Source organism: Cupriavidus sp. 8B, from assembly GCF_054589115.1.
In genome coordinates, this window is sequence record NZ_BAAILO010000460.1 from 1 (window position 1) to 48,752 (window position 48,752).

At 65.3% G+C, this 48,752-nt stretch carries 44 protein-coding genes; 17 read left to right on the forward strand and 27 right to left on the reverse strand.

Annotation, left to right across the window (positions count from 1 at the left end):
* Positions 1–452 precede the first annotated feature (452 nt).
* From tcuC to ACYP5B_RS43625, 4 genes are all read left to right on the forward strand, one after another.
* A complete protein-coding gene (gene tcuC, locus ACYP5B_RS43610) occupies positions 453–1,754 on the forward strand; it encodes a tricarballylate/proton symporter TcuC (protein ID WP_459573772.1) in 1,302 nt (433 codons plus the stop codon).
* Positions 1,755–2,076: 322 nt separating this feature from the next.
* Positions 2,077–2,625 (forward strand): peroxiredoxin, encoded by a 549-nt coding sequence (locus ACYP5B_RS43615; RefSeq protein WP_267606313.1) that lies wholly within the window; start codon positions 2,077–2,079, stop codon positions 2,623–2,625.
* A gap of 107 nt (positions 2,626–2,732) precedes the next feature.
* Positions 2,733–3,254, forward strand: a complete 522-nt coding sequence (locus ACYP5B_RS43620; RefSeq protein WP_459573773.1) for a carboxymuconolactone decarboxylase family protein — start codon at positions 2,733–2,735, stop codon at positions 3,252–3,254.
* A gap of 234 nt (positions 3,255–3,488) precedes the next feature.
* The gene (locus ACYP5B_RS43625; protein ID WP_459573774.1) at positions 3,489–4,070 is read left to right on the forward strand and encodes a GNAT family N-acetyltransferase; all 582 of its coding nucleotides are present in this window, start codon (positions 3,489–3,491) and stop codon (positions 4,068–4,070) included.
* Between the two features lie 57 nt (positions 4,071–4,127).
* Here ACYP5B_RS43625 and ispF read toward each other — a convergent pair whose 3' ends face one another.
* Together ispF and ispD are read right to left on the reverse strand one after the other, a co-directional pair.
* Positions 4,128–4,637: a 2-C-methyl-D-erythritol 2,4-cyclodiphosphate synthase gene (ispF, locus tag ACYP5B_RS43630; protein ID WP_459573775.1), complete on the reverse strand. Its 510-nt coding sequence runs from the start codon at positions 4,635–4,637 to the stop codon at positions 4,128–4,130.
* A 62-nt stretch (positions 4,638–4,699) separates the two neighbouring features.
* Positions 4,700–5,503 (reverse strand): 2-C-methyl-D-erythritol 4-phosphate cytidylyltransferase, encoded by an 804-nt coding sequence (ispD, locus tag ACYP5B_RS43635; RefSeq protein ID WP_400094451.1) that lies wholly within the window; start codon positions 5,501–5,503, stop codon positions 4,700–4,702.
* 264 nt (positions 5,504–5,767) lie between these two features.
* On the opposite strand from ispD, the gene mfd reads away from it, so the two are divergent.
* The 4 genes from mfd to ACYP5B_RS43655 all read left to right on the forward strand — a co-directional run bounded on the left by mfd (position 5,768) and on the right by ACYP5B_RS43655 (position 13,401).
* Positions 5,768–9,229, forward strand: a complete 3,462-nt coding sequence (mfd, locus tag ACYP5B_RS43640; RefSeq protein ID WP_459573776.1) for a transcription-repair coupling factor — start codon at positions 5,768–5,770, stop codon at positions 9,227–9,229.
* 137 nt (positions 9,230–9,366) lie between these two features.
* Positions 9,367–10,572: an acetylornithine deacetylase gene (gene argE, locus ACYP5B_RS43645; RefSeq protein ID WP_318238123.1), complete on the forward strand. Its 1,206-nt coding sequence runs from the start codon at positions 9,367–9,369 to the stop codon at positions 10,570–10,572.
* A 78-nt stretch (positions 10,573–10,650) separates the two neighbouring features.
* Positions 10,651–11,955, forward strand: a complete 1,305-nt coding sequence (locus tag ACYP5B_RS43650) for an MFS transporter (RefSeq protein ID WP_459573777.1) — start codon at positions 10,651–10,653, stop codon at positions 11,953–11,955.
* Positions 11,956–12,009: 54 nt separating this feature from the next.
* Positions 12,010–13,401 carry an amidohydrolase gene (locus tag ACYP5B_RS43655; protein WP_459573778.1) on the forward strand — a complete coding sequence of 464 codons (1,392 nt, stop codon included), beginning with the start codon at positions 12,010–12,012 and terminating at the stop codon, positions 13,399–13,401.
* A 178-nt stretch (positions 13,402–13,579) separates the two neighbouring features.
* Here the strand turns inward: ACYP5B_RS43655 and ACYP5B_RS43660 are convergent, their stop codons facing one another.
* On the reverse strand, positions 13,580–14,173 hold the full coding sequence (locus ACYP5B_RS43660; RefSeq protein ID WP_459573779.1) for a TetR/AcrR family transcriptional regulator: 594 nt from the start codon (positions 14,171–14,173) through the stop codon (positions 13,580–13,582).
* 103 nt (positions 14,174–14,276) lie between these two features.
* On the opposite strand from ACYP5B_RS43660, the gene ACYP5B_RS43665 reads away from it, so the two are divergent.
* The 4 genes from ACYP5B_RS43665 to ACYP5B_RS43680 all read left to right on the forward strand — a co-directional run bounded on the left by ACYP5B_RS43665 (position 14,277) and on the right by ACYP5B_RS43680 (position 18,279).
* Positions 14,277–15,248 (forward strand): quinone oxidoreductase family protein, encoded by a 972-nt coding sequence (locus ACYP5B_RS43665; protein ID WP_459573780.1) that lies wholly within the window; start codon positions 14,277–14,279, stop codon positions 15,246–15,248.
* Positions 15,249–15,277: 29 nt separating this feature from the next.
* Positions 15,278–16,273 (forward strand): D-2-hydroxyacid dehydrogenase family protein, encoded by a 996-nt coding sequence (locus ACYP5B_RS43670; protein WP_459573781.1) that lies wholly within the window; start codon positions 15,278–15,280, stop codon positions 16,271–16,273.
* Between the two features lie 251 nt (positions 16,274–16,524).
* Positions 16,525–17,382, forward strand: coding sequence for an MBL fold metallo-hydrolase (locus tag ACYP5B_RS43675; protein WP_459573782.1), 858 nt, complete (start codon positions 16,525–16,527; stop codon positions 17,380–17,382).
* Between the two features lie 165 nt (positions 17,383–17,547).
* Positions 17,548–18,279 (forward strand): SDR family NAD(P)-dependent oxidoreductase, encoded by a 732-nt coding sequence (locus tag ACYP5B_RS43680; RefSeq protein WP_459573783.1) that lies wholly within the window; start codon positions 17,548–17,550, stop codon positions 18,277–18,279.
* 35 nt (positions 18,280–18,314) lie between these two features.
* Here the strand turns inward: ACYP5B_RS43680 and ACYP5B_RS43685 are convergent, their stop codons facing one another.
* Positions 18,315–19,076, reverse strand: a complete 762-nt coding sequence (locus ACYP5B_RS43685) for an SDR family oxidoreductase (RefSeq protein ID WP_400094438.1) — start codon at positions 19,074–19,076, stop codon at positions 18,315–18,317.
* On the opposite strand from ACYP5B_RS43685, the gene ACYP5B_RS43690 reads away from it, so the two are divergent.
* Positions 19,069–19,353: a hypothetical protein gene (locus ACYP5B_RS43690; protein WP_459573784.1), complete on the forward strand. Its 285-nt coding sequence runs from the start codon at positions 19,069–19,071 to the stop codon at positions 19,351–19,353. The genes ACYP5B_RS43685 and ACYP5B_RS43690 overlap by 8 nt on opposite strands.
* A 168-nt stretch (positions 19,354–19,521) precedes the next feature.
* Here the strand turns inward: ACYP5B_RS43690 and ACYP5B_RS43695 are convergent, their stop codons facing one another.
* Positions 19,522–19,908: a type II toxin-antitoxin system VapC family toxin gene (locus ACYP5B_RS43695; RefSeq protein WP_318238375.1), complete on the reverse strand. Its 387-nt coding sequence runs from the start codon at positions 19,906–19,908 to the stop codon at positions 19,522–19,524.
* The gene (locus ACYP5B_RS43700) at positions 19,905–20,150 is read right to left on the reverse strand and encodes a type II toxin-antitoxin system Phd/YefM family antitoxin (protein ID WP_318238374.1); all 246 of its coding nucleotides are present in this window, start codon (positions 20,148–20,150) and stop codon (positions 19,905–19,907) included. The genes ACYP5B_RS43695 and ACYP5B_RS43700 overlap by 4 nt, the downstream gene beginning before the upstream one ends.
* Positions 20,151–20,435: 285 nt before the next feature.
* Between ACYP5B_RS43700 and serB the strand changes: the two genes are divergently transcribed.
* Complete coding sequence (gene serB / locus ACYP5B_RS43705; RefSeq protein ID WP_400094434.1) at positions 20,436–21,290, forward strand: phosphoserine phosphatase SerB; 855 nt, start codon at positions 20,436–20,438, stop codon at positions 21,288–21,290.
* Between the two features lie 90 nt (positions 21,291–21,380).
* Here the strand turns inward: serB and ACYP5B_RS43710 are convergent, their stop codons facing one another.
* The 11 genes from ACYP5B_RS43710 to phaC all read right to left on the reverse strand — a co-directional run bounded on the left by ACYP5B_RS43710 (position 21,381) and on the right by phaC (position 33,222).
* Positions 21,381–22,607 carry a cystathionine beta-lyase gene (locus ACYP5B_RS43710; RefSeq protein ID WP_459573785.1) on the reverse strand — a complete coding sequence of 409 codons (1,227 nt, stop codon included), beginning with the start codon at positions 22,605–22,607 and terminating at the stop codon, positions 21,381–21,383.
* 97 nt (positions 22,608–22,704) lie between these two features.
* Positions 22,705–23,346, reverse strand: a complete 642-nt coding sequence (locus tag ACYP5B_RS43715) for a hypothetical protein (protein WP_267606291.1) — start codon at positions 23,344–23,346, stop codon at positions 22,705–22,707.
* 49 nt (positions 23,347–23,395) lie between these two features.
* A complete protein-coding gene (bktB, locus tag ACYP5B_RS43720) occupies positions 23,396–24,580 on the reverse strand; it encodes a beta-ketothiolase BktB (protein ID WP_400094430.1) in 1,185 nt (394 codons plus the stop codon).
* 103 nt (positions 24,581–24,683) lie between these two features.
* Positions 24,684–26,063, reverse strand: coding sequence for a 30S ribosomal protein S12 methylthiotransferase RimO (rimO, locus tag ACYP5B_RS43725; protein ID WP_459573786.1), 1,380 nt, complete (start codon positions 26,061–26,063; stop codon positions 24,684–24,686).
* Positions 26,064–26,187: 124 nt separating this feature from the next.
* Complete coding sequence (locus ACYP5B_RS43730; RefSeq protein WP_459573787.1) at positions 26,188–27,168, reverse strand: tRNA dihydrouridine synthase; 981 nt, start codon at positions 27,166–27,168, stop codon at positions 26,188–26,190.
* A 254-nt stretch (positions 27,169–27,422) separates the two neighbouring features.
* Positions 27,423–27,779 (reverse strand): helix-turn-helix domain-containing protein, encoded by a 357-nt coding sequence (locus ACYP5B_RS43735; RefSeq protein WP_459573788.1) that lies wholly within the window; start codon positions 27,777–27,779, stop codon positions 27,423–27,425.
* 3 nt (positions 27,780–27,782) lie between these two features.
* Positions 27,783–28,085: a type II toxin-antitoxin system HigB family toxin gene (locus ACYP5B_RS43740; RefSeq protein WP_459573831.1), complete on the reverse strand. Its 303-nt coding sequence runs from the start codon at positions 28,083–28,085 to the stop codon at positions 27,783–27,785.
* Positions 28,086–28,352: 267 nt separating this feature from the next.
* Positions 28,353–28,904, reverse strand: a complete 552-nt coding sequence (phaR, locus tag ACYP5B_RS43745; RefSeq protein WP_006155938.1) for a polyhydroxyalkanoate synthesis repressor PhaR — start codon at positions 28,902–28,904, stop codon at positions 28,353–28,355.
* A gap of 398 nt (positions 28,905–29,302) precedes the next feature.
* Positions 29,303–30,043 carry a 3-ketoacyl-ACP reductase gene (locus ACYP5B_RS43750; RefSeq protein WP_043345337.1) on the reverse strand — a complete coding sequence of 247 codons (741 nt, stop codon included), beginning with the start codon at positions 30,041–30,043 and terminating at the stop codon, positions 29,303–29,305.
* A gap of 117 nt (positions 30,044–30,160) precedes the next feature.
* On the reverse strand, positions 30,161–31,342 hold the full coding sequence (locus tag ACYP5B_RS43755) for an acetyl-CoA C-acetyltransferase (protein ID WP_400094423.1): 1,182 nt from the start codon (positions 31,340–31,342) through the stop codon (positions 30,161–30,163).
* Positions 31,343–31,428: 86 nt separating this feature from the next.
* Positions 31,429–33,222, reverse strand: a complete 1,794-nt coding sequence (gene phaC / locus ACYP5B_RS43760; RefSeq protein WP_459573789.1) for a class I poly(R)-hydroxyalkanoic acid synthase — start codon at positions 33,220–33,222, stop codon at positions 31,429–31,431.
* A 383-nt stretch (positions 33,223–33,605) separates the two neighbouring features.
* Between phaC and ACYP5B_RS43765 the strand changes: the two genes are divergently transcribed.
* Positions 33,606–33,875 carry a hypothetical protein gene (locus tag ACYP5B_RS43765; RefSeq protein ID WP_400094421.1) on the forward strand — a complete coding sequence of 90 codons (270 nt, stop codon included), beginning with the start codon at positions 33,606–33,608 and terminating at the stop codon, positions 33,873–33,875.
* Positions 33,876–33,889: 14 nt separating this feature from the next.
* On the opposite strand, the gene pgeF is transcribed toward ACYP5B_RS43765, so the two are convergent.
* A complete protein-coding gene (gene pgeF, locus ACYP5B_RS43770; protein WP_459573790.1) occupies positions 33,890–34,681 on the reverse strand; it encodes a peptidoglycan editing factor PgeF in 792 nt (263 codons plus the stop codon).
* Positions 34,671–35,888 (reverse strand): RluA family pseudouridine synthase, encoded by a 1,218-nt coding sequence (locus ACYP5B_RS43775; protein ID WP_459573791.1) that lies wholly within the window; start codon positions 35,886–35,888, stop codon positions 34,671–34,673. Before ACYP5B_RS43775 ends, pgeF begins: the two co-directional genes overlap by 11 nt.
* A gap of 16 nt (positions 35,889–35,904) precedes the next feature.
* Here ACYP5B_RS43775 and ACYP5B_RS43780 point away from each other — a divergent pair, with 16 nt between their 5' ends.
* Positions 35,905–36,735: an outer membrane protein assembly factor BamD gene (locus tag ACYP5B_RS43780; protein WP_318232621.1), complete on the forward strand. Its 831-nt coding sequence runs from the start codon at positions 35,905–35,907 to the stop codon at positions 36,733–36,735.
* A 116-nt stretch (positions 36,736–36,851) separates the two neighbouring features.
* Here ACYP5B_RS43780 and ACYP5B_RS43785 read toward each other — a convergent pair whose 3' ends face one another.
* The 3 genes from ACYP5B_RS43785 to ACYP5B_RS43795 all read right to left on the reverse strand — a co-directional run bounded on the left by ACYP5B_RS43785 (position 36,852) and on the right by ACYP5B_RS43795 (position 40,268).
* On the reverse strand, positions 36,852–39,047 hold the full coding sequence (locus ACYP5B_RS43785; RefSeq protein ID WP_459573792.1) for an ATP-dependent DNA helicase: 2,196 nt from the start codon (positions 39,045–39,047) through the stop codon (positions 36,852–36,854).
* Positions 39,048–39,097: 50 nt separating this feature from the next.
* Positions 39,098–39,301: a DUF465 domain-containing protein gene (locus tag ACYP5B_RS43790; protein ID WP_267606279.1), complete on the reverse strand. Its 204-nt coding sequence runs from the start codon at positions 39,299–39,301 to the stop codon at positions 39,098–39,100.
* Between the two features lie 145 nt (positions 39,302–39,446).
* Positions 39,447–40,268 carry a hypothetical protein gene (locus ACYP5B_RS43795; protein ID WP_459573793.1) on the reverse strand — a complete coding sequence of 274 codons (822 nt, stop codon included), beginning with the start codon at positions 40,266–40,268 and terminating at the stop codon, positions 39,447–39,449.
* Between the two features lie 202 nt (positions 40,269–40,470).
* Here ACYP5B_RS43795 and ACYP5B_RS43800 point away from each other — a divergent pair, with 202 nt between their 5' ends.
* Positions 40,471–42,840, forward strand: coding sequence for a Tex family protein (locus tag ACYP5B_RS43800; protein ID WP_318232624.1), 2,370 nt, complete (start codon positions 40,471–40,473; stop codon positions 42,838–42,840).
* A 173-nt stretch (positions 42,841–43,013) separates the two neighbouring features.
* Here the strand turns inward: ACYP5B_RS43800 and ACYP5B_RS43805 are convergent, their stop codons facing one another.
* From ACYP5B_RS43805 to ACYP5B_RS43825, 5 genes are all read right to left on the reverse strand, one after another.
* A complete protein-coding gene (locus ACYP5B_RS43805) occupies positions 43,014–44,912 on the reverse strand; it encodes a potassium transporter Kup (protein ID WP_400094414.1) in 1,899 nt (632 codons plus the stop codon).
* Between the two features lie 329 nt (positions 44,913–45,241).
* On the reverse strand, positions 45,242–45,961 hold the full coding sequence (locus tag ACYP5B_RS43810) for an ABC transporter ATP-binding protein (RefSeq protein WP_400094412.1): 720 nt from the start codon (positions 45,959–45,961) through the stop codon (positions 45,242–45,244).
* Positions 45,958–46,779: an ABC transporter ATP-binding protein gene (locus ACYP5B_RS43815; RefSeq protein ID WP_459573794.1), complete on the reverse strand. Its 822-nt coding sequence runs from the start codon at positions 46,777–46,779 to the stop codon at positions 45,958–45,960. Before ACYP5B_RS43815 ends, ACYP5B_RS43810 begins: the two co-directional genes overlap by 4 nt.
* Entirely contained in the window at positions 46,776–47,747 is a 972-nt protein-coding gene (locus ACYP5B_RS43820) for a branched-chain amino acid ABC transporter permease (protein ID WP_459573832.1), read from the reverse strand. Before ACYP5B_RS43820 ends, ACYP5B_RS43815 begins: the two co-directional genes overlap by 4 nt.
* A 58-nt stretch (positions 47,748–47,805) precedes the next feature.
* The gene (locus ACYP5B_RS43825) at positions 47,806–48,672 is read right to left on the reverse strand and encodes a branched-chain amino acid ABC transporter permease (RefSeq protein WP_267606273.1); all 867 of its coding nucleotides are present in this window, start codon (positions 48,670–48,672) and stop codon (positions 47,806–47,808) included.
* Positions 48,673–48,752: the final 80 nt, after the last annotated feature.

A 48,752-nucleotide genomic window follows, 5' to 3' on the forward strand; every position in this document is an offset into this window, starting at 1 on the left:
CCTACTTTCTTGGCGAGACAAGAAAGTAGGTCGCCTCCCCGCAGGGGAGGTGAAACTGCCTTTGACTTTGACGTTAAGCAGTTGCAGTTGCAGTTGCAGTTGCAGTTGCAGTTGCAGTTGCAGTTGCAGTTGCAGTTGCAGTTGCAGTTGCCCCAAGTTACCGCAGCTGCCCCAAGTTACCGCAAAATCACACCCCTCCGTAGTAACCCTAGCCCCATCTCCTCCCTTCCTCCCACTGACAGGCTTTCGACAGCGTTTGATATCAAACTGAAAGCCATTTGACAGCGTAATGACAGCCCCTCCGGCGCAAACTTGCCGCCGTCATCAGCACACCCCCAAGCGCAAGCCCAGCCAAGGCCATCCCCTTCAAAAAAGGGGAAAACCGCCCCTCTGGCGCCCGATCAAAATCAAGCCACCGGAACCAACCGGCGGCGTCTGCGAGAGACAGCAACATGTCAAACTCCCCCTCCCAGCAACACGGGTTCCGCACCGTGTTCCGCGTTGTCAGCGGCAACTTCCTGGAAATGTACGACTTCATGGTGTACGGCTTCTACGCCGCCGCCATCGCCAAGACGTTTTTCCCCAGCGGCAACGAGTTCGCCTCGCTGATGCTCTCGCTCGCGACCTTCGGCGCAGGCTTCCTGATGCGTCCGCTCGGCGCCATCATCCTGGGCGCGTATATCGATCACCACGGGCGCCGCAAGGGCCTGATCATGACGCTGGTCCTGATGGCGCTCGGCACCCTGCTGATCGCCTGCGTGCCGGGCTATGCGTCGATCGGCGTGGCCGCGCCGTTGCTGGTGCTGGCGGGCCGGCTGCTGCAGGGCTTCTCCGCAGGCGTTGAGCTGGGCGGCGTGTCGGTCTACCTGTCGGAAATCGCCAAGCCTGGCAAGAAAGGCTTCTACGTGGCCTGGCAATCGGCCAGCCAGCAGGTAGCGGTGATCTTTGCCGGCCTGCTCGGCGTGGTGCTGCACTCCATGCTGTCGCCCGAGGAAATGGGCGAATGGGGCTGGCGCATTCCGTTCCTGATCGGCTGCCTGATCGTGCCGTTCCTCTTCCTGATCCGCCGCTCGCTGGAAGAAACCGAAGAGTTCAAGACCCGCAAGCATCGCCCCAGCATCAACGAGATCTATCGCTCGATGCTGGAGAACTGGCGCATCATCGTGGCCGGCTGCATGATGGTTGTGATGACCACGGTGTCGTTCTACATGATCACCGCATACACCCCGACCTTCGGCAAGACCGTGCTCAAGCTCGATGACGTGGACAACCTGATCGTCACCATGTGCGTGGGGCTGTCCAACTTCATCTGGCTGCCGCTGATGGGCGCCTTGTCGGACCGCGTGGGCCGCAAGCCGCTGCTGGTGATCTTCACCATCCTCACCCTGCTCACGGCCTATCCGGCGGTGTCCTGGCTGGTGGCGGAGCCGTCGTTCGGCCGCCTGCTGATGGTCGAGCTGTGGCTGTCCTTCCTGTATGGCAGCTACAACGGCGCGATGGTGGTGACCCTGACCGAAGTGATGCCGCCCGCGGTGCGCACGGCCGGCTTTTCGCTGGCCTATAGCCTGGCCACGGCCTTGTTCGGCGGCTTCACGCCGGCCATCTCGACCTACCTGATCCACAGCACCGGCAACAAGGCCGCGCCTGGCCTGTGGTTGATGTTTGCCGCTGCGTGCGGACTGATCGCCACGCTGGTGATTTTCCGTGGCGGACGGCAGCATGCCTACGTCGAGCCCGCGGCCAAGGCGGCCTGAGGATCACAACGCGGTGCACAAGGCCGGTTCACGAGGGCGGCCCTGCTGGGGTAGACTCGCTGTTCCGGCAGGCGGCTGCGAACACCGCGGCTGACATCGCGCCGCAATATGCCGGCGCCACCATCTGCGGCTGGCGCCCGCGCCTGCCGGATGCGCGGCTCCCCGCGCTTGGCTATCGGGCTCTTTGAGAATATCAATTAGCCCCGCCACACGGGGATGACGCATAATCCATGTTCGTTGCGCGGCAGCCTGGCCTTACCCGTTGGTGATAGCCCGGCTTGCAGCGCGAGCGTCTCTCTTCAACCGTATCCAGGAGCAGTTTATGAAGACCGTTGGTGACAAGATCGAAGCCTTCCACGTCGTCGGTGTCAAGCCGGGTTTCAACAACCATGAAGAGAACGGCCAGTCGGCCTTTGAAGACATCACCGAGAAGTCGTTCGAGGGCAAGTGGAAGATCATTTACTTCTACCCGAAGGACTTCACCTTCGTGTGCCCGACTGAAATCGTTGCCTTCGCCAAGCTCAACGGCGACTTCGCCGACCGCGACGCGATCGTGCTGGGCGGCTCGACCGATAACGAATTCGTGAAGCTGGCATGGCGCCGTGAGCACAAGGACCTGAACAAGCTGGACCAATGGCAATTCGCCGACGTGACCGGCTCGCTGATCGACCAGCTCGGCGTGCGTGACCACGCTGCCGGCGTCGCTCTGCGCGCTACCTTCGTCGTCGATCCGGACAATACCATCCAGCACGTGTCGGTCAATAACCTGAACGTCGGCCGTAACCCGGACGAAGTGCTGCGTATCCTCGACGGCCTGCAAACCGACGAGCTGTGCCCGTGCAACCGCGCTGTTGGCGGTGCCACGCTGTAAGCTGTCAAGCAGCCGGCAGTTTGTGACGATCTGCGCGCCGGGCTTCGGCCCGCGCCTCAAAACCCGCCATGGCGGGTTTTTTGAGACCCCACCGATAGGAGATTTGTATGGAATTCCTCAGCACGATTAAAGGCCTTATTCCTGACTACGCCAAGGATATCCGCCTGAACCTTGACGGCACCATCGCCCGCTCCTCGCTCGAGGGCAACGATGCGGTGGCCGTGGCACTGGCCGCGGCGTTTGCCGCCAAGAGCCGCGTGATCATCGACGCGATCCGCAACGCGGGCGTGCTGTCGCCCGAGGAAACCAATGCGGTACTCACCGCGTCCGCGCTGATGGGCATGAACAACGTCTGGTACCCGTTCGTGGAAATGGCCGACGACCCGGATCTCGCGACGCAACCGGCGGGCCTGCGCATGAATGCGTACGCCACGCACGGCGGCGTGGACAAGCGCCGCTTCGAGATGTACGCGCTGGCCGCGTCCATCGTCGGCAAATGCCATTTCTGCATCAAGTCGCACTACGCGCTGCTCAAGAACGAGCAAGGCATGACGGCGCAGCAACTGCGCGACGTAGGCCGCATTGCCGCCGTGGTCGTGGCAGCCGCCAACGTCATTGCGGCGGAATAAGGTGAAATAAGGTCGCATCGAGGGCTTGCGGCCGGCACACGCCGGCCCGGCCCTGCATGGTGCAACCGGTACTTCCCCGAAAGCCCCGCGGCGCAACACCGGCGGGGCGTGCCCAGCATGTTGCGCACGTCGGCGCAAGTCTGTAGCTGAGGTGCCAAGTCGGTAATTCACTGACTGCATTTGTGCACCGAAGGGCCTACAATCCAGCAAGGTCACAGCCTTCGCCCCTCTGCCATGAGCACCCTTCCTTCGCATACCTCCCCCCGCTTTCACTACCGCCTCGCCACCGTGCAGGACTGGGGCGACATTGCCGCCGTGACCCAGCAGGCCTACGGGCAATATGAGCTGGAGATCATGGAGGACTGCCGGGAGTCCTTCCAGCAGGGCATGAAAGCCGTGCTGGCCGCGTCGACTTCGGAAATGGAATGGTGGGTGGCGGAAACCGATCACGGCATCAACGGCGCGGTGCTGTTCTGCCATCCGGGCACCACATTGCAGGCGCTGGACGGCAGCACCATCACGCTCGCCTTGCCGGAAGCCCGGCTGCTGGCGGTCAGCCCCCAGGCACGCGGCCTGGGGCTTGGCCGCACGCTGATGCAGGTCTGCGTCCAGCGCGCGCGCGATATCGGCGCCGGCGCGCTGCTGGTGCGCACCATGCCGGAAATGAAATCCGCCAACCAGCTCTGCCTGCAGATGGGTTTTGTCAAACGCACCGAAGCCGGTGCGCGCTCGGGCCCGATGGCCCGGTTGATCGACTATATCTACGCGCTCCCGACCGAGAACGCGGCCGGAACCGGAGCGGCCGCCACAAGCTGAGCGCCCGCTGCGCTCAACCCGGCCTCAATCAGGCCTCAACTCGGCCTCACCCCCGCATCAATCCTGCGGGGAGACGATCGTGCCACGCCAGATCAGCACCACGGCTTGCGCAACGATGCCTTCCTGACGTCCCTCGAAGCCCAGCTTCTCATTGGTCTTGGCCTTGACGTTGCAACTGGCGGCGGGCAAGCCCAGGTCTTCCGCCAGGTTCGCCACCATGGCGCCGATATGCGGCGCCAGCTTCGGCGCCTGCGCGATCACCGTTGCATCCACGTTGCTGATCTCATAGCCTGCCTCGCGCACGCGGCGTGCGGCCTCGCGCAACAGCACACGGCTGTCCACCCCGGCAAAGCGCGGATCCGTATCGGGGAAGTGGCGGCCGATATCGCCCAGGCCGGCCGCGCCGAACAGTGCATCGGTGATGGCGTGGAGCAGCGCGTCCGCATCGGAGTGGCCCAGCAGGCCGCGGTCATGGGGAATGTCCACGCCGCCCAGGATGAGCTTGCGGCCCGGCACCAGCGCGTGCACGTCGTAGCCTTGGCCGACGCGGATATCGAATGGGGTCATGGGAGCAATACTCCTTCAGGATCGGTAATGGGGAATGGATGGGGATAGATGCACGTTGGCATTCAGGGCTTGGCGGCAGGGCCCTCGCCCAGCAGCAGTTCGGCCAGCGCGAAGTCCTCGGGATAGGTCACCTTGAAATTGCGCAGCGAGCCGTTGACCAGGCGCGGATGCAGGCCCAGCCGCTCGATCGCGCTGGCCTCGTCGGTCACCACGGCGCCCGCCGCCAGCGCTTCCTGCAGCGCCTGGCGCAATACGCCCAAGCGGAACATCTGCGGCGTCTGCGCCTGCCACAAGCCCTCGCGCGAGACCGTGGCGCCGATACGCACCACGGCCGCCGGCTGCCCGCCGGGGGCCGCATCGGCGCGCTTGAGCGTATCGGGCACCGGCACCGCCAGGATGCCGCCGATAGCCGCGTTGGGGCCGTCTTCGTCTGCGCCGTCGCCCTCCACCGCGCGCACCAGCGCGTGGATCATGGCGGGCGTCAGGCCTGGGCGGGCCGCATCATGCACCAGCACCCAGTCGCGGTCCGTGGCGCCGAGTTGCGCCAGGTGATGCAGGCCAGCCAGCACCGAGGCATGGCGCGTATCGCCGCCCACGAAGGCGGTGTCGAAACGCAGGCCGGCAAACGCCGCCGCGCCGAAACGGGACTCCAGCGGCATATCGTCGGGCGCCAGCACCAGCGCGGTGGCGCTGATGGCATCGCAGGCGGCAAAAGCGGCGAGCGCGTACCAGATCATCGGCCGGCCGGCCACGGTCTGGTATTGCTTGGGCAGGCTGCCGCCGGCACGGCTGCCGGTACCGGCACAGGGAATCAAGGCAAATCGGCGAGCAGACACGGATAGCGTGAGGAGCAAGGTGAGCGCCATGCCAAGAGCACGGCGCAAGGCTTCAAGGCCCCCGCCATGGGCAGGGGAACGGGAAGCGCGGTATTGAAAACGCGGATTCGGAGCGCATTCTATAATACGGCCTTCGCTCGCGGACATGCGGGCGTCGATCAGCGCGAGCGCCCGCCGGGCGTCGCATGCTTCGCCCACACCCCGCCCGCAATGCCGGCGGGGTGTCGCTGTTGCATGGCCGCGCTCTTTTGCCCCGCAACGCCTGAAAGCCGTCAACAAGCCAGCCCGTACCCGATGCCTGAAGCCAACCGTCCCGCCCCCTTCGCCAACCTCCCCTTGGTCAAGGCCGGCCAGCGCTATACCGTGTCCGGCCTGCCGGGCTCCGCCGACGCCTTGGCGCTGGCCGCCTACGCCAGCCAGCACAGGGAGCGCGTGCCGATGCTGGCGGTGGTGTGCGCCAATGCGGTCGACGCGCAGCGGCTGGCCGAGGAAATCCCCTGGTTCGCGCCAAACCTGCGGGTGCGCCTGCTGCCCGACTGGGAAACCCTGCCCTACGACAGCTTCTCGCCGCACCAGGACCTGGTCTCGGAGCGGCTCGCCACGCTGCACGACATCCAGGGCGGCCAGTGCGACATCATGCTGGTGCCGGCGCAGACCGCGCTCTACCGGCTGGCGCCGCCCGCCTTCCTGGCGGCCTACACCTTCTTCTTCAAGCAGGGCGAGAAGCTGGACGAAGCCGCGCTCAAGGCGCAGTTCACGCTGGCCGGCTACGAGCATGTCAGCGCCGTGATGCGGCCAGGCGAGTACAGCGTGCGTGGCGGGCTGATCGACCTGTTCCCGATGGGCTCGCCGCTGCCGTACCGGATCGACCTGTTCGGCGAAGAGATCGAAACCATCCGCGCGTTCGATCCCGATACGCAGCGCAGCCTGTACCCCGTGAAGGAAGTGCGCTTGCTGCCGGGCCGCGAGTTCCCGCTCGACGAAGGCGCGCGCACCGCGTTTCGCGGCCGCTGGCGCGAACTGTTCGAAGGCGATCCGAGCAAATCGACGATCTACAAGGACATTGGCAATGGCGTGCCGTCGGCCGGCATCGAGTACTACCTGCCGCTGTTCTTTGAAAGCTCGGCAACCGTCTTCGATTACCTGCCCGCCAACAGCCAGCTTGCCTTTGACGGCGATGTGCCAGAGGCCATCCGCCGCTTCTGGGCCGACACCACGCAGCGCTACAACTTCATGCGCCATGACCGCGAGCGGCCGCTGCTGCCGCCGGCCGCGCTGTTCCTGTCGGAAGAGCAGTTCTTTGCCGGCGCCAAGCCGCTCGCGCGGCTGGTGCTGCAGGCCACCGCTACCGGCGACACCGTGCCGCTGGCCGAGTCGCTGCCCGATGTCTCGGTCAACCGGCGCGCGGAAGATCCGCTGGTCAACCTGGAAGCCTTGCTGCTGAAAAAAGACCGGCGCGTGCTGATGTGCGCGGACTCCGCCGGCCGGCGCGAGACCCTGCTGCAACTGTTCGGCGAGAGCGGGCTGCGCCCGCAGCCGATCGATGATTTCGCCGCCTTCCTGGCGGGCGAGTCGCATTTCTCCATCGCGGTGGCGCCGCTGCAAAGCGGCTTCGCGCTGCCCGCGGTGGATGGCGGCCAGCCGCTGGACTTTGTCACCGAGGCCGAGCTGTATGCCGGCACCGCGCGCCGCACCGGCCGGCGCAAGCAGGAACAGGCCAGCGCCGTCGACTCGATGGTGCGCGACCTGGCCGAGCTCAAGATCGGTGATCCGGTGGTGCACAGCGAGCACGGCATCGGCCGCTACCAAGGCCTGGTCTCGCTGGACCTGGGCCAGGGCGAGGAGGAGTTCCTGCACCTGGACTATGAGAAAGGCAGCAAGCTCTACGTGCCCGTGCACCAGTTGCACGTGATCTCGCGCTACTCCGGCGCCGACCCGGACACCGCGCCGCTGCACCAGCTCGGCTCCGGCCAGTGGGACCGCGCCAAGCGCAAAGCCGCACAGCAGATCCGCGACACCGCCGCCGAACTGCTCAACCTGTACGCGCGCCGTGCCTTGCGCCAGGGCCATGCCTTCGAGCTCACGCCCAAGGACTACGAGAAGTTTGCCGAGAGCTTCGGCTTCGAGGAAACGCCGGACCAAGCCGCGGCCATTGCCGCGGTGATCGCCGACATGACCTCGGGCAAGCCGATGGACCGCCTGGTGTGCGGCGACGTGGGCTTCGGCAAGACCGAAGTCGCGCTGCGCGCTGCCTTCGTGGCCGTGATGGGCGGCAAGCAGGTGGCCATCCTGGCGCCCACCACGCTGCTGGCCGAGCAGCATTTCCAGAATCTATCCGACCGCTTCGCCGAATGGCCGGTGCGCATCGTGGAGCTGTCGCGCTTCAAGACCAAGAAGGAGATCGACGGCGCCATCAAGCAGATCAACGACGGCACCGCCGACATCGTGATCGGCACCCACAAGATGCTGTCGGACGACGTCAAGTTCCAGCGCCTCGGGCTGGTCGTCATCGATGAGGAACACCGCTTTGGCGTGCGCCAGAAGGAAATGCTGAAGACCCTGCGCGCCGAGGTCGACGTGCTCACGCTGACCGCCACGCCAATTCCCCGCACGCTGGGCATGGCGCTCGAAGGCCTGCGCGACTTCTCGGTGATCGCTACCGCGCCGCAAAAGCGCCTGGCCATCAAGACCTTCGTGCGGCGCGAGGAAGACGGCGTGGTGCGCGAGGCCATCCTGCGCGAGCTCAAGCGCGGCGGGCAGGTCTACTTCCTGCACAACGAGGTCGACACCATCGAGAACAAGCGCGCCAAGCTCGCCGAGCTGGTGCCGGAGGCGCGCATCGCGGTGGCGCACGGACAGATGCACGAGCGTGAGCTGGAGCGCGTGATGCGCGACTTCGTGGCGCGGCGCGACAACATCCTGCTGTGCACCACCATCATCGAGACCGGCATCGACGTGCCGACCGCCAACACCATCCTGATCCACCGCTCCGACAAGTTCGGGCTGGCGCAGCTGCACCAGTTGCGCGGGCGCGTCGGGCGCTCGCACCACCAGGCCTATGCCTACATGCTGGTGCACGACGTGGAAGGCCTGAGCAAGCTCGCGCAGCGCCGGCTCGAGGCCATCCAGCAGATGGAGGAACTGGGCTCGGGCTTCTACCTGGCCATGCACGACCTGGAAATCCGCGGCGCGGGCGAAGTGCTGGGCGACAAGCAATCGGGCGAGATCCACGAGATCGGCTTCCAGCTCTACTCCGACATGCTCAACGCCGCCGTCAAGTCGCTCAAGGCCGGCAACGAGCCCGACCTGATGGCGCCGCTGGCCGTGACCACGGAAATCAACCTGGGCACTCCGGCCCTGCTGCCCAGCGACTATTGCACCGACGTGCACGAGCGGCTCTCACTGTACAAACGCCTGGCCAATTGTGAAACCGCAGACCGCGTGGACGATATCCAGGAAGAGCTGATCGACCGCTTCGGCCGCCTGCCGCCGCAGGCGCAAGCATTGATCGAAACGCACCGCCTGCGCATTGCCGCGGTGCCGCTGGGCGTGCGCAAGATCGACGCCAACGACGCGGCCATCAGCATGCAGTTCCTGCCCAACCCGCCGATCGACGCGATGAAGATCATCGAGCTGGTGCAAAAGAATCGCCATATCAAGCTGGCCGGCCAGGACAAGCTGCGCATCGAGGCCAAGATGCCGGATGTGGCGGTGCGCGCGCAGACCATCAAGCACACCCTGCGCCAACTGGCCTGATCCTTGCGCAACGGATCCCGTTCGCGGCGCGCCGCCGCCGCGGCGGGCCACGATGGTGCACCGTGCATGGACCCGCGGGCCGGCACGGTGTAGCATCATTTACTTAACACGTTACCCAAAGCCAAAGGCCCCAAGCCATGCAAGCCGATACCCTCAGCAAGCCTGCCGATGCCGCAACCCGCGGCAGCGCGCTCGACTGGACCCAGCGCCTGGTCAGCTACGACACCACCAGCCGCCACTCCAACCTCGGCCTGATCGAAGCGGTGCGCGATCATTTCCTGGCCAAGGGCCTGCGCCCCCACCTGAGCTACAACCCGCAGGGCGACAAGGCCAACCTGTTCGTCACCGTGCCCGCCGCCGACGGCAGCACCGATGGCGGCATCGTGCTGTCGGGCCACACCGATGTGGTGCCGGTGGACGGCCAGAACTGGACCACCGACCCGTTCAAGCCGGTGATCCGCGATGGCCGCCTGTACGGGCGCGGCACCTGCGACATGAAGGGCTTTATCGGCACCAGCCTGGCGCTGCTGCCCACGCTGCTTGAGGCCAAGCTGCGCGAGCCGGTGCACTATGCGCTGTCCTTCGATGAAGAGATCGGCTGCATGGGCGCCCCCTACCTGCTGGCGGAGCTGCGCGAGCGCGGCGTGACCCCGGCCGGCTGCATCGTCGGCGAGCCCACCAGCATGCGCGTGATCGTGGCGCACAAGGGCATCAACGCCTACCGCTGCTGCGTCAAGGGCCAGGCCGCGCATTCCTCGCTCACGCCCAAGGGCGTCAACGCCATCGAATACGCCGCCCGCCTGATCTGCCATATCCGCGACATCGCCGACGAGTTCAAGGCCAACGGGCCCTACGACCGCGACTTCGACGTGCCCTTCACCACGGCCCAGACCGGCACCATCCACGGCGGCATCGCGCTCAACACCATTCCGGCGCTGTGCGAGTTCGTGTTCGAATTCCGCAACCTGCCGGGTGTCGATCCGGATGCCATCTTCGCCCGCATCCAGGGCTACGCCAACGACGTGCTGCTGCCGAAGATGCGCGCCGAGCATGCCGACGCGGGCCTGACCATCAACAAGATCGCCGCCGCGCCCTCGCTCGACGTGGCCGAGCAGGCCGCCATCACGCAACTGGTGCGCGCGCTGACCGCCGACCGCGACGTCAACAAGGTCGCCTACGGCACCGAGGCCGGCCTGTTCCAGCGCGCCGGCATCCCGGCCGTGGTGTGCGGCCCCGGCGATATCGAGCAGGCCCACAAGCCCGACGAGTACGTCGCGCTCGACCAGCTCGCCGCCTGCGAGGCCTTCCTGCACAAGGTGGTCGACAGCCTGCGCGCGAACTAAGCCGTTTTCCGTTGTAGCCGGGCCGCCGCCAAGGCGGGCCGGCCGTTGCGTCATGTCCAAAAATAACAGGGAGACACCATGACAGCAGTATCGGCAAGCGGTACCAGCAACAGCGGCGCGGCGGAATCGGCAGCGCCCGCCTCGCGCCACCCCTGGCGCGCGGTGATCTCGGCCTCGATCGGCAATGCCTTGGAGTGGTTCGACCTGGTCGTCTACGGCTTTTTCGCCGTCACCATCTCCGCGCTGTTCTTTCCCAACCACGATGCGAACACCTCGTTGCTGCTGACGCTCGGCACCTTCGGCGTGTCGTTCTTCATGCGCCCGCTGGGCGCCATCGTGATCGGCGTCTATGCCGACCGCAAGGGACGGCGCGCCGCGCTGACGCTCTCCATCCTGCTGATGATGGTGGGCACGCTGATCATCGCGCTGCTGCCCACCTATGCCGCGATCGGCGTCATGGCGCCCATCGGCATCGTGCTGGCGCGCATGATCCAGGGCTTCTCGGCAGGCGGCGAATTCGGCAGCGCCACCGCCTTTCTCGCCGAGCATGCGCCCAACCGCCGCGGCTTTTACTCCAGCTTCCAGGTTGCCAGCCAGGGCCTGACCACCTTGCTTGCCGCGGGCTTTGGCGCGGTGCTCACCACCACGCTCACGCCCGAGCAGATGCAATCCTGGGGCTGGCGCGTGCCCTTCCTGTTCGGCCTGCTGATCGGCCCGGTGGCCTACTACATCCGCCGCCACGTCGACGAAACGCCCGAGTTCCTCCAGGCCGAGACCACCGAGACGCCGCTGCGCGACACGCTCAGCCATCAGAAGGTGCGCCTGCTGCTGGCCATGGGCGTGGTGATCGTGGCCACGGTGTCGACGTACCTGGTGCTGTACATGCCCACCTATGCGGTCAGGCAACTCGGCCTGCCGCCCTCGGCGGCGTTCGCCGCCACGCTGGCCACGGGCGTGGTGCAGATGCTGTTCGCCCCGCTGGTCGGGCACTGGTCCGATCGCTATGGCCGCATCCCGCCCATGCGCCTTGCCGCGCTGCTGTTGCTGGGGTCGATCTGGCCGCTGTTCTGGCTGCTCAGCCACTACCCCGGCTTCGGCGTGATGCTGGCGGTGCAGGTGGTGCTGGGGCTGATGATGACGCTGTACTTCGGCGCGCTGCCCGCGCTGGCGTCGGAGATCTTCCCGGTCAAGACGCGCACCACGGGCCTCTCGCTCTCGTACAACATCGCGGTGACGCTGTTTGGCGGCTTCGCGCCGTTCATCTTGACCTGGCTGATCGGCGCCACCGGCAGCAAGCTGGCGCCGAGCTTCTACCTGATGGCGTGCGCGGTGATCAGCCTGGTGGCGCTGGGCCAGACACGAGCCCGGCTCGGCATCCGCTGAGGGCCAGGCGCAACCCAGCTTCCAACACGAAGAAAAACCAAGAGGAGAGTCTTTATGGCAGCACCCAAAGCCCATCGTTTCCATGCTTGCCCCCCGTCCGCCTTGCGTGCCGGCGTGTCCGCCCTCGCGCTGGCCGCCGGCATGCTGTGCCTGGCACCCGCCGCCGCGCAGGCACAAGCCGCCGGCAGCGAAAGCCTGCAGGCGCAGATCGATACCCGCGCCAAGGCCGTGGAGGCGCAGCTGATCGCCTGGCGCCGCGACATCCACCAGCATCCCGAACTGGGCAACTATGAGGTCCGCACGTCCAAGCTGGTGGCGGACCACCTGCGCAAGCTCGGCATGGAAGTAAAGACGGGGGTCGCCAAGACCGGCGTGGTGGGCGTGCTCAAGGGCGGCAAGCCGGGCCCGGTGGTGGCGCTGCGCGCCGATATGGATGCCTTGCCGGTCAAGGAGCGCGTGGACGTGCCCTTCGCCTCCAAGGCCCGCGGCCAGTACCTGGGCAAGGAAGTGGACGTGATGCACGCCTGCGGGCATGACACCCATGTCGCCATCCTGATGGCCACGGCCGAGGTGCTGGCCGGCATGAAGGACCAGCTGCCCGGCACGGTCAAGTTCATCTTCCAGCCGGCCGAGGAAAGCCCGGCGGACTTCGAGCCCAACGGCAGCAATATGTGGGGCGCCAAGCAGATGGTGGCCGAGGGCGTGCTGGACAATCCCAAGGTGGATGCCATCTTCGGCCTGCACGTGAGCAGCGGCATCGAGTCGGGCAAGCTGGCCTGGCGCAGCGGCCCGTCGATGGCCGCCGCCGACCAGTTCTGGATCGACGTCAAGGGCCGCCAGACCCATGGCGCGCGCCCCTGGGGCGGCATCGACCCGATCGTGGTGGCCTCGCAGATCGTCATGGGCCTGCAGACCATCCAGAGCCGCCAGGTCAACGCCATGCTGGAGCCTTCGGTGATCACGGTCGGCACCATCCACGGCGGCAACCGCATGAACATCGTGCCGGAGAAGGTCGAGATGATGGGCACGGTGCGCACCTACGACGAAGGCATGAAGAAGGACATCCACGCCCGCATGAAGCGCACCACCGAGGCCATCGCCAGCAGCGCCGGCGCCGAGGCCACCTTCAAGGTGGTGGAACTCTACAACGCCACCGTCAACCAGCCCGCGCTGACCGACAAGATGGCCCCCACCCTCAAGCGCGTGGCCGGCGACGGCAACTGGATGATCGCGCCCAAGGCCACCGCCTCGGAGGACTTCGCCTTCTACCAGGAGAAGGTGCCGGGCCTGTTCTTCAATCTTGGCGTCACGCCCAAGGGCACGGACGTGAACAAGGCGCCGTCCAATCACTCCCCGGAGTTCTACGTGGATGAGCCGGCGCTGGTGAATGGGGTTAGGGCGTTGGCTGGTTTGACGGTCGACTATATGACCATGGCACAGCGATAAGCGTGATTGCCGGGCAGATGATGGTCGGGTTGATCTCGTCTGCCCGAGAGGCTGTTATGGGGCACGACCGCTTCCGGCTTCCAGGTCCGGCCGCAGCCGTCACGTAACGGCGATGGCAAAAGATCGATCGACAAGTTGATATTGGCCTGGATCAGATGCGCGCAAAGTCGGCAAACCACTAGTCCAACAACTTCATGGCGGCATCGACGAGGTCGCCCCTCAGATCAGCCGGTTCTGCCATCAGGCCGCTGACGTACGCGCCGTTGATGAGCAGCGTTATCTGAAAGGCAGTTCGGTCGGGATCACTGGCGCCAAGCCTGGCCACTATGGTCGCGAGCCTCGCCCGCAGTTCCTCCTTGTTGCCCCGGGCGACGACCCGGCCAGGATGGTTGTCGTCGGGAAACTCCGTCGCCAGGTTGAGGAACGGACAGCCCCGAAAGGCGGGGAGTCCGATCCGCTCTGCGATCCCGGATAGCAGCGCCTCCAGCAAAGCGCGCGGGTCATCAGCGTGCTGCTCTTCAATGCGATCCCAGCGCGCCCAGAACAACCGATCCTGTTCGGCAGCGAAGGCGGCGATCAAAGCGTCCTTGGATTCAAACAGGCGATAGAGGCTCGTCTTCGACACCCCGGATCGCTCGACGACCGTGTCGACCCCAATGGCGCGAATGCCCTCGCGGTAAAACAATTCGCTTGCCGTCGCGAGGATGCGCTCGCGCGCGCTCACTTCGCCCTTTGGCGGGGCTCCCCGCCGGGGCCGGGTTCCTGCCGTCATATCCGCATGCTCCACTCGTTCCGATTTCCCGCTTGACAAAGTAACAGACCTGTTCCTAATATCAAAGTAACGTACAGGTCCGTAACTTTACAGGAAGATGGCGATGCATGCGATCGAGGCGGAGACTTTCTCGGGCTATGGCGGCTTGCGGCAGATCGAATTGCCCAGGCCGCAACCGGCAAAAGACAGGGTACTGGTTCGCGTCACGGCCGCCGGCGTCACGCCGCTCGATCATACGATCCTGTCGGGTGGGCACCCTCGGGCCAAGGCGCCGCTGGTGCTCGGCAATGAGGGCGCTGGTGTCATCGAGGATGCCGGCAACTCCGGTCTCGCGGTGGGAAGCCGCGTGATGTTCACCGGGCCTTACGGCGTTCGTGAACATGGCACGTGGCAAGAATGGCTGCTGGTGCGCCCCGAAGATCTGGCGCTCGTGCCCGACGTGATCGACGACGTAGTCGCGGCCAGCCTTCCAGTGGCCTATCTGACGGCGCAGATCACGTTGACGCTGGCCGAATTCAAGCCCGGCATGACGGTGCTGGCTCCGGCAATCGGCGGGTCGGTCGGCAACGCAACCTATCAGCTCGCGCGGGCGCAGGGCGCCGGCAAGGTGATTTCGACGGCCGGCAGCGCGGCGAAAGCCGCTCGCGCACGCGAGCTTGGCTTCGAAGACGTGATTGACCTCAGCACGGAAGCTCTCACCGACGGTGTTCGCCGGATAACGGCCGGCAGCGGTGTCGATATCGTGATCGAGAGCATCGGCGGCACCGTGACCAGTGAGGCGTTGAGCAGCCTTGGTCCCGGCGGTGTCCTGATCACGCTGGGCTATTCCGCCGGACGCAAGACCACGATCGATGTGACGGACCTGATCTGGAAACGCGCGCGGATGGCCGGCTTCTCTTTGTTTGCCCAATCACCGACCGCGATTGCCACCGCGTGGCGGGACATCATCCCGCTGATCGTCAGCGGATCAGTCAAGCCCATCGTCGAGCGGGTTTATCCGCTTGGCGAGGCGGGCGAAGCCTTGCGCCATCTGATTGAGGATCGGCCCTTTGGCAAAGTCGTCCTGGCGGAATGATCGACATGGCAACCCCATCGTGCACTGACATGATCAACGCTGATGAATTGCCCGGCCGGGAGAAAACGCACATCGATGGCGGCCCGATCAGGATCGCCGTCCTGGACGATTACCAGCACGCCGCTCTCTCGCTTGCCGACTGGTCATCGCTGAAGCCGTGGGCGAGCATCACTATCTTCCATGACCATCTGGCGGAAGCAGATGCGGTCGTCGCAAGACTGAAGCCATTTGCCGTCGTGTGCGTGATGCGGGAGAGAACGCCCCTCACGCGCGACATTTTGGAACGCCTGCCGGGCCTCAAGCTGATCGCGTCGACGGCCCCTCGCAATGCCTCGATTGATACCGATACCGCCGATCGGCAAGGGATCAAGGTCGTTCATACGGGTTATACATCCGCCCCCACCGTCGAACTGACATGGGCCCTCATTCTTGGTAGCGCCCGCCACATCGCAAGCGAAGGCGAGTCCTTGAGACGAGGAGGTTGGCAGCAGTCCGTTGGCGACGATCTGTCGGGAAGGACACTCGCCGTCCTGGGGCTTGGCAATGTCGGTCGACACGTCGCAAGGATCGGCGTGGCATTCGGAATGAATGTAATCGCCTGGAGCGAGAACCTCACCCCGGAGCGCGCTATTGCGGCCGGCGCAGAGTTCGTGTCGAAGGAAACATTGTTCAGGCAGGCCGATTTCTTGAGCGTCCACCTTGTCCTGAGCCAAAGAACAAGGGGCTTGGTCGGAGCCGAGGAACTGTCCCTGATGAAACCGACGGCCCGTTTGATCAATACCTCCCGCGGTCCGATTGTCACTGAGACCGACTTGGTTGAAGCACTTCATGCCCGGAAAATCGCGGGCGCGGCGATCGACGTGTTCGATCACGAGCCCCTCCCGCCGAACCATCCTTTTCGGACGATGACCAACGTCCTTGCGACGCCGCACATCGGCTACGTATCGCGGGGGCTTTACGAAACCTTCTACCGGGACACAGTCGCCAATATCCGGCGCTGGCTCGAAGAGTCGCCAACGGGATGAACGCTTCGACGGTTTCGCCGTCCGGGCTTGTTCCGATGGAATTAACGTTGAATCACCCAAATTAGCAACATGACGTAAGGGCCAGTGATGAGCATTCGCAAAGACATTGGGTTTCCAGTCGAGGGCCGCATCTACCTTCGCGGTTGTCTTTCCATGCCAGAAGGAAACCATGAACAGTCGCCGTCCATTTTTATGGTCCCACGCCGATGCGGCGCACTACGCTCGTCCAAGGCAAGCAGGAGGAAGACGTCATGTTGAGCTGGCAGGTGGGCGCGGTGAAGATCACCTGCGTGGTCGAGATGCTGATGCCCCTCCCCTACGATCCGGAGGGCTTTTTCCTGCGGGACGCGACGCCGGAGGCGCTGAAGGCCAGCCCCTGGCTCTATCCGCACTTCGCCAACGAGGATGGTTCGCTCAACGTGTCCATCCACGCCCTGCTAGTGGAGGCGCCGGGGCTGAGGCTGATGGTCGACACCTGCATCGGCAACGACAAGCCGCGCCATCTGGTGGGCGGAAACCCGCTGGCGACGGCGTTCCTGCAACACCTGGCGGATGCGGGCTGGAGCCGCGACAGTGTCGATGCTGTGGTCTGCACCCACCTGCACGTGGACCATGTGGGCTGGAACACCATGTTGGTGGACGGCAAGTGGGTCCCGACCTTCCCCAAGGCCCGCTACCTGATCGGCAAGCGCGAATTCGAGCATTGGAGCAACGAGGGCGACGAGGAGCAGCAGGCGATCATGGGAGACAGCGTGCGGCCAATCTTCGACGCCGGCTTGGCCGAACTGGTGGAGATGGACCACCGCGTCTCTCCTGAGGTCCGCCTGAGGCCAACCCCCGGCCACACGCCGGGCCATGTCAGCGTGGTGATCGAATCGGAAGGGCAGCGCGCGGTGATCACCGGCGACATAACCCACCATCCCTGCCAAATGGCGCACCCCGAGTGGACGACGAGCCTCGACAGCGACACCCAGGCTGCGACGGCCACCCGCGCGAAGATGTTCGCCGAATGGGCCGACCAGCCGATCCTGGTCATCGGCACCCACTATGCCGCGCCGACAGCTGGACATGTGAAGCGCGACGGGGCGGCGTTCCGGTTCGAGGTCTAGCCGCCGGACGGCCAAGGAGATGATCGACTGGCTGGCCGGCGTTGGTCGGTACGCGCAAACCATCCTCGAATGCAGCGGAGCATGGGCGCTCGGTTATTTTTTGGCAGCTGAGCGCCAGCCCAGAGGCGCTGCCAATCGGAATTAGCAATCAACGGAGTAATCGCCATGGGTAAGTTGCAGGGAAAGGTGGCCGTCATCACCGGCGGCTCGTCGGGGATAGGCTTCGCCGCCGCTAAGCTCTTCGTCGCCGAGGGCGCCTACGTCTTCATCACCGGCCGTCGCCAGGAGGAGCTCGACGAAGCCGTGAGGGCCATCGGGGACAATGTGACCGGCATCCAGGGAGACGTCGCCAAGTTGGCTGATCTTGATCGTCTCTATGAAAACGTCAACGCGACAGGGCGAAGAATCGACATCGTCTTCGCCAACGCCGGCATCGCTGAGTTCGCCGCCTTGGGCAATATCACCGAAGCGCATTTCGACAAGCTGTTCAGTACCAACGTGAAGGGAGTGCTCTTCACCGTCCAAAAGGCCCTGCCGCTCTTGAATGACGGCGGGTCGATCATTCTCACCGGCTCCATCGCGAGCGCCAAAGGGACGCCTGCCTTCTGGGTATACGGCGCGACCAAGGCCGCCATCCGCAATTTCGTGCGAGGGTGGACCGTGGAGCTGAAGGACCGTCGCATCCGTTCAAACGTCCTTAGCCCGGGTCCGATTGATACCCCGATCATTGGTCAGCAGCCTCAGGACGCTATTGCGAAGATTTTATCTACCATCCCGATGGGACGGATGGGGGAAGCCGACGAGGTTGCCAAAGCTGCCCTGTTTCTCGCATCGGATGACTCCAGTTTCGTCACGGGCATCGAACTCTTCGTGGATGGCGGCAGAGCGCAGATCTGATCGTCGATCAAGGCAATAAGATTGGCCGCAACGTTTTACGTCGGACGAACCTCACAGCCCGGCCAGGCCCCATTGAAGTCGATGATCGCGCCGGTGAGGAAGTGGGCCTGTGTGGTCGCGAGGAACCGTATTACCTCGCCGATTTCGTCAGGGCGACCTAATCGCCGGGCTGGCACGGTTCTCTCGACGTACGCGCGGCCGACCGGGTCATCAATGAACGTGGCGCGGGGATAGTATGCTTCGCTGTAGAGAAAATTCGGGGCGATCGCGTTGACGGCAATCTGGTGGCGAGCAAGTTCGACCGCGAGGGATCGCACCATGGCGTTTGCCGCCGCTCTCGCCGAGTCGGGAATTGCGCCACCAGGAATTGGGGAGTGCGTGCGGCATGACGTGATCACGATGACATTGCCCCGTCCTTGCGCCTTCAGATGGGGAATCGCGGCCTGCAACATGGCGAATGGCTCAACGACGAGTACCTCGAGCGTATTACGCAGGTCCTCGAGCGAGGCTTTCTCCGACGCCGTCTGAACGGCGGGATAGTGGTCGTTGCTGACGATTGCGTCGAGCCTGCCGGTAACATTCATGGCGGCGCCCGGCAATCCGGCTGGACTTTCGGCGCGAACATATTCCGCGTGTGGATGCAACCGCAGGAACTCTTCGAGAACGGCCTGATCGCTGAATTGCCGGTCGTGAACGAGGACTCGAAATCCGGCTTCGCCAAGCGCATCCACTGCCGGCGGCCCCGCGTAGCCGGTAGAGTTTGTGACGAGTGCTGTAGGCATAGAACTCGTGGACATCGGCGTCTCCCAAGGGGTGGCAAGCCAACTCAAGGCGCGACGGGCAGATCGCGCCCGACCTTCCTCAATGAACGGCGATCAGGCCGAAAGTTCAGGCCTGGATCGCTTCCGTTTTTTTCAGCGCAGCGATGTCGCGCACGGCGCGGACAGAGAATCCAAGTTTTTCGTACAAAAAGGACATTGGAAACAGAGCTGCATGCGCTGCGTCGAACATTGCGCAATACGCGCGATTGCACGCTCCAGCGATATCGCCGTCACTCAACAACAGCACGGCTGACGCGGCCGCCCTGCGCCCTTTTGCGAGCAGGTCTTTAGGTGTCAACACAAGCGAATCCCATCGCTCTCGATGTTGTGCCGCAACGCCGGATTCGGATAATCCTCTGGTTGCGCCAACTCCTCTTCCCATACGGGCAGGGGTTGCAGGAGAGCGCGCGGCAGCCTCTTCTCAGACCAGACGCACCGGCCCAGGGTACTGGCCCACCAGCGCATCCGCGGTCAGCAGCGTGATGCCTTCGATTGTCGCCTGGGCAACCAGAATGCGGTCAAACGGGTCTTTGTGGATCGGCGGCAAGCCATCGATCGCCACAGCGTGCTCGCTGGCGACGGGAAGTTCGCTGTAGCCGTTGTCCAACAGCCCGCGCCGCAATAGCCGCGCGTCCGCCTGAAAATCCGCGCGGCCCAGCCCGCGCTTGATGGCGATCTCCCATAGGCTGGCGGCACTGAAGAACAGCTCATTGTCGGCAGCTTCAAGCAGGGCGCGCGCGGTACCGGATAAGCGCTCCGGCGCGCCGGCCGCCCACAGCAATAGGTGCGTGTCCAGTAGCAACTTCATGCGTCGCCGCCAAAAAGCTGTTCGATCTCGGTAGCGCCCATCCGGTCAAAATCGTCCGGCACAGCGATTTGGCCGGCCATGAAACCCAGCCGTTTCACCTGGCCGGCCTCTGGCATGTTCAGCGGTACCACCTTCACAAGTGGCTTGCCGGCCTTGGCGATCACGAACGGTTCCCCCTTGGCCGCCTGCTCGACGAGCCGCGAAAGATGTGTCTTCGCCTCATGGATGTTGACGGTTTGCATAGCATTCCAGTTAAACTAAGTTTTGTTAGTCTAGTCCGCTTGAAGCAAACGCACAATGTGTGCCGCGCAGTACTGCGTGCGGCCAATGGGCCAGCCGACCTTGAATTTGCCGGCAGTCACCCATGCCGCGCGGCGTCATGTGTCTCGCGTCGACAAGCGCTGCCCGTTATGAGGCCCGGCGCAGGGACTGGGACAGTTACAATACTGTCCTTCGCCGCCTGGCGCGGCACCGTCTTCGCATTCAACGCACCCGCCGCCGCGCCCTCGCCTCGCAACGCACCCGCCATGCCCCTGATCCTTCAAAGCCTCACCCCGCTCGCCTCCGCCGATATCGACGCTATCCGCACACTTGCCCACGCGCCCTCCCTCGCGCTGCGTGCCGAAACCGTGGCAACAGCCAGCGACAGCACACCACTGACGCCCGCCCTGCGCGAATCGCTGGATGCCTTCTGCGGCCCGCGCGCCATCGACTGGGCCATCGTGCCAGCGGGCCGCAAGCTGTCGGACTTCAAGCTGGTGGCGATGGATATGGATTCGACGCTGATCACCATTGAGTGCATCGACGAGATCGCCGACTTCTGCGGCCTCAAGGCGGAAGTCTCGGCCATCACCGAGGCCGCCATGCGCGGCGAGATCACCGATTTCAATGAAAGCCTGCGCCGCCGCGTGGCCCTGCTCAAGGGGCTGGACGCCAGCGTGCTGGACCGCGTCTACGAAGAGCGCCTGCGCCTGTCGCCCGGCGCGGAGAAGATGCTGCAGACCGTGCAGGCCCTGGGCATGCGCACACTGCTGGTTTCGGGCGGTTTCGTGCATTTCACCGAGAAGCTCAAGCCACGGCTGAAGCTCGATGTCACCCGCGCGAACACGCTGGAGATCATCGACGGCAAGCTCACCGGCCAGGTGCTGGGCGAGATCGTCAATGCCGATGTCAAGGCCCGCACGGTGCAGGAAGTGTGCGCGCAGATCGGCGCGGACCCGTCCCAGGCCATCGTCATGGGCGATGGCTCCAACGACCTCAAGATGATGGCCGTGGCCGGCCTGTCGGTGGCGTTCCGGGCCAAGCCGGTGGTGCGCGCGCAAGCCAGCGTGGCGTTCAACCACGTTGGGCTGGACGGTTTGCTGCAACTGTTCCCGCACTAAGCGCCTGGCGGCTGGAAACAGCGCGAGCAAATAGCCGCAAAGCGCCCCAACGGGCCGCGCCGGACCCTATCCGGCGCGGCCCTTTTCCTTTCAAGCCGTCAGTTGCGCTTCCATCGCGCCGCGCAGGTCGGCGATCAGGTCACGGGTATCTTCCAGCCCGATATAAAGGCGCACCAGCTCGCCGGCATTCTCCCAGCCAACGGGCGGCCAGCCGCCCTGGGGCCGCATGGTCTGGACGTGGTACGGCACCGCCAGGCTATGCGCGCCGCCCCAGGACCAGCCGATCGCGAACAGGCGCAAGGCCTCGACAAAGGCATCGACCTGGGCACGCGTGTAGCGCGCATGCAGCACAATCGAGAACAAGCCAGTGGCGCCGCTGAAATCGCGCCGCCAGAAGTCATGGCCGGGGCAGTCCGGCAACGCCGGATGCAAGACCTTGACCACTTCCGGGCGCTGAGTCAGCCACTCGGCGACTTCGCGCGCGGCGCGGTCGTGCGCCGCCAGCCTCACGGGCATGCTCGGCAGCGAGCGCAGCACCAGGTAGCAATCGTCGGCCGACACGCCCCAGCCCATCAGCATGCGGGCGCGCTTGATGCGGTCGTGGAGTTTGTCGTCGGTGGTCAGCACGGCGCCCATCAGCACATCGCTGCCGCCCGACTGGTATTTGGTAAGCGCCTGCACCGAGATGTCGATGCCCTTGTCGAACGGCCGGAAATAGACGCCGGCGGACCAGGTGTTATCAATGGCGGTGAGCACGCCACGCGCCTTTGCCGCGGCCACGATGGCCTGCGTGTCGGGGATTTCCATCGTCACCGAGCCCGGCGACTCCATCCAGATCAGGCGGGTGTTGGGGCGGATCAGCCCGGCAATGCCGGCGCCGATCATGGGATCGTAATAACGGACCGAGACGCCGAAGTCCCGTGCCAGCCATTCGCCGTGCTCGCGGTTGGGGCCGTAGACGTTATCGGGGACCAGCACGTCGTCGCCCGACTTGACCAGGGCGAAGTACACCTGGGAGATCGCAGCCAGGCCCGACGGCAGCAGCAGCGTATGGCGCGCGCCTTCGATCAGCGCGAGGTGCTGGCACAGCGCCTCGCTGGTGGGCGTGGCATGCAGGCCATAGCGCCAGTAGGTGGTGGCGCCGTCGCCATGCGCGCGCAACTCCGCCAGGTTGCGGAACACCACGGTGGAGCCACGATGCGTTGCTTGGGAAAACGAGGCGAAGCCCGGCGCGATGTCCAGCTCTGGCTGGACGGCCACGGTCGCCAGGTAGGCGGGTTGGGAAGCGGGCTGCTCGGGCGGCTGGTGGTCGGACACGGCGATTCCTCGTCTGGCAATAACTCGATGAACGTTCGAGCTTACCAGCATTCGGGTGCGCGTTGGCCTACCTGGCCCGGCCGGCCACGACTTGACGCTAGCGCCCGGAAATCGAGGACTTCGGCGCAGGCGGCGCGTAGGTGATGCCGCTGTTGGGGGTCATGTCGAACGGAGGGATCACCAGCACGCCCAGCGGACGGATCATGAAGGGGAGCACGATTGCCGGGTTGACCGGGTCCGTCCAGTTGCCGTGCACGATGCCGGCGCCGTCGATGGTGCCTTCCCAGTTGCCCGTGACGTGCGTGCCGTCATTGGACTCCTCCATCAGGAAGGCGCCATTCTCGAATTCGCCGGCCAGCAGCCGCACGCCGCCGGCGCGGCCAACGCTGTACTCGCCGTGCACGCTGTCGCGCTCGTCGGGCTTGGGGCCCAGGCGCAGGCGCACCGGCTGGTCGCCGAGCGTGCCCACGTAGACCGGCAACGACCGGTATTCGGGCCGCGGCGCGAGCGCCTTGGGCGCGGGCCCGGTGGAAAGCTGCGCGCCGCGCCGCGACTCGCCCTCGCGGATGGCCTGGTTGATCCCGAAACCCTGCACCTGGCTGGCATCGCCGGCGGCATTGGCGGCGCCGGGCGTGCCCGTGGACAGCTCGGTACCGCCGGCGGCCAGCGCGGCGCCGGCCAGCGTTGCCGCAGCCAGCCCGGCTGCCAGTGACAGGGAAACGGGAAGTGACAAGGACATGGGCAAAGACAAGAACAGAGTCGCTACGCGCCGCAAGACAGCCTCAGGTTCAGAGTCGTTCGAAAATCGCCGCGATGCCCTGGCCACCGCCGATGCACATGGTCACCAGCGCATAGCGGCCTTGCACGCGTTGCAGCTCGTACAGGGCCTTGACGGTGATCAGCGCGCCGGTGGCGCCAATCGGGTGGCCCAGGGAGATCCCCGAGCCGTTCGGGTTGACCTTGGCCGGATCGAGACCGAGCGCCTTGGTGACCGCGCAGGCTTGCGCGGCGAAGGCTTCATTGGCTTCGATCACGTCGAGGTCGGCCACGGTCAGGCCAGCGCGCTCCAGCGCCTTCCTGGTGGCCGGCACGGGGCCGATGCCCATGGTCTTGGGATCGACGCCGGCATGCGCGTAGGAGACCAGGCGCGCCAGCGGCTTGAGGCCGCGCTTCTCGGCCTCGGCACGCTCCATCAGCACCACCGCGGCGGCGGCATCGTTCAGGCCCGAGGCATTGCCCGCGGTCACCGTGCCGTTCTCCTTGACGAAGACCGGCTTGAGCTTGGTCATGTCTTCCAGGACCGCGTCGTGGCGCACGTGCTCGTCGGTGTCGAAGGTAACGTCGCCCTTGCGGCCCTTGAGCGTGACCGGCAGGATCTGGTCCTTGAAGTGGCCGGCGCGGATGGCCGCCGAGGCGCGGCGGTGCGACTCCAGCGCGGCTTCGTCCTGCTGGCCGCGGGAGATGTCGTATTCCTTGGCCACATTCTCGGCGGTGACGCCCATGTGGATGCCATGGAACGGGTCGTGGAGCGCGCCCAGCATCATGTCGAGCATCTTGGCGTCGCCCATGCGCGCGCCCCAGCGGGCCGACTGCGCCAGGTACGGTGCGCGGCTCATGCTCTCCGCGCCGCCGCCGATGGCCACATCGGCATCGCCCAGCAGGATGGTCTGCGCGGCGCTGACGATGGCCTGCAGGCCCGAGCCGCACAGGCGGTTGACGGTCAGCGCCGGCGCGTCGATCGTGACGCCGCCCTCCACTGCCGCCACCCGGCCCAGGTACATGTCCCGGGGCTCGGTCTGGATGACGTTGCCAAACACCACATGGCCGACGTCGTCGCCACTGACCTGCGCGCGGGCCAGTGCCTCGCGCACGACCATGGCGCCCATCTGGGTCGGGGAAAGATCCTTCAGGCTGCCGCCAAAGGTACCGATCGCGGTCCGCACGCCGCTCACCACCACCACTTCACGTGTCATTTTGTGTCTCCTGGGCTGATGTTGCAGCGCACAGTATAGCGGCGCGCACGCCAAAACGAACGATCGTACTTTTACCTATCCGGACCCGCGGTTGCCAGCCGCCTCAGACTTCGCCCCACAGGTCGTGGCCATCGGCGCCGGTGATTTTCACCGAGACGAATTCCCCGACCTTGTAGCGCGGCGCGCCCTGGGCCGGCGGGTCGATATAGACCAGGCCGTCGATTTCCGGCGCATCGGCCGACGAGCGGCCGATGCCGCCGTCCTGGTTGATCTCGTCGACCAGCACGCGCAGGGTCTGGCCTACCTTGCGCTGCAAGCGCCGGGCGGAGACTTCCTCGGCCACTTCCATGAAGCGCGCGCGGCGCTCTTCACGGACCTCGTCGGGCAAGGCGCCCGGCAGGTCGTTGGCCGTGGCGCCGTCCACCGGCGAATAGGCGAAGCAGCCCACGCGGTCCAGTTCTGCTTCGGCAATGAAATCCAGCAGCGTCTGGAATTCTTCCTCGGTCTCGCCGGGGAAGCCCGCGATAAAGGTGCTGCGGATGGTCAGCTCGGGGCAGATCTTGCGCCAAGCCCGGATGCGGTCCATGGTCTTCTCGGCGTTGGCCGGGCGCTTCATGCGCTTGAGCACGTCCGGGTGGGCGTGCTGCAGCGGCACGTCCAGGTAAGGCAGCACGTGGCCTTGCGACATCAGCGGAATGATCTCGTCGACGTGCGGATACGGGTACACGTAGTGCAGGCGCACCCACGCGCCGTACTTGGCCGCGAGCTCGCCCAGCGCGCCGACCAGCTCGGTCATGCGCGTCTTGAGCGGACGGCCGTCCCAGAAGCCGGTGCGGTACTTCACGTCCACGCCGTAGGCGCTGGTGTCCTGCGAGATCACCAGCAGTTCCTTGACGCCCGACTTGAACAGGTTCTCGGCTTCCAGCATGACTTCCGCCACCGGGCGCGAGACCAGGTCGCCGCGCATCGACGGGATGATGCAGAACGAGCAGCGATGGTTGCAGCCCTCGGAGATCTTCAGGTAAGCGTAATGCTTTGGCGTGAGCTTGATGCCGGCGGCCGGCACCAGGTCCATGAAGGGGTCGTGCGGCTTGGGCAGGTGCGTGTGCACGGCCTGCATCACCTCGCCCAGTGCGTGCGGGCCGGTCACGGCCAGCACCTTCGGGTGCACCGACGTGATGATGTCCTCGCCAGCCGCGTTCTTCTTCGCGCCCAGGCAGCCGGTGACGATCACCTTGCCGTTCTCGGCCAGCGCCTCGCCAATGGCATCCAGGCTTTCCTGCACCGCTTCGTCGATAAAGCCGCAGGTATTGACGACCACCAGGTCGGCGCCGTCATAGGTGCCGCTGATGGCATAGCCCTCGGCGCGCAACTGGGTAATGATCTGCTCGGAATCCACAAGTGCCTTTGGGCATCCAAGGCTCACGAATCCCACATTTGGAATACGGTCTTGCTTGGTCGTTGATTCTGAAGGGTTTTTCACGGTTACTTCCAAATGTGGGGCGGGCGAGGCGGGGCATGGCCGCCTGGCGGTACAAGGCCAATCGCGCATTTTAACCGCTTGCCGGAGTTTCTCGGCGCCTGATCCCCGACATGCCGTTGTAAACCTATCGCAACGAGGATGATGTCCCCAGCATACCCTCCAGGGCGCTCTCGATCACCGCCTGAACCTCCAGCGCCCCTTGCAGGCGCCGGATGGCTGCATGCAGCTCGGCGGCCTGCGGCCAGGTCCGCTTCAGATAGCTGAGCCACAGTTTGACGCGTCCGTGCTCATGAAGGCATTCGACCTGGGCCTGCAATTTCTTCAGGTAATCGGCGATATGACGGAGCACCGACGGCCACTCCTCGCTGGACGGCGATCTGTCCATCAGTCCGCGTATCCGCAAGGCCAGGAACGGATCCGACACGGCGCCCCGCCCGATCATCACGTCGGCGCAGCCGCTGACAGCCCGGCAGCGCTCCCAGTCGGCCACCGTCCAGACTTCGCCGTTGGCAATGACGGGCACGTCCACGGCAGCGTCGATGCGCGCGATCCACTCCCAGTGGGCCGGCGGCCGGTAGCCATGATCCCTGGTCCTGGCATGCACGACCAGGGACGCCGCGCCCCCTTCGGCCAGGGCCGTGGCGCAGTCAATCGCCAACGCCGTATCTGACACGCCAAGCCGCATCTTTGCGGTCACGGCGATGCTGGCAGGCACCGCGGCGCGAACGGACGCAACGATCCGGTTCAGCAGTTCGGGATCCGCCAGCAGCATGGCCCCGCCGCCGTGCCGGTTGACGACTTTGGCCGGGCAGCCGAAATTCAGGTCCACGCCATGCGGCGATAGCCGGGATGCCTGGGCGGCATTCACCGCCAGCCATTCAGGATCGCTCCCCAGCAACTGGATCACCATCGGCGTGCCGCTGGGGGTATGGCCTCCGTCGAGGATCTCGGGCGTGTCTCTCTCGTAGACGCGCTCGGGCAGCAGGGAGCCCGTCACCCTGACGAACTCGGACACGCACCCGTCGTACGCGCCCGTGGCGGTCAGCACGTCGCGCAACACGTAGTCGGCAAGCCCCTCCATGGGAGCAAGGAACAGCCGGCTCATTCGGAAGCGGGCGCTACTGGCGAGCGCTTTTCCTGGCGACAGGCGGGAAAGAACCCGAAACCGACTGCTTGGACGGGCTTAGCCTCGGCGGGAAGCGCGTGGCCTGTATCTTGGATTGCGGAGGGCATTGGGATTCGCGCTGTACTAGGCGAGTCCGCTGTATGAATCGCCACATTTGAGAGGGGTAGACAGCGTGATGATGCTACGCGCTACCCGGATGCGGGGATTTTAACCGATCGACCGGGCGAGGCAGGTCAGCCGATCAAGACGTCTGCCGGGATCTTCAATTCCTGATTGAGGCGCCGGATCATCGCAAGGCTGAGGCCTCGCTTGCGGTTGAGCACCTCATACACCCGATTCAGGTTTCCGAAATATGGCTGCATATCGCTCGCAGTCAGGCCACCTTGCTCCATCCTGAAGCGAATTGCCTCGATTGCGTCCGGGTGCTCAAGCGGAAAATGATCCGCCTCATAGCGCTCGATCAGGGTTGCCATGATCTCCAGGCGATCCCCTTCCGGGGTGCCGGGAGCCGGATCGATATCCACGAGCGCCGACACGTCGGCCAGCGCCGCCTGATAGTCATCTTCAGTGTGCAGAGGTCGAATGTCCATGCGTTACTCCAGTTCCACGGTTGCCGCATCGGCCCGGTCATACTCGGCGTGTGTCCCGACGAACTTCACATACACAACGCCCACGCGGTATGCAACTGCGACGATCAAGCGGTACTTATTGCCGCCGATGTTAAACACCACACGATTGCTACCGACGAAACTGGCCGACGCGTAGCGGTCCTTGATGTCTTGCGGGGTCGACCATCGCGCCTGGATGGCTTCCTCATGCCACGCCAGCAGCGGCTGCTTTGCTCCCGGGTGCTTCTCGCAGAACATCAGCAGATTTCGTTTCGCAATGATTCGCATGGGCAGATTATAGTCCCAAAATGGGACTATACCAAAACCGAGTCGAACCAGCCAATCAAGTGGCACGAAGCCCGCTTTGAGCAAAGCGGGACCCATGGAATTCTAATGGTGGAATACGCGGTGTCGGGGGGCTAGTGGCTGTACGCCAGAGGAGGGGGGACGCCCGACTCCTGGGCTCATCCTGGGCAGGCCCGGGCAACCGAACAGCAGCGCTGTCGCCCTGCCATGCGATACCGCGCCGCCATGCCATGGCGGCGTGCGCCGGCCTTACTTCTTGTCCGGCTGATTGAACGGGAACGTGCCAAACATGTTCTTGGCCTGGCTTTGCATCTGTTCCTGCATCTGCACGAACAGGTTCTTGCTCTGCTCGATGTAGTTGCTCATCATCCCCTGCATCATCGGGCCCTGCATGTTCATGAACTGGGACCACATGTCGGGGCTGAAGGGCTCGCCGGAGTACAGGCCCTTGGAGTTCTCGGCCAGCTTGCTCTGGATGTCGATGAAGGCCTGGATGTTCTTCTCCAGGTAGGTGCCCATCATGCCCTGCATCGCATGGCCGTAGTAGCGGATGATCTGCGACAGCATGGAGCTGGAGAACATCGGCACGCCGCCCGTCTCTTCTTCGAGAATGATCTGCAGGAGGATGCTGCGCGTGAGCTCGTCGCCGGACTTGGCGTCGATCACCTTGAAGTCTTCGGTATCCATCACGAGCTGCTTGACGTCGGCTAGCGTGATGTAGGTGCTGGTCTGCGTGTCGTAGAGCCGGCGGTTTGGATACTTCTTGATCAGTCGCTCTGCGCCTTTCTTGGTGGTAGCCATCGTGCTCTATCCTTTTATCGTCGCTGTTGCATGCTGCTGCACCGCATGCTGTGCGGTGCGCAAATACGAAGACCGCCAGCGGGGGATACAACGTGTTGACCTGCAACGCATGATCTATTTTGGTGCGGGCTAGCCGCTGCCCTGATTCTATGCCCAACTAGGCACTATTGAAAGCCGGACCCGTTAAGGAAAACCCGCACGGGGCAATGGATTGCGGGAGTTTGGGGACAGGATTGCGGCCCGAGGCCGGCGCGTTGGTGCGGTGCAGGGTGTGCGATGCAATATTGTTGCGGGGTAGCAGGCTTCCCGAGCGGCCGCAATAATAAAAAAGGCCCTCCGCAGAGGACCTTCCCAAGACAAAAAGCCACCCTGGGAAACCGGGGATGGCTCGTCGTCCATCACCCCATGTGCAAGCCGCCGTTCAGCGAGAAATCCGCACCCGTCGAGAAGCCCGACTCTTCGGATGCCAGCCACGCACAGATCGAGGCGATTTCTTCCGGCGCGCCCAGGCGCTTGACCGGAATCGTGCCGACGATCTTGTCCAGCACGTCCTGGCGGATCGACTTGACCATATCGGTGGCGATATAGCCCGGCGATACCGTGTTCACGGTCACGCCCTTGGTCGCCACTTCCTGTGCCAGGGCCATGGTGAAGCCGTGCAGGCCAGCCTTGGCGGTGGAGTAGTTGGTCTGGCCGAACTGGCCTTTCTGCCCGTTGACCGACGAAATGTTGACGATGCGGCCGAAGCCACGATCCGCCATGCCGTCGATGACCTGCTTGGTCACGTTGAACAGCGAGGTCAGGTTGGTGTCGATCACGGCATCCCAGTCGGCGCGCGTCATCTTGCGGAACACCACGTCGCGCGTGATGCCGGCGTTGTTGATCAGGATGTCGACCTCGCCCACTTCGGCCTTGACCTTGTCGAACGCAGCCTTGGTCGAATCCCAGTCGGCAACATTGCCTTCCGAGGCGACGAAATCGAAGCCCAGGGCCTTCTGCTGCTCGAGCCATTTTTCACGGCGCGGCGAGTTGGGGCCGCAACCGGCCACGACCTTGTAGCCATCCTTGGCCAGACGCTGGCAGATGGCCGTTCCAATGCCACCCATGCCACCGGTTACGTACGCAATGCGCTGAGTCATATCTACTCCTTGATGGCTAGTTTTTATTGACGCCGGCGGCGGGAAGCCCTCCCCACCGCCGGCACACCCCTCAGACCAGCTTGCCCGCTCGTTCGTTGCGGCAAGCCCGGCAAAATGTCACTTGCGTTCCACGGCCAGCGCCACGCCCATGCCGCCGCCGATGCACAGCGAGGCCAGGCCCTTGCGGGCGTCGCGGCGCTTCATTTCGTGCAGCAGCGTGACCAGCACGCGGCAGCCCGACGCACCGATCGGGTGGCCAATGGCAATGGCGCCGCCGTTGACGTTGACCTTGGACGTATCCCAGCCCATCTGCTTGTGCACGGCCAGGGCCTGGGCGGCGAAGGCTTCGTTGATTTCCATCAGGTCGAGCTCTTCCACGCTCCAGCCGGCGCGCGACAGGCAGCGCTTGGACGCGGGCACCGGGCCCATGCCCATCACCTTGGGGTCGACACCGGCGGTGCCATAGGCGCGGATCGTGGCCAGCGGGGTCAGGCCGAGTTCCTTGGCCTTGGCTGCCGACATGACCACCACCGCGGCGGCGCCGTCGTTCAGGCCCGAGGCATTGGCGGCGGTCACGGTACCGGCCTTGTCGAAAGCGGGCTTGAGGCCAGCCAGCGCGTCTTGCGTGACGCCGTGACGCACGAACTCGTCGGTGGCGAACATCACCGGGTCGCCCTTGCGCTGGGGAATCGGCACCGGCACGATTTCCTCGTCGAACTTGCCGGCCTTCTGCGCGGCTTCCGCCTTGTTCTGCGAACCGGCTGCGAACTCGTCCTGGGCTTCGCGCGTGATGCCGTATTCCTTGGCGACGTTCTCGGCGGTGACGCCCATGTGGTACTGGTTGTAGACGTCCCACAGCCCGTCCACGATCATGCTGTCGACCAGCTTGGCGTCGCCCATGCGGAAGCCGTCGCGCGAGCCCGGCAGCACGTGCGGAGCGGCGCTCATGTTTTCCTGGCCGCCCGCCACCACGATCTCGGCGTCGCCCGCGGCAATCGCGTTGGCGGCCAGCATCACGGCCTTCAGGCCCGAGCCGCAGACCTTGTTGATGGTCATGGCCGGCACCATCGCGGGCAGGCCAGCCTTCAGCGCTGCCTGGCGCGCCGGGTTCTGGCCGGAGCCGGCCGTCAGCACCTGGCCCATGATCACTTCGCTGACCTGCTCGGGCTTGACGCCGGCACGCTCAAGGGCAGCCTTGATGACGATGGCGCCCAGCTCGGGCGCGGGAATCTTGGCGAGCGAGCCGCCGAACTTGCCCACCGCGGTACGGGCAGCGGATACGATGACGATGTCAGTCATTGGGAGGTCCTCTCCAGTTGGATGCAAATCAGGGGTGAAAGAGGCCGGCCCCGCAAGGCGCCGGCCCGGACAATTCCGGACAATTTCTATGCCTTCGCCTTGACGTAGCGGCCCGGTGCCGGCTCGATGGCGCTGTAGTCCTTGTTGCCGTACTCGGCGGGGGCCGCCTTGCGCGCGCCTGCGTGCTTGGCCAGCCAGTCCGCCCAGTCCGGCCACCAGCTGCCGGCATGCTCGGTGGCGCCGTCGAACCACTCCTGCGCCGAAGCCGGCAGCTTGTCGTTGGTCCAGTGGCTACGCTTCTTCTTGGCCGGCGGGTTAATCACGCCGGCGATATGGCCCGACGCGCCCAGCACGAAACGCAGCTTGTTCTTGAGCAGCCCGGTCGAAGCGTAGGCCGACATCCAGGGCACGATGTGGTCTTCACGCGAGCCGTAGACATAGGTCGGCACATCGATGCTGCCCAGGTCCACCGGCGCGTTGCACACGGTCAGCTTGCCCGGCTCCTTGAGCTCGTTCTGCAGGTAGGTATGGCGCAGGTACCAGCAGTACCAGGGCCCCGGCAGGTTGGTGGCGTCGCCGTTCCAGAACAGCAGGTCGAACGGTACCGGCGTATTACCCTTCAGGTAGTTGTCGACGACGTAGTTCCAGACCAGGTCGTTGGGGCGCAGGAAGGAGAACGTGTTGGCCAGTTCCACGCCGCGCAGCAGCGCGCAAGGCGTGCCTGCCGCGCCACCCAGGGTGGCTTCGCGCAGCTTGACGTGGGCTTCGTCGACGAACAGATCCAGCACGCCGGTATCGGCAAAATCGAGTAGCGTGGTCAGCAGCGTCAGGCTGGCCACGGGGCGCTCGCCGCGCTTGGCCAGCACCGCCAGCGCGGTGGAAACGATGGTGCCGCCCACGCAGAAGCCCAGCACATTGATCTGGTCCTGGCCACTGATCTCGCGCGTGACTTCGATGGCGCGGATGGCCGCATGCTCGATGTAGTCATCCCAGCTGAGTTCGGCCATCGAGGCATCGGGATTGCGCCAGGAGAGCATGTAGACAGTATGGCCCTGCTCCACCATGTAGCTCACCAGCGAGGTCTGCGGCTGCAGGTCGAGGATGTAGTACTTGTTGATGCAGGGCGGCACCAGCAGCAGCGGGCGCGCAAACACCTTGTCGGTGACCGGCTTGTACTGCAGCAACTGGAAGTAGGCGTTCTCGTAGACCACCGCGCCTTCTGTCACGGCCACGTTGCGGCCGACTTCGAAGGCGGATTCGTCGGTCTGCGAGATCTTGCCGCGGCCGAGGTCTTCCAGCATATTACGCACGCCAATCCGCAGCGATTCGCCGCCCGACTCGATCAGCTTTTTCTGCGCCTCCGGATTGGTGACGAGGAAATTGGCCGGCGACATGGCGTCGACCCACTGCGAGATCGCAAAGCGGATGCGCTGGCGGGTCTTGGCATCGGCCTCGACCGCGTCGGCCAGCTCATTCATGGCGCGCGCATTGATCAGGTAGAAAGCGGCCGCGTAGTGGAACGCCGCGCTGCTGCGCCAGGCATCGCCGGAAAAGCGGCGATCGGCCAGGGCCGTGGCGGGATTGGCGCCGCCCTCCGCCATGCTTCGCCAGAGCGCGGTGAAGTCCTTCATGTAGCGTTGCTGGATGTCGGCCAGTTGATCGGGCGCGATCTTCACGCCCGCCATGGCGGAACCCTTCAACGCCTCGAAACCGGGGATAACGGGCATGCCAGGCATGCCCTGCTGGGTCGTCGCACCGTTAGCCTGTGCCTGACGGGACCATTCCAGCCATGTCGCTGGATCAAATGGCCCCGAAGCAAATGAAAACGGTTGGGACTTGTCTTCCTTGTTGGAAGCTGCCGCACCTTTGCCGGTTGCCATGATGTTTCGTCTCTCTGCCGTCACTTATTTGAAAGCTGGCTGGGCGGCGTACCACCACCGCGGGGCTCTCCCCCGCCGCCAGCCTCGGAACCGGCCCGCGCTGACATCCTCGGCTGGTGACGTCATGCGGTATGCTTGCCGGGCACGCCGCGCCGCGGAACCGGATCAGATCGGATCATCGCGACGAAGCCTGCGAATGCCTGCCAGCACACTGCCTTGCAGTGCATTCGAGCCCATTGTTGCCTTGCAATGTTATGCCTGTCAATGCGGAAAGATGCGCGGACCGGCGCTAACCGCAAAATGCGCTCAGCGCGAACCTGCGAGCCTCCCTTTGGCGCCACTCTGGCGTGGGAGCAAGCATGCACGAGAAGGATGAAATTCTGATGTACATCGTTGCAATCGGTTGGCTGTATGTGGTCCTGATGATGGCCATTACCGAGCATACCGTGGTCGCGGGCCTGGCCACGTTCGTCTTTTACGGCCTGTTCCCGGTGGCGATCCTGGTGTACATCATGGGCACACCCGGGCGCATGCGCCGGCGCAAGGCCGAAGAAGCGAGGCAGGCGGAGGGCGCGCAAGCGCACTCCGGCCCCGTAGCGCCTTCAGAATCCGTGGGATCGGTGGAACCAGAAAAGCCGCCTGCCCGGGACTGATGCCGGGACAGGGCTCAGGCGGCCAGCCAGACCAGGCTGGCCATGCGCCCCGTGACGCCGTCGCGTCGATAGGAGTAGAAACGCTGCGCGTCGCTGACGGAGCACGCGTCACCGCCGTAGACCGCGGTACAGCCGGCGCGGGCCAGTCGGATGCGGGCCAGCGCGTAGATATCGGCGAAGTACTTGCCCGCTGCGCCGGCGCGGAATGCGAGATCCACCTGCGCCGTTTCTTCGGCCCGCGCCTGGGCCAGGAAGGCCTGCCTGACCTCGGCGCCAACCTCGAAGGCATCCGGGCCGATGGCCGGGCCGAGCCAGGCCAGCCACTGGGCCTGCCCGCCTGCCTGCTCGCCCATGCGCGCCAGGGTTGCCTCGATCACGCCGCCACACAGCCCGCGCCAGCCGGCGTGCGCGGCGCCAACCACCGTGCCGGCACGGTCGCACAGCAGCACGGGCAGGCAGTCGGCGGTCATCACCGCGCAAACCCGGCCAGCGGTCGTGGCAATGCTGGCGTCCGCCTGCGGGACCACGCCACCGGCGGCAAACTGGTCCTCGGTGGCAATCGCGCAGCCGTGCACCTGTTCCAGCCAGCCCGGCACGGCCGGCAGCCGCGCGGCCAGCCGTGACCGGTTGGCCGCGACGGCGGCGGCATCGTCGCCCACATGGGTGCCCAGGTTCAGCCCGCCCGGGCTGCCGTCAGCGAGGCCGTAGGGACCCTCGCTGACGCCGCCCTGGCGGGTGGTGGACACCGCGCGCACCCGCGCCGGAGCCGGCCAGTCGGGGACCAGCCAAGGCGCTTCAGTCGTCATCGCCGTATTCCCATGCACCGTCCTCGCCTTCCGTCCAGCCGTCGTCCTCGTCTTCGTCACCGGCACGGTCGAAATCGAGCGCTTCGATCAGCGCCTGCAAGTCATCGGGCGGCTGCGCCTCCCACGATACGGTCTTGCCCGTGGCCGGGTGCACCAGCCCAAGCCGGAAGGCGTGGAGCGCCTGGCGCGCCAGCGGCACCGGCAGCGGTGCCTTGATCGCCGGACGCTGGCCGCGCTGGGTGGCGGCGCGATGATAGACCGGGTCGCCCACCATCGGATGGCCGATCGATTCGAAGTGGACGCGAATCTGGTGGGTGCGGCCGGTTTCGAGCTGGCACATCACCATCGAGACATGGCCGCGCCCGAGCGGCACCGTGCCCAGCGTGCGGAAGTGGGTGCGCGAGGGCTTGCCACTGTTGGTGAGCACGATCGCCATGCGGATCCGTTCGCGCGGATCGCGGCCGATCGGCGCATCGATGGTGCCGGACTCGGGCGTCTCGCCCCACACCAGCGCCAGGTAGCTGCGCTTGACGGTACGCGCCTGCAGCTGGCGCACCAGGTCGGTCTGCGCGGTCAGCGTGCGGGCCACCACCATCAGCCCGGACGTTTCCTTGTCAAGCCGGTGGACGATGCCCGCGCGCGGCAGGCTTGCGGCCTCCGGGTAGCGGTGCAGCAGGCCGTTGAGCACCGTGCCGCCCCAGTTGCCGGCGGCAGGATGCACCACCAGGCCGGCGGGCTTGTCGATGACCAGCAGGGTGGCGTCCTCGTACACGACATTGAGCGGCACGTCTTCGGCCACGAAGGCGCGCGATTCGGCCGCCGCCTGCGGACGGACCACGACGCGCTCGCCCATCTGCACGGAGGACTTGGAGCGGCGCGCCTCGCCGTCGACCAGCACCGCCCCGTTCTCGATCCATTGCTGCAGGCGGCTGCGCGAGAAGCCGCTGAGGTGGCGTGCCAACAACTTATCGAGGCGCTCGCCATGTGATGCGCCATCGACTTCAATCTCAACCGGCTGCATCTCCAATTCGATTGGGGATGCCTCCGCTCCCGCCTCCAGGCCGCCTAGCGCGGCCACATCGGTCAGGTCTTCCAGGTCCTCCACCTCGCTCAGGATGTCGGTTGAATCGGCAGCTTGCTGCTCGATGCCCTTGGCGGCGGTTTCCGGCAAGGGGCTTGGGCTATAATGCTTGATGCTATTTTTCATCCGGGATACGTTGCCCATGCAATTGATGAGCATGAAGCGCGCCAGCTGGCGCGCAAGAATTGGAGCGATTCTGCTCGCAGGCGGCTGCGTCATGCTATCGGCGTGCGGCCTGCTGTCGGATCAACCAGACGAAACTGCCGGCTGGTCGGCTAACAAATTATATTCGGAAGCCAAGGACGCACTAGATTCCGGCGACTTTACCCGGGCTGTGAAGCTGTACGAGAAGCTGGAGGGACGTTATCCCTTCGGCCGTTTCGCCCAGCAGGCACAGATCGATACCGCCTACGCCAACTACAAGGACGGCGAAAACGCCGCCGCGCTTGCGTCGGTCGACCGCTTCATCCAGTTGCATCCGAATCACCCGAACGTGGATTATGCCTATTACCTGAAGGGCCTGATCAACTTCAATGACAATTTGGGCTGGCTTGGCCGTTTTTCCGGCCAGGACCTGAGCGAGCGTGACCCCAAGGCCGCGCGCGCCGCTTATGACGCCTTCAACACGCTGGTCACGCGCTTCCCGGACAGCAAGTACACGACGGATGCCGCCGCGCGCATGCAATACATCGTGAACTCGCTGGCCCAGCACGAGGTCCATGCGGCGCGCTACTACTACCGGCGTGGCGCCTACCTGGCCGCCGCCAACCGGGCCCAGCAGGCGCTCAAGGACTATGACGGCGCTCCGGCCAACGAGGAAGCGCTGTACATCATGATCCGCTCGTACGATTCGCTGGGCATGAAGGACTTGCGCGACGATACCGCCCGCGTGATGGAAAAGAACTTCCCCAACAGCGATTACATCAAATACGGGGAACGCCGCAAGGACAAGTCCTGGTGGGAAGTGTTCTGAAGTTCTGAACGCCAGCACATGCACTTGAGTACGCCGGTCGCGCCAGCGTCCCGGCAACAAAAAACCCGATCGCAAGATCGGGTTTTTTGTTTGTTGCTTGCCGCCGCGCAAGGCGGTCAATCAAGCGCGGCCTCGCCTCCGGCGTCGTCAGCGGCCGGCGCGCCTTCGCCATCGCGCAGCGACTCCAGGAAGCGGACCACCGTCTCGGCCTCGCGCGTGCGCTTGAAGGGCGGCAGGCTTTGCCAGATCTGGCGGCCGTAGGGCTTCTCCACCAGCCTCGTATCGCAGATCACCAGCACGCCACGGTCGGATTCCGAGCGGATCAGCCGCCCCGCGCCCTGCTTGAGCGTGATCACGGCGTGCGGCAACTGATGCACGGCGAACGGGCTCAGGCCCTTCTTCTGCAGGACTTCCATGCGCGCCGCCAGCACGGGGTCGTCTGGCGGGGCAAACGGCAGTTTGTCGATGATGACCAGCGAGAGCGCCTCGCCGCGCACGTCGACGCCTTCCCAGAAGCTCTGGCTGCCCACCAGCACCGCATTGCCGAGTTCGCGGAAACGATCCAGCAATTCGGTACGGCTGGCCTGGCCCTGGACCAGCAAGGGCAACTCCAGGCCGCGTTCCGCGAAGGCCTCGTAAAGCAGGTCGGAGGCGCGCTGCACTGCCCGCAGCGTGGTGCACAGCAGGAAAGCGCGGCCGCCGGCGGCCTCGATCAGCGGCAGTGCGGTCTGCACCACGGCGTCGGTGAACTGCGGCGACTGCGGCGCCGGCAGGTCGCGCGGCACGTAGAGCAAGCCCTGGGTGGCGTAGTCGAACGGGCTGGGCAACGTTAGCGACTTATCCTTGTCCAGGCCGAGCTGGGCCGCATAGTGCGTGAAATTGCCCTTCACGGATAGCGTGGCCGAGGTGAAGATCCAGGCGCGCGGGTGCCCTTCGCGCTGGCGCGTGAAGATCGGCGCGATCGACAAGGGCGTGCGGTGCAACTGCACGGTCTGGGAGAACACCTCGACCCAGCGCACGGTTTCCGGTCCGAATGCCGCGCTGGCCGGGGCTTTTTCATCGCCCTCTACGGCGGCAGGCGGCGGCGCCCCCTTGGAATCGTTGCGCCAGGCGGCCAGCCGCTGGTCGAGCTCCACCGCGCGGCGATGGCACTGCTCCAGCGACTCGGCGCGTTCGGCCTGGCTTTCCAGCAGGGTCACGAACTCCGACAGGGCGGTTTCGAGCGCATCCAGCGTCTCGAAGAACGGCTTGCCGATGCGGGGATCCGCCTCGATCTGGCTCACCGCCAGGCGGGAATTGTCCCGGGTGAAGGCCAGGCGCAGGTCCCGCGCGGCGCGCTCAAGGGGTGCCGCGATCCGCACCCAGTCGGCGGCGTCCCGCGCATGCGAGAGGCCTTCGGCCACGGTGTCCCGCGCGAGCTCCAGCAACTGGCTGGTGGACAGGCTCTCGCCGAAAAACAGCGTGGCCGTATCGGGGAGCTGGTGCGCTTCGTCGAAGATCACCGTATTGGCAGCCGGCAGCAGCTCGGCCATGCCGGTGTCGCGCAGCACCACGTCGGCAAAGAACAGGTGGTGGTTGACCACCACGATGTCCGCCTGCTGTGCTTCCTTGCGGGCGCGCATCACAAAGCACTCTTTGTAGCTCGGGCACTCGGTGCCGAGGCAGTTGTCGCGGGTCGAGGTGACCAGCTGCCAGACCGGCGCGTTTTCCGGCACCGAGGCCAGCTCGCCCTTGTCGCCTGACGACGTGACCTTGGCAAAGCGGGCGATCTCGCGCAGCCAGGCGGCATCCTGGCGCGAAGCCAGGCGGCCCTGGATCTCGGCCCGCTCCAGATGGTAGTGGCAGAGATAGTTGGCCCGCCCCTTGAGCAGCGCCACCGATACCGGCACATTGAGCGCTTTGCGCACCGTGGGGATATCACGCAGGAAGAGCTGGTCCTGCAGGTTCTTGGTGCCGGTAGAGAGGATCACCTTGCCGCCCCACAGCATGGCCGGAACCAGGTAGGCGAAGGTCTTGCCCGTGCCCGTGCCGGCTTCGACGATGACCGTATCCGCGCGCTCGATCGCCCCGGCCACGGCTGCGGCCATTTGCTCCTGCGCCGCGCGTGGGCGATAGCCCTCGATGCCGGTGGCCAGGGTCCCGGTCTCGGCAAAGATGGTGGCCAGTTGGGCGGCGTGCGAAGCCGCCGTGCCGGACGGCCCGGCGGCGCTGGCCGCCGGCGTCTCGGGCGCTTCAGGCGTATCAGGCGTAGCGGACTGATCAGACGGATCTGACGTTACGGTGGCGGCGGGCAGGTCTTCGGAGTCAGGCAAGGCGAGGCTTTTTGGCGAGCCGCTTCAAGTGCGGCCCGGGACAAGGGGAATCAGGCGGGCACGTCCGGCTCGAGCTGAAGCTGGAGCAAGGTAATCGCATCCTTGAGCTTGAGACGGCGCTTTTTCAGTCGGCGCAGTTGCAGCTCGTCATGCGAGGCATCAGCCGCCATGCGGTCGATCAGGTAATCGAGATCGCGATGCTCGATCTGCAGCTCCATGATCTGCCGCGATAAGGTATTCAGGTTGCGGTCCATCAGCTCTCCCGCTCAAGGCCGGCGCTGGGCGCCGGCGGGCCGGTACGGCAAGTGACGTGGGCGCGGCCAGGTGCATCGCGCCGACGTCTGGCACCGGCTATTGTCGCCGGTATTGCCCCCGGCTGTGGGCGCGGCGTCTCGCCGCTCAGAAACCGAAGGGACGCGGCGCGGACGCCGGCCCCTGCTGCTCCTTGGCCTTGGCACGACGCTCATCGACGTCTTTCTGCCGTTGCGCGGCATCGCGCTGCTTTTGCTTGTAGGCCTTTACATTTTCCTGCCGCTGCTTGGCCTGCTGCGCGCCCTGCTCCTGCGCGGCCTTGATGCGGGCGTCGAAGTCGGCTTGCTTCTTGTCATGGGCCTGCGCATTGGCGGCGCGCTGCGGCGCATCGGCCTCGTGCTGCGCATCGCGCAGTTTCTGCTCCTGCTGCTTGCGCTCGTAGCTTTCGCGGCTGGTGCGCTCGTTGGCGTCGCGGCTGGGCTGCTCCGCTTCGTACTGGGCGCGCTGGATCGCCTGTTGCCGGTCACGCTCGGCCGCCTTGAATGCGCGCTCCGCGTCACCGACCTCAAGCTCCCGCTTGCGCAGCACCTGCAACTCGGCACGCTGCGCGTCCTTGGCCTTGTCGATGCAATGCGTGACAAAGAACTTGTTGTAGCAATCGTGCTCCGCCGTGCCATAGCGATAAGTGGTCCAGGCACGCGAGTCGCTGATGGCCTTGCGTTCCGCGGCGAAATCCCGGGGCGGCGTTTGCGCCGCGGGCGCCGCGGGTGCCACGGTAGGGGCTTGCGCGGCACCAGGGGCCGCCTGCGCCTGGCCAAGCGTTGGCAGGAACAACGCCGCCAGGCCAGTGGCAAGCACGGCGAGCCGCACCTGCGCCGGCAGGAAGCGGGCCGCGCGGAGCACGGCCAGGGTGGCGAGGCGGTCGGGGAACGCGACCGCTTGGGCGGTCGGATGTGGCTTGACGATCATGCTCGGATTCTAACATCCGCCCCGCCGGTTGCCGCGCATGTTGCCACGCTTGTTGACATACAAGCCGGCCGGCATCCTCACGCCGCGCCATCGCCCCTGCGGGCACCCTGGGTCACGCAGGCAGCCCCCCCGCCCCAAGCACCCCGCCGCGGGGCGCCAAGCTTGTGGCAAAATGCCCCGCTTTCGACCGACTGTTTTCCTGATGTCCACTCTGCCAGCTTCCGTCATGCAAAAGATCGTGTCGCTCATCGCGGCCGAACTGTCCGTCCAACCCCGCCAGGTGGCGGCGGCCGTAGAACTGCTCGACGAAGGCGCGACCGTGCCGTTCATTGCGCGCTATCGTAAGGAAGTGACCGGCAACCTGGACGACACGCATCTGCGTAACCTGGAAGAACGCCTGCTCTATCTGCGCGAGATGGAAGAGCGCCGCGCCACCATCCTCGCCTCGATCGAGGAACAGGGCAAGCTGACGCCCGAACTGCGCGCAGCCGTCGAAGGCGCAGAGACCAAGCAGGTCCTGGAAGATCTCTACCTGCCCTACAAGCCCAAGCGTCGCACCCGCGCCCAGATCGCCCGCGAATGCGGGCTGGAGCCGCTGGCGCTCGCGCTGCTGGCCGACCCCACGCTGGACCCGCAGGCCGAGGCCGCCAAGTACGTCAACGGCAACCCCACCGCCGACGGCGGCGTGCCGGACATCAAGGCCGCGCTGGATGGCGCGCGCGACATCCTGTCGGAACAGTTTGGCGAAACCGCCGAACTGCTCGGCAAGGTACGCGAGCACCTGTGGAGCAATGGCCTGGTCACCTCGTCGGTGATGGAAGGCAAGGAAGGCGCGGAAGAGGAAAAATTCCGCGACTACTACGAATACAGCGAAACCATCCGCACCATCCCGTCCCACCGCGCGCTGGCGCTGTTCCGCGGCCGCAATGCCGGCGTGCTGATGGTCAAGCTCGGCCTGGGCGAGGAACAGGACGCCATGGTGCCGCACCCGTGCGAAGGCATGATCGCGCGCCATGTCGGCATCCAGAACCAGAACCGCCCGGCCGACAAGTGGCTGGCCGATGTCTGCCGCTGGTGCTGGCGCGTCAAGGTGCAGCCGCACCTCGAAACCGAGCTGCTGACCCAGCTGCGCGAAACTGCCGAGGGCGAAGCCATCAAGGTGTTCGGCCGCAACCTGCACGAGCTGCTGCTGGCCGCGCCGGCTGGCCCGAAGTCCGTGATGGGCATCGACCCGGGCATCCGCACCGGCTGCAAGGTGGCCGTGGTCGACGCCACCGGCAAGCTGATCGACACCGCCACCATCTACCCGCACGAGCCGCGCCGCGACTGGAACGGCTCGCTCGCCACGCTGGCGCGCATGGCCAAGCAGCACAATGTCATGCTGGTCTCGATCGGCAATGGCACCGCCAGCCGCGAAACCGACAAGCTGGTGCTGGACCTGATGAAGGCGTTGCCCGAGGCCAAGCTGACCAAGATCGTGGTCAGCGAAGCCGGCGCCTCGGTCTACTCCGCATCCGAGCTGGCCGCCAAGGAATTCCCGGACCTCGACGTGTCGATCCGTGGCGCGGTCTCGATCGCTCGCCGCCTGCAGGATCCGCTGGCGGAACTCGTCAAGATCGATCCGAAATCGATCGGCGTGGGCCAGTACCAGCATGACGTGAACCAGCGCGAGCTGGCCCGCGCGCTGGACGCCGTGGTGGAGGACTGCGTGAACGCCGTGGGCGTGGACGTGAATACCGCCTCGGCCCCGCTGCTGGCCCGCGTGTCCGGCCTGAACACGGTGCTGGCGCGCAATATCGTCGAGTACCGCGATGCCAACGGCGCCTTCCCCAATCGCGCCGCGCTCAAGAAGGTGCCGCGCCTGGGCGACAAGACGTTCGAGCAAGCCGCCGGCTTCCTGCGCGTCAACGACGGCGACAATCCGCTGGACCGCTCCTCGGTCCACCCGGAAGCCTATCCTGTGGTCAAGCGCATCCTGGACCATATCAAGAAGGGCCTGCCGGATGTCATGGGCAATCGCGATGCGCTGCGCGGCCTGTCGCCGACCACCTTCACCGACGAGACCTTCGGCCTGCCGACGGTGCGCGACATCCTTTCCGAACTGGAAAAGCCCGGCCGCGATCCGCGCCCCGAGTTCAAGACCGCCACCTTCCAGGACGGCGTGGAAGACATCAAGCACCTGCAGCCGGGCATGGTCCTCGAAGGCGTGGTCACCAACGTTGCCGCCTTTGGCGCGTTCGTCGATATCGGCGTGCACCAGGACGGACTGGTCCACATCTCCGCCCTGTCCACCAAGTTCATCAAGGACGCGCACGAAGCGGTCAAGGCTGGCCAGATCGTCAAGGTCAAGGTGATGGAGGTGGACGTCAAGCGCAACCGCATTGGCCTGACCATGCGCCTGGATGACGAACCCGGCCAGGGCCCGGCGCGCGCGGGCCAGACGGACCGCGGCAATGCACCGCGCCAGGGTCAGGGCCAGCGCCCCGGCCAAGGCAAGGGCTTCGGTGGCGGCCAGCGCCGCGAGGAGCCGTCCGGCGCCATGGCGGCGGCCTTCGCCAAGCTCAAGCGCTGAGCATCGCGCGGCTGACGTAAAAAGCCCCTGTGCCATGCACAGGGGCTTTTTTTCTTGCCGCGGGCGATGCCCGAGGGCTACAAAATCCCGACATCAAAGAATTTTGCAGCCCTCGGGCATCAAGTGAGGCTATCCAAGCCGAAACTACGCCACGCGAACCGAGGGCGCAGCCGTCAGATCTCCACCTTGGTCCCCAGCTCGACCACCCGGTTAGCCGGAATCTGGAAGAAGTCCGAGGGCTTGGCGCCGTTCTGATGCATCCAGGCAAACAGGCTTTCGCGCCACATCGACATGCCCGGCAGCTTCGACGGAATCACCGATTCGCGGGCGATGAAGAACGAGGTCTCCATCAGCTCGAACTGCATGTTGAGCTTGCGCTGGGCCAGGTCCAGCACCCGCTGCACATCCGGCGTTTCCTTGAAGCCGTACTCGGACTTGAGGATGAACACGCCGCCGCCAAGATCCTTGCAGGTCAGGCGATGGTCATCGTCCACATAGGGCACGTCGCGCGTGACAAAGCTCAGGAACACCACGCGCTCATGCAGCACGCGGTTGTGCTTGAGGTTGTGCAGCAGCGAAACCGGTACCGACTCGGTGTTGCCGGTCAGGAATACGGCCGTGCCTTCGACCCGATGCGGCGGGTGCGCCAGCAGGCCGCCGATAAACGGCTCGAGCGGAATGCCATCTTCCAGGCTGCGTGCGCGCAGCAGCTTGCGCCCGCTGTGCCAGGTCATCAGCAGGAAGAAGGCGGTGGCGCCCATCAGCAGCGGGAACCAGCCGCCCTCGGCGATCTTGAGCAGGTTGGCCGAGAAAAATGCCAGGTCGACCAGTAGGAACGTCAGGCCGATCAAGGTCACCAGGACCGGGTTCCACTTCCACACATTGCGCATGACCACGGCAGCCAGGAATGTGGTGATCACCATGGTGGTCGTCACCGCGATACCGTAGGCGGCCGCCAGGTTGTCGGACTTCTTGAAGGCCACCACCACGATCACCACCAGCACCAGCAGGATCCAGTTGATGACCGGCAGGTAGATCTGGCCGATTTCAGCAGCCGAGGTGTAGCGGATGCGCATGCGCGGCACGAAGCCCAGCTGGATGGCCTGGCTGGTCAGCGAGAAGGCGCCCGAGATGACGGCCTGCGAGGCGATCACCGTGGCGCCCGTGGCCAGCAACACCATGGGCATCAGCAGGGGCTGCGGCACCATCAGGTAGAACGGGTTGCTGATGGCTTCGGGGTTCTGCAGCAGCATCGCGCCCTGGCCAAAATAGTTCAGCATCAGGCACGGCATGACCACCGCGAACCAGCCCGTGCGGATCGGCCGGATGCCAAAGTGGCCCATGTCCGCGTACAGCGCTTCGGCGCCGGTCAGCACCAGGAACACCGAGCCGAGCACCACGAACGCCTGCAGCGAATGCTCCATCAGGAAGGTCACCGCATAGTACGGGTTGACTGCCATCAGGATCGTGGGCACATGCATCATGTGGTACACGCCCAGGGCGCCGAGCGCCAGGAACCACACCATCATGATGGGCCCGAACAGCTTGCCCACGGCGGCGGTGCCGCTGCGCTGGATCATGAACAGGGCCACGAGGATCACCAGCGTGATCGGTATGACGAAGTGCGACAGCCCGGGCGCGGCGATCTCCAGGCCCTCCACCGCGGACAGGACCGAGATCGCCGGGGTAATCACCGCGTCGCCATAGAACATGCAGGCGCCGAAGATGCCGAACATCATCAGCAGCTTTGCCATGCGCGAGCGCGGCGCCGCGGTACGCAGCGCCAGCGCCATCAGGGCCAGGATGCCGCCCTCGCCGTCGTTGTCGGCGCGCATGACGAACATCACGTACTTGAGCGACACCACGATGATCATCGCCCAGAACAACATGGAGATGATGCCCATGACAGCGGCTTCGCTAAAGGGGATGCCGTGCTCGGTGCTGAAGCACTCCTTCAGGGCGTACAACGGGCTGGTACCGATATCGCCGAAGACGACGCCGATCGCCCCGATCACCAGCGCTCGCTTGCTGGGACTTTCGACGAAATAATGACTGGATGCGGGCTGGGTCATGGATAAAGGTAAGGTTGAAAGGCTCGTGCAACGGCATCGGCGCACGGTATGTGCGCCTGAGATGGCGCAACGGCACCGCGCCGCTATTGCATTGCACAAACGCGCGCCATTCTAGATGAAGTGCCGGGTGACGACCACTAGGGAGCATCCTGCCTTGAGGAACCTGCCTGGTGCTGGTGACGTGGCAAGCATGCGAGGGAAGTCCCGCCTGGTCAAGCGCTTGCGCGGGGTGGACCACCAAATTGCATACGAATAGGGGGATTCGCACGTTGCTGCACGGCCACAGATTGTGCGCATTTAGTCACAAACAAGCGCCGATCAGGCGCCGATCAGACGCCAAGATAGCGGTCCAGCAAGCCGGGGTCCACCGCCAGTTCGGCCGCAGGCCCGTTCATGACGACCATGCCCTTTTCCAGCACCACCACGCGATCGGCATTGGCCAGCACCGTACGGTAGTTGCGATCCACCACCACGGACGCAATGCCGGTGGCGCGCACGGTGGCAATGACCTGCCAGATCTCGGCGACAATGCGCGGCGCCAGCCCTTCGGTCGCCTCATCCAGGATCAGGCAGTCGGGGTTGGTCATCAGGGCCCGGCCGATCGACAGCATCTGCTGCTCGCCGCCGGACAGTTGCTGCCCGCCGTGGCCAAGGCGCTCCTTGAGGCGCGGGAACAGGTCCAGCACCCTTGCCTCGTCCCAGTCCATCCGGCCAGACGGCCCTTTGCGCGCCGCCATCAAGAGGTTCTCGCGCACCGATAGATTGGGGAAGATGCCCCGTCCTTCGGGCACATAGGCCACGCCCAGGCGCGCCACTTCATACGGCTGCGCACGGGAGACGTCGCGCCCGGCGGCGAGGATGGTGCCCTTGCGCTGCCGCACATGGCCAAGCAGGGTGCGCAGCAGCGTGCTCTTGCCCATGCCGTTGCGCCCCAGCAAGCCCACGGTCTCGCCTGCGCCGACGCTGAAATCGATCCCGCGCAGGACATGGCTGCTGCCATACCAGGCATGCACGCCGCGTGCCGCAATCATCTCGCTTTGCGCGCTCATGCCGCCTGCTCCCCATGCAGGGCCGGTTGACGGGAGACTGCCCCGTCCTCGCCGTCCTCACCGTCCTCGCCCAGGTAAGCCTGCTGGACTTCGCGATTGACACGGATCGCGTCGGGATCGCCCGAAGCGATCACGGTGCCGTTGACCATTACCGTGATCCGGTCCGCGATCGAGAACACTGCCTCCATGTCGTGCTCGACCAGCAGCACCGCATGGCCATCGCGCAGCGAACGCAACAGCGCAAGCATGCGCGCCGACTCCTCCGCACCCATGCCGGCCAAAGGCTCATCCAGCAGCAGGACGGTGGGCTGGGTGGCCAGGCACATCGCCACCTCGAGCTGGCGCTTCTGGCCATGCGACAGCGCCGCGGCAACGGTATCCGCACAGCCAGCCAGGCCGGCGCACTCCAGGGCTTCGTCGCCCAGCGCGCGGCTGGTGCGGCAGCGCTGCGCGCCCTCCCACAGCCGCCAGGCCCGCTGCGTGCGCGACTGCGCCGCCAGGCGGCAGTTCTCGCGCACCGTCAGCGGCAGGAAGATATTGTTGCGCTGGTAGCTGCGGCCCACGCCCTCGCGCGCCAGGCGCGGCTGCGACCAGCCGGTCACGTCGCGACCCTGCAATTGCAGCGCGCCCGACGAAGGCGGCAGTTCGCCCGACAGCATATTGATCAGCGTGGACTTGCCCGCGCCATTGGTGCCGATCACCGCATGGATCTCGTGCAAGGCCAGGTCCAGGTCCACGTCGCCCACCGCGGTGAGGCCACCAAAGCGGCGCGTCAGCTTGCGGGCCGACAAGACCGGTGCAGGTACGGGTGTGTTCATCGGGATCCTCCTTCGCGCCGGCGCGCGACGCCACGGGCCAGGCTGATCAGTCCATGCGGCAGCAAGGCCACCGCCACGATGACAAAGCCGCCCATCAGCAACTGCCAGTGCTTGGTCAGCGTGCTGAACCACTCGGCGAGCAAGACGAAGGAGAAGGCCCCAAGCACCGCGCCCGCCAGGCTGCCGGCGCCACCCAGGATCACCATCAGCATGGCGTTGCCGGACTGGTGCCAGGACGCGATCTCCGGATTGACGAAGCCGTACTGGATGGCATACAGGTAGCCCGCCAGGCCGGCAAAGGTGCCGGCCACCACGAATGCGCCAAGCTGGTAGCGATAGGTGGCATAGCCGGCGGCACGCATGCGCTGCTCGTTATGCTTGATGCCCACCAGCGCATGGCCGAAGCGCGAGCGCAGCACCACCGCCAGCCCCGCCACCGTGAGCACCAGCGCGCCGAGCACCAGCCAGTAGAAATGCGTGACGTCGTTCACGTCGAACGGGTGCGCCCCCAGCAGGCCGAACTCCGGCCGGAAGTAGATATAGGTACCGTCGCTGCCGCCCGCGATCTTGGTGTCGTGAAAGACGAAATACACCATCTGCGCGAACGCCAGCGTGACCATGATGAAATAGATGCCGCGCGTGCGCAGCACCAGCGCCCCCACCACCAGCGCCAGCAGCGCCGCCGCGCCAAGCGCGCCCAGCAGCAATAACCAGCCGTTGCCCGGACCGGCCTGGGGCGCCATCATCGCGGTGGCGTAGGCGGCCATGGCAAAGTAGGCCGCGTGGCCCAGGCTGACCAGCCCGGTGTAGCCGATCAGCAGCTGCAGCGACAGCGCGAAGATGGCCATGATCATGACCTTGCTGAGCAGCTCGATATAAAAACGCTGCCCATCCGAATTCAGCAGCAGCGGCAGCACCGCCAGCGCCGCAAACGCCACCAGCCAGCCCAGCCCGCCCAGCCAGGGCATGGGCCCGGTGCGCGCGCGCACCGGGCCGTCCAATGCATTGGTATCGCTCGGCATATCCCTACCCCGCCTTGAACAAGCCCTGGGGTTTCCAGAGCAGGATGAGTGCCATCAGCAGATAGACCAGCACGCCGGAGGCCTCCTGCCAGAACACCTTGCCGAAGGTATCGACGAAACCTAGCAGCAGCGAGGCCACCATGGCCCCCTTGACCGAGCCGATGCCACCGATCACCACCACCACGAAGCACACGATCAGCACCTGGCTGCCCATGCCGGGATAGACCGAGGACACTGGCGCGGCGATCATGCCGGCCAGCACCGCCAGGGCCACGCCCAGCGCAAACACGAAGCGGTACAGCACCGTGACGTTGATGCCCAGCGACTGCACCATCTCGCGATTGGTAGCGCCAGCGCGAATCATCATGCCAAGCCGTGTACGGCGGATCACCAGGTACATGGCCACGGCCACCAGCAGGCAGATCGCGGAGATAAACAGGCGATAGACCGGATAGGTCATGTCATTGCCGATCGGCAGCGACCAGTCGAGCATGGCCGGCACGGTCACGCCATGTACGTCGTCATCCACCAGGATGCTGCGCAGTTCCTCGAACACGAGGATGAGCCCGTAGGTCATCAGCACCTGCTGGAGATGCTCGCGCTCGTAGAGATAGCTGAAGAACACCCATTCCAGCACATAGCCGAACGCCACCGCCAGCACGATGCCCAGCGGAATGGCGATCAGCAGGCTGCCGGTCAGCCCGGCCAGCGTGAAGGCCAGGTAGGCGCCCAGCATGTAGAAGCTGCCGTGGGCGAGGTTGATCACGCCCATGATGCCGAAGATCAACGTCAGGCCGCTCGCGACAAGAAAGAGCAGCAAGCCGTACTGGATGCTGTTAAGGCACTGAATGAAGAAGGAAACGATATCCATGGATATCCATGCGGCAAAGCGGCAACTCGGTTGCGGTATGCGGCCCGCCAAGAGGCGCCGGGCCGGACTTCGGCCCGGCG

Excerpts from the sequence above, each read along its gene's own strand:
- tcuC (WP_459573772.1), top strand. The coding sequence starts at position 453 with ATGTCAAACTCCCCCTCCCAGCAACACGGGTTCCGCACCGTGTTCCGC.
- ACYP5B_RS43615 (WP_267606313.1), top strand. The coding sequence starts at position 2,077 with ATGAAGACCGTTGGTGACAAGATCGAAGCCTTCCACGTCGTCGGTGTC.
- ACYP5B_RS43620 (WP_459573773.1), top strand. The coding sequence starts at position 2,733 with ATGGAATTCCTCAGCACGATTAAAGGCCTTATTCCTGACTACGCCAAG.
- ACYP5B_RS43625 (WP_459573774.1), top strand. The coding sequence starts at position 3,489 with ATGAGCACCCTTCCTTCGCATACCTCCCCCCGCTTTCACTACCGCCTC.
- ispF (WP_459573775.1), bottom strand. The coding sequence starts at position 4,637 with ATGACCCCATTCGATATCCGCGTCGGCCAAGGCTACGACGTGCACGCG.
- ispD (WP_400094451.1), bottom strand. The coding sequence starts at position 5,503 with ATGGCGCTCACCTTGCTCCTCACGCTATCCGTGTCTGCTCGCCGATTT.
- mfd (WP_459573776.1), top strand. The coding sequence starts at position 5,768 with ATGCCTGAAGCCAACCGTCCCGCCCCCTTCGCCAACCTCCCCTTGGTC.
- argE (WP_318238123.1), top strand. The coding sequence starts at position 9,367 with ATGCAAGCCGATACCCTCAGCAAGCCTGCCGATGCCGCAACCCGCGGC.
- ACYP5B_RS43650 (WP_459573777.1), top strand. The coding sequence starts at position 10,651 with ATGACAGCAGTATCGGCAAGCGGTACCAGCAACAGCGGCGCGGCGGAA.
- ACYP5B_RS43655 (WP_459573778.1), top strand. The coding sequence starts at position 12,010 with ATGGCAGCACCCAAAGCCCATCGTTTCCATGCTTGCCCCCCGTCCGCC.
- ACYP5B_RS43660 (WP_459573779.1), bottom strand. The coding sequence starts at position 14,173 with ATGACGGCAGGAACCCGGCCCCGGCGGGGAGCCCCGCCAAAGGGCGAA.
- ACYP5B_RS43665 (WP_459573780.1), top strand. The coding sequence starts at position 14,277 with ATGCATGCGATCGAGGCGGAGACTTTCTCGGGCTATGGCGGCTTGCGG.
- ACYP5B_RS43670 (WP_459573781.1), top strand. The coding sequence starts at position 15,278 with ATGATCAACGCTGATGAATTGCCCGGCCGGGAGAAAACGCACATCGAT.
- ACYP5B_RS43675 (WP_459573782.1), top strand. The coding sequence starts at position 16,525 with ATGTTGAGCTGGCAGGTGGGCGCGGTGAAGATCACCTGCGTGGTCGAG.
- ACYP5B_RS43680 (WP_459573783.1), top strand. The coding sequence starts at position 17,548 with ATGGGTAAGTTGCAGGGAAAGGTGGCCGTCATCACCGGCGGCTCGTCG.
- ACYP5B_RS43685 (WP_400094438.1), bottom strand. The coding sequence starts at position 19,076 with ATGTCCACGAGTTCTATGCCTACAGCACTCGTCACAAACTCTACCGGC.
- ACYP5B_RS43695 (WP_318238375.1), bottom strand. The coding sequence starts at position 19,908 with ATGAAGTTGCTACTGGACACGCACCTATTGCTGTGGGCGGCCGGCGCG.
- ACYP5B_RS43700 (WP_318238374.1), bottom strand. The coding sequence starts at position 20,150 with ATGCAAACCGTCAACATCCATGAGGCGAAGACACATCTTTCGCGGCTC.
- serB (WP_400094434.1), top strand. The coding sequence starts at position 20,436 with ATGCCCCTGATCCTTCAAAGCCTCACCCCGCTCGCCTCCGCCGATATC.
- ACYP5B_RS43715 (WP_267606291.1), bottom strand. The coding sequence starts at position 23,346 with ATGTCCTTGTCACTTCCCGTTTCCCTGTCACTGGCAGCCGGGCTGGCT.
- bktB (WP_400094430.1), bottom strand. The coding sequence starts at position 24,580 with ATGACACGTGAAGTGGTGGTGGTGAGCGGCGTGCGGACCGCGATCGGT.
- ACYP5B_RS43730 (WP_459573787.1), bottom strand. The coding sequence starts at position 27,168 with ATGAGCCGGCTGTTCCTTGCTCCCATGGAGGGGCTTGCCGACTACGTG.
- ACYP5B_RS43735 (WP_459573788.1), bottom strand. The coding sequence starts at position 27,779 with ATGGACATTCGACCTCTGCACACTGAAGATGACTATCAGGCGGCGCTG.
- ACYP5B_RS43740 (WP_459573831.1), bottom strand. The coding sequence starts at position 28,085 with ATGCGAATCATTGCGAAACGAAATCTGCTGATGTTCTGCGAGAAGCAC.
- phaR (WP_006155938.1), bottom strand. The coding sequence starts at position 28,904 with ATGGCTACCACCAAGAAAGGCGCAGAGCGACTGATCAAGAAGTATCCA.
- ACYP5B_RS43750 (WP_043345337.1), bottom strand. The coding sequence starts at position 30,043 with ATGACTCAGCGCATTGCGTACGTAACCGGTGGCATGGGTGGCATTGGA.
- ACYP5B_RS43755 (WP_400094423.1), bottom strand. The coding sequence starts at position 31,342 with ATGACTGACATCGTCATCGTATCCGCTGCCCGTACCGCGGTGGGCAAG.
- phaC (WP_459573789.1), bottom strand. The coding sequence starts at position 33,222 with ATGGCAACCGGCAAAGGTGCGGCAGCTTCCAACAAGGAAGACAAGTCC.
- ACYP5B_RS43765 (WP_400094421.1), top strand. The coding sequence starts at position 33,606 with ATGTACATCGTTGCAATCGGTTGGCTGTATGTGGTCCTGATGATGGCC.
- pgeF (WP_459573790.1), bottom strand. The coding sequence starts at position 34,681 with ATGACGACTGAAGCGCCTTGGCTGGTCCCCGACTGGCCGGCTCCGGCG.
- ACYP5B_RS43775 (WP_459573791.1), bottom strand. The coding sequence starts at position 35,888 with ATGAAAAATAGCATCAAGCATTATAGCCCAAGCCCCTTGCCGGAAACC.
- ACYP5B_RS43780 (WP_318232621.1), top strand. The coding sequence starts at position 35,905 with ATGCAATTGATGAGCATGAAGCGCGCCAGCTGGCGCGCAAGAATTGGA.
- ACYP5B_RS43790 (WP_267606279.1), bottom strand. The coding sequence starts at position 39,301 with ATGGACCGCAACCTGAATACCTTATCGCGGCAGATCATGGAGCTGCAG.
- ACYP5B_RS43795 (WP_459573793.1), bottom strand. The coding sequence starts at position 40,268 with ATGATCGTCAAGCCACATCCGACCGCCCAAGCGGTCGCGTTCCCCGAC.
- ACYP5B_RS43800 (WP_318232624.1), top strand. The coding sequence starts at position 40,471 with ATGTCCACTCTGCCAGCTTCCGTCATGCAAAAGATCGTGTCGCTCATC.
- ACYP5B_RS43805 (WP_400094414.1), bottom strand. The coding sequence starts at position 44,912 with ATGACCCAGCCCGCATCCAGTCATTATTTCGTCGAAAGTCCCAGCAAG.
- ACYP5B_RS43810 (WP_400094412.1), bottom strand. The coding sequence starts at position 45,961 with ATGAGCGCGCAAAGCGAGATGATTGCGGCACGCGGCGTGCATGCCTGG.
- ACYP5B_RS43815 (WP_459573794.1), bottom strand. The coding sequence starts at position 46,779 with ATGAACACACCCGTACCTGCACCGGTCTTGTCGGCCCGCAAGCTGACG.
- ACYP5B_RS43820 (WP_459573832.1), bottom strand. The coding sequence starts at position 47,747 with ATGCCCTGGCTGGGCGGGCTGGGCTGGCTGGTGGCGTTTGCGGCGCTG.
- ACYP5B_RS43825 (WP_267606273.1), bottom strand. The coding sequence starts at position 48,672 with ATGGATATCGTTTCCTTCTTCATTCAGTGCCTTAACAGCATCCAGTAC.